51 protein-coding genes, 2 pseudogenes and 1 CRISPR repeat array are annotated in these 56731 nt (G+C 68.7%); of the genes and pseudogenes, 36 read left to right on the top strand and 17 right to left on the bottom strand.

The window, feature by feature from the left end; genetic code table 11:
• Positions 1-978 precede the first annotated feature (978 nt).
• The gene (locus AB0F62_RS26730; protein WP_361804189.1) at positions 979-1680 is read left to right on the top strand and encodes a hypothetical protein; all 702 of its coding nucleotides are present in this window, start codon (positions 979-981) and stop codon (positions 1678-1680) included.
• A 531-nt stretch (positions 1681-2211) separates the two neighbouring features.
• Here the strand turns inward: AB0F62_RS26730 and AB0F62_RS26725 are convergent.
• Positions 2212-2832, bottom strand: a complete 621-nt coding sequence (locus tag AB0F62_RS26725; protein ID WP_361804186.1) for a hypothetical protein — start codon at positions 2830-2832, stop codon at positions 2212-2214.
• A gap of 434 nt (positions 2833-3266) precedes the next feature.
• On the opposite strand from AB0F62_RS26725, the gene AB0F62_RS26720 reads away from it, so the two are divergent.
• The 3 genes from AB0F62_RS26720 to AB0F62_RS26710 all read left to right on the top strand — a co-directional run bounded on the left by AB0F62_RS26720 (position 3267) and on the right by AB0F62_RS26710 (position 5058).
• A complete protein-coding gene (locus AB0F62_RS26720) occupies positions 3267-3518 on the top strand; it encodes a winged helix-turn-helix domain-containing protein (RefSeq protein ID WP_361804183.1) in 252 nt (83 codons plus the stop codon).
• A gap of 336 nt (positions 3519-3854) precedes the next feature.
• A CRISPR array of direct repeats spans positions 3855-4123; the repeat unit is 23 nt; unit sequence CCTTCCCGCGCGAGCGGGGGTGG.
• Between the two features lie 6 nt (positions 4124-4129).
• Positions 4130-4696, top strand: a complete 567-nt coding sequence (locus tag AB0F62_RS26715) for a hypothetical protein (protein WP_361804180.1) — start codon at positions 4130-4132, stop codon at positions 4694-4696.
• Positions 4693-5058: a transposase gene (locus AB0F62_RS26710; RefSeq protein ID WP_361804177.1), complete on the top strand. Its 366-nt coding sequence runs from the start codon at positions 4693-4695 to the stop codon at positions 5056-5058. Before AB0F62_RS26715 ends, AB0F62_RS26710 begins: the two co-directional genes overlap by 4 nt.
• A gap of 269 nt (positions 5059-5327) precedes the next feature.
• Here the strand turns inward: AB0F62_RS26710 and AB0F62_RS26705 are convergent, their stop codons facing one another.
• The 7 genes from AB0F62_RS26705 to AB0F62_RS26675 form a co-directional block, all read right to left on the bottom strand.
• Complete coding sequence (locus AB0F62_RS26705) at positions 5328-5846, bottom strand: hypothetical protein (protein ID WP_361804174.1); 519 nt, start codon at positions 5844-5846, stop codon at positions 5328-5330.
• A complete protein-coding gene (locus AB0F62_RS26700; protein WP_361804171.1) occupies positions 5840-6439 on the bottom strand; it encodes a 3'-5' exonuclease in 600 nt (199 codons plus the stop codon). The genes AB0F62_RS26705 and AB0F62_RS26700 overlap by 7 nt, the downstream gene beginning before the upstream one ends.
• Positions 6436-7626, bottom strand: a complete 1191-nt coding sequence (locus AB0F62_RS26695) for a radical SAM protein (RefSeq protein WP_361804168.1) — start codon at positions 7624-7626, stop codon at positions 6436-6438. Before AB0F62_RS26695 ends, AB0F62_RS26700 begins: the two co-directional genes overlap by 4 nt.
• 13 nt (positions 7627-7639) lie before the next feature.
• The gene (locus AB0F62_RS26690; RefSeq protein WP_361804258.1) at positions 7640-8188 is read right to left on the bottom strand and encodes a nucleoside-diphosphate kinase; all 549 of its coding nucleotides are present in this window, start codon (positions 8186-8188) and stop codon (positions 7640-7642) included.
• Positions 8189-8193: 5 nt separating this feature from the next.
• Positions 8194-9213, bottom strand: a complete 1020-nt coding sequence (locus tag AB0F62_RS26685) for a thymidylate synthase (RefSeq protein WP_361804165.1) — start codon at positions 9211-9213, stop codon at positions 8194-8196.
• A gap of 185 nt (positions 9214-9398) precedes the next feature.
• Entirely contained in the window at positions 9399-9887 is a 489-nt protein-coding gene (locus tag AB0F62_RS26680) for a hypothetical protein (protein WP_361804162.1), read from the bottom strand.
• The gene (locus AB0F62_RS26675) at positions 9881-10384 is read right to left on the bottom strand and encodes a hypothetical protein (protein ID WP_361804159.1); all 504 of its coding nucleotides are present in this window, start codon (positions 10382-10384) and stop codon (positions 9881-9883) included. The genes AB0F62_RS26680 and AB0F62_RS26675 overlap by 7 nt, the downstream gene beginning before the upstream one ends.
• A gap of 265 nt (positions 10385-10649) precedes the next feature.
• On the opposite strand from AB0F62_RS26675, the gene AB0F62_RS26670 reads away from it, so the two are divergent.
• Positions 10650-12008 (top strand): hypothetical protein, encoded by a 1359-nt coding sequence (locus AB0F62_RS26670; protein WP_361804156.1) that lies wholly within the window; start codon positions 10650-10652, stop codon positions 12006-12008.
• Positions 12009-12031: 23 nt separating this feature from the next.
• Positions 12032-12586 (top strand): GNAT family protein, encoded by a 555-nt coding sequence (locus AB0F62_RS26665; RefSeq protein ID WP_361804153.1) that lies wholly within the window; start codon positions 12032-12034, stop codon positions 12584-12586.
• A gap of 1263 nt (positions 12587-13849) precedes the next feature.
• Here AB0F62_RS26665 and AB0F62_RS26660 read toward each other — a convergent pair.
• Entirely contained in the window at positions 13850-14167 is a 318-nt protein-coding gene (locus AB0F62_RS26660; RefSeq protein ID WP_361804150.1) for an ATP-binding protein, read from the bottom strand.
• 252 nt (positions 14168-14419) lie between these two features.
• On the opposite strand from AB0F62_RS26660, the pseudogene AB0F62_RS26655 reads away from it, so the two are divergent.
• Positions 14420-15185: pseudogene (locus AB0F62_RS26655) on the top strand (IS5 family transposase).
• Here AB0F62_RS26655 and AB0F62_RS26650 read toward each other — a convergent pair.
• Together AB0F62_RS26650 and AB0F62_RS26645 are read right to left on the bottom strand one after the other, a co-directional pair.
• On the bottom strand, positions 15166-15468 hold the full coding sequence (locus AB0F62_RS26650; protein ID WP_361804147.1) for a hypothetical protein: 303 nt from the start codon (positions 15466-15468) through the stop codon (positions 15166-15168). The pseudogene AB0F62_RS26655 and the gene AB0F62_RS26650 overlap by 20 nt on opposite strands.
• A gap of 819 nt (positions 15469-16287) precedes the next feature.
• Positions 16288-16716, bottom strand: coding sequence for a GNAT family N-acetyltransferase (locus AB0F62_RS26645; RefSeq protein WP_361804144.1), 429 nt, complete (start codon positions 16714-16716; stop codon positions 16288-16290).
• Positions 16717-16984: 268 nt separating this feature from the next.
• On the opposite strand from AB0F62_RS26645, the gene AB0F62_RS26640 reads away from it, so the two are divergent.
• The gene (locus AB0F62_RS26640; RefSeq protein ID WP_361804141.1) at positions 16985-17362 is read left to right on the top strand and encodes a hypothetical protein; all 378 of its coding nucleotides are present in this window, start codon (positions 16985-16987) and stop codon (positions 17360-17362) included.
• A gap of 422 nt (positions 17363-17784) precedes the next feature.
• Positions 17785-18990: an IS256 family transposase gene (locus AB0F62_RS26635; RefSeq protein ID WP_361804255.1), complete on the top strand. Its 1206-nt coding sequence runs from the start codon at positions 17785-17787 to the stop codon at positions 18988-18990.
• Between the two features lie 184 nt (positions 18991-19174).
• On the opposite strand, the gene AB0F62_RS26630 is transcribed toward AB0F62_RS26635, so the two are convergent.
• Positions 19175-19501, bottom strand: coding sequence for a WhiB family transcriptional regulator (locus AB0F62_RS26630; protein ID WP_361804138.1), 327 nt, complete (start codon positions 19499-19501; stop codon positions 19175-19177).
• Between the two features lie 242 nt (positions 19502-19743).
• Between AB0F62_RS26630 and AB0F62_RS26625 the strand changes: the two genes are divergently transcribed.
• From AB0F62_RS26625 to AB0F62_RS26615, 3 genes are all read left to right on the top strand, one after another.
• Positions 19744-19932: a hypothetical protein gene (locus tag AB0F62_RS26625; RefSeq protein WP_361804135.1), complete on the top strand. Its 189-nt coding sequence runs from the start codon at positions 19744-19746 to the stop codon at positions 19930-19932.
• Positions 19933-21206: 1274 nt separating this feature from the next.
• Entirely contained in the window at positions 21207-23186 is a 1980-nt protein-coding gene (locus tag AB0F62_RS26620) for a DUF5010 domain-containing protein (protein WP_361804132.1), read from the top strand.
• A 107-nt stretch (positions 23187-23293) separates the two neighbouring features.
• Entirely contained in the window at positions 23294-24826 is a 1533-nt protein-coding gene (locus AB0F62_RS26615) for an ISL3 family transposase (protein ID WP_361804129.1), read from the top strand.
• 343 nt (positions 24827-25169) lie between these two features.
• Here the strand turns inward: AB0F62_RS26615 and AB0F62_RS26610 are convergent, their stop codons facing one another.
• The 4 genes from AB0F62_RS26610 to AB0F62_RS26595 form a co-directional block, all read right to left on the bottom strand.
• Positions 25170-25337, bottom strand: a complete 168-nt coding sequence (locus tag AB0F62_RS26610; RefSeq protein WP_361804126.1) for a hypothetical protein — start codon at positions 25335-25337, stop codon at positions 25170-25172.
• Positions 25338-26144: 807 nt separating this feature from the next.
• Positions 26145-26528: a peptidase inhibitor family I36 protein gene (locus AB0F62_RS26605; RefSeq protein ID WP_361804123.1), complete on the bottom strand. Its 384-nt coding sequence runs from the start codon at positions 26526-26528 to the stop codon at positions 26145-26147.
• Between the two features lie 323 nt (positions 26529-26851).
• The gene (locus tag AB0F62_RS26600; protein WP_361804120.1) at positions 26852-27220 is read right to left on the bottom strand and encodes a hypothetical protein; all 369 of its coding nucleotides are present in this window, start codon (positions 27218-27220) and stop codon (positions 26852-26854) included.
• Positions 27221-27335: 115 nt separating this feature from the next.
• On the bottom strand, positions 27336-28472 hold the full coding sequence (locus AB0F62_RS26595; protein ID WP_361804117.1) for a hypothetical protein: 1137 nt from the start codon (positions 28470-28472) through the stop codon (positions 27336-27338).
• Positions 28473-29982: 1510 nt separating this feature from the next.
• Between AB0F62_RS26595 and AB0F62_RS26590 the strand changes: the two genes are divergently transcribed.
• The 24 genes from AB0F62_RS26590 to AB0F62_RS26475 all read left to right on the top strand — a co-directional run bounded on the left by AB0F62_RS26590 (position 29983) and on the right by AB0F62_RS26475 (position 55323).
• A complete protein-coding gene (locus AB0F62_RS26590; RefSeq protein ID WP_361804114.1) occupies positions 29983-30783 on the top strand; it encodes a conjugal transfer protein in 801 nt (266 codons plus the stop codon).
• Positions 30780-31124 carry a hypothetical protein gene (locus AB0F62_RS26585; RefSeq protein WP_361804111.1) on the top strand — a complete coding sequence of 115 codons (345 nt, stop codon included), beginning with the start codon at positions 30780-30782 and terminating at the stop codon, positions 31122-31124. The genes AB0F62_RS26590 and AB0F62_RS26585 overlap by 4 nt, the downstream gene beginning before the upstream one ends.
• On the top strand, positions 31121-31645 hold the full coding sequence (locus AB0F62_RS26580; protein ID WP_361804108.1) for a hypothetical protein: 525 nt from the start codon (positions 31121-31123) through the stop codon (positions 31643-31645). The genes AB0F62_RS26585 and AB0F62_RS26580 overlap by 4 nt, the downstream gene beginning before the upstream one ends.
• On the top strand, positions 31645-34260 hold the full coding sequence (locus AB0F62_RS26575) for an ATP-binding protein (protein WP_361804105.1): 2616 nt from the start codon (positions 31645-31647) through the stop codon (positions 34258-34260). The genes AB0F62_RS26580 and AB0F62_RS26575 overlap by 1 nt, the downstream gene beginning before the upstream one ends.
• Positions 34257-34619 (top strand): hypothetical protein, encoded by a 363-nt coding sequence (locus AB0F62_RS26570; RefSeq protein ID WP_361804102.1) that lies wholly within the window; start codon positions 34257-34259, stop codon positions 34617-34619. The genes AB0F62_RS26575 and AB0F62_RS26570 overlap by 4 nt, the downstream gene beginning before the upstream one ends.
• On the top strand, positions 34616-37069 hold the full coding sequence (locus AB0F62_RS26565; protein WP_361804099.1) for a hypothetical protein: 2454 nt from the start codon (positions 34616-34618) through the stop codon (positions 37067-37069). Before AB0F62_RS26570 ends, AB0F62_RS26565 begins: the two co-directional genes overlap by 4 nt.
• Positions 37066-38196 carry an NlpC/P60 family protein gene (locus tag AB0F62_RS26560; RefSeq protein ID WP_361804096.1) on the top strand — a complete coding sequence of 377 codons (1131 nt, stop codon included), beginning with the start codon at positions 37066-37068 and terminating at the stop codon, positions 38194-38196. Before AB0F62_RS26565 ends, AB0F62_RS26560 begins: the two co-directional genes overlap by 4 nt.
• Positions 38193-38855: a hypothetical protein gene (locus AB0F62_RS26555; RefSeq protein ID WP_361804093.1), complete on the top strand. Its 663-nt coding sequence runs from the start codon at positions 38193-38195 to the stop codon at positions 38853-38855. Before AB0F62_RS26560 ends, AB0F62_RS26555 begins: the two co-directional genes overlap by 4 nt.
• Positions 38837-41503, top strand: coding sequence for an ATP/GTP-binding protein (locus AB0F62_RS26550; RefSeq protein ID WP_361804090.1), 2667 nt, complete (start codon positions 38837-38839; stop codon positions 41501-41503). Before AB0F62_RS26555 ends, AB0F62_RS26550 begins: the two co-directional genes overlap by 19 nt.
• A complete protein-coding gene (locus AB0F62_RS26545; protein ID WP_361804087.1) occupies positions 41500-42447 on the top strand; it encodes a replication-relaxation family protein in 948 nt (315 codons plus the stop codon). Before AB0F62_RS26550 ends, AB0F62_RS26545 begins: the two co-directional genes overlap by 4 nt.
• 6 nt (positions 42448-42453) lie before the next feature.
• Entirely contained in the window at positions 42454-43212 is a 759-nt protein-coding gene (locus AB0F62_RS26540; RefSeq protein WP_361804084.1) for a hypothetical protein, read from the top strand.
• Between the two features lie 92 nt (positions 43213-43304).
• The gene (locus AB0F62_RS26535) at positions 43305-43571 is read left to right on the top strand and encodes a hypothetical protein (protein WP_361804081.1); all 267 of its coding nucleotides are present in this window, start codon (positions 43305-43307) and stop codon (positions 43569-43571) included.
• 244 nt (positions 43572-43815) lie between these two features.
• On the top strand, positions 43816-44433 hold the full coding sequence (locus AB0F62_RS26530) for a hypothetical protein (RefSeq protein WP_361804078.1): 618 nt from the start codon (positions 43816-43818) through the stop codon (positions 44431-44433).
• Positions 44434-44621: 188 nt separating this feature from the next.
• On the top strand, positions 44622-45320 hold the full coding sequence (locus tag AB0F62_RS26525) for an ATP/GTP-binding protein (RefSeq protein ID WP_361804075.1): 699 nt from the start codon (positions 44622-44624) through the stop codon (positions 45318-45320).
• Between the two features lie 32 nt (positions 45321-45352).
• Complete coding sequence (locus AB0F62_RS26520) at positions 45353-46093, top strand: SAF domain-containing protein (protein ID WP_361804072.1); 741 nt, start codon at positions 45353-45355, stop codon at positions 46091-46093.
• The gene (locus AB0F62_RS26515) at positions 46093-46914 is read left to right on the top strand and encodes a hypothetical protein (protein ID WP_361804069.1); all 822 of its coding nucleotides are present in this window, start codon (positions 46093-46095) and stop codon (positions 46912-46914) included. Before AB0F62_RS26520 ends, AB0F62_RS26515 begins: the two co-directional genes overlap by 1 nt.
• A gap of 82 nt (positions 46915-46996) precedes the next feature.
• Complete coding sequence (locus tag AB0F62_RS26510; RefSeq protein WP_361804066.1) at positions 46997-48382, top strand: CpaF/VirB11 family protein; 1386 nt, start codon at positions 46997-46999, stop codon at positions 48380-48382.
• Entirely contained in the window at positions 48379-49356 is a 978-nt protein-coding gene (locus tag AB0F62_RS26505; RefSeq protein WP_361804063.1) for a type II secretion system F family protein, read from the top strand. The genes AB0F62_RS26510 and AB0F62_RS26505 overlap by 4 nt, the downstream gene beginning before the upstream one ends.
• Positions 49353-50234 (top strand): type II secretion system F family protein, encoded by an 882-nt coding sequence (locus AB0F62_RS26500; protein WP_361804060.1) that lies wholly within the window; start codon positions 49353-49355, stop codon positions 50232-50234. The genes AB0F62_RS26505 and AB0F62_RS26500 overlap by 4 nt, the downstream gene beginning before the upstream one ends.
• 25 nt (positions 50235-50259) lie before the next feature.
• Positions 50260-50466: a hypothetical protein gene (locus tag AB0F62_RS26495; RefSeq protein ID WP_361804057.1), complete on the top strand. Its 207-nt coding sequence runs from the start codon at positions 50260-50262 to the stop codon at positions 50464-50466.
• 58 nt (positions 50467-50524) lie between these two features.
• Positions 50525-50920, top strand: coding sequence for a TadE/TadG family type IV pilus assembly protein (locus AB0F62_RS26490; RefSeq protein ID WP_361804054.1), 396 nt, complete (start codon positions 50525-50527; stop codon positions 50918-50920).
• On the top strand, positions 50917-51387 hold the full coding sequence (locus tag AB0F62_RS26485; protein WP_361804051.1) for a TadE/TadG family type IV pilus assembly protein: 471 nt from the start codon (positions 50917-50919) through the stop codon (positions 51385-51387). The genes AB0F62_RS26490 and AB0F62_RS26485 overlap by 4 nt, the downstream gene beginning before the upstream one ends.
• An 8-nt stretch (positions 51388-51395) precedes the next feature.
• The gene (locus AB0F62_RS26480; RefSeq protein ID WP_361804048.1) at positions 51396-51836 is read left to right on the top strand and encodes a hypothetical protein; all 441 of its coding nucleotides are present in this window, start codon (positions 51396-51398) and stop codon (positions 51834-51836) included.
• Positions 51837-51936: 100 nt separating this feature from the next.
• Positions 51937-55323, top strand: a complete 3387-nt coding sequence (locus AB0F62_RS26475; RefSeq protein ID WP_361804045.1) for a LysM peptidoglycan-binding domain-containing protein — start codon at positions 51937-51939, stop codon at positions 55321-55323.
• Positions 55324-55828: 505 nt separating this feature from the next.
• Here the strand turns inward: AB0F62_RS26475 and AB0F62_RS26470 are convergent.
• Positions 55829-56731: pseudogene (locus tag AB0F62_RS26470) on the bottom strand (hypothetical protein); the annotation flags it as partial.

The raw sequence follows: 56731 nt of genomic DNA, 5'->3' as shown, positions 1-56731 counted from the left end.
CACCGGACGACACCAGCTGCGTTCGGGAGGACTCACCGCCCACGTATCCCCACGTCTCCGACCGGGACGCCCGGCATCTCCGCGCAGCCCACTGCGGCAACTTGAGCGTCCTCACCGAGTTCGACGCCGTACGCGGCCTGGTCGACCGCTCCGACCGGACCCCCCCCATACTTCGCGCTGGCACCTGCCGCCCCGCTCGACAACGGGTGGCTGGTCTACCGAGGCGAACGTGTGGCCCTCACCGCTGCCAGACGCCGCGCGCTGGGCGCGTACGACCGCCGTGTCGCCGAGCTCGCCGCCCGGCCGTCGATGGTGACCCGCAACCCGCACCACGGTGAACTCCACGACCCGACCGAAACCCTGCGCCGCCTGCGGTACGCCGGCGCCGAGATCCACCCCGGCGCCACAGTGCCGGACGCAGGAGGCGTAGCCGTCACCCATCTCGGACCCACGACGTCCAGCCGGGACAAGGGCAAGACCTGGGTTCCCGGGTTCAACGCCCTCGCGCTCCATGCCGTCCACGGGCCCCGGCTGCTCCCGCCTTCCGAGCTCAGCGATCCGGCACACCAGATACGGCCGCGTCCTGGTCCCGTGCCCGACGGGCCATCTGGCGCAGTCCGTGCTGCTCACCGAATGGAGCGGCTCCGCCCTGACGGCGCGATGCGCAGATCCGGCCTTCACGGTCGACTGCGACGGCGGCATAGCGTGATGCCGGCTGCGGCGCCATCTGGGCCAGCCATGGCGTTGACACTCCACAATCAACAGTGCATCATTACATGTGTCGGTTGCGAGAGCGGCAGACAGATTGATGGTCGGCGAGAACACCTCGAGAGGTGTCAGCCGCGGGCGGCAACCCCGACCGAACGTCTCACCGACCATCGGTACTCCAACCCACCAATGGAAGGAGTACCTCCAGTGTACGGGCACCAGGCCCGTGCCAGCAGCCCGTCCCGCCAGACTCTGCGGAGGTCCCACGTCATGGCCAAGCATCCCAACCCCGAAGTCCGCACCCTCAACGGCCGTCCCGTGGTCAACCGCGACTGGATGGTCGAGCGGACCGGCGCCAGCCGCGCCACGATCACGCTCTGGTACACCAAGCGCGCCGAGCAGCCGGAGGACGCGCGTCACCCGGAGAAGGCCGTGACAGTCGAGCGCGTCGACTTCTACGACCAGGAGGAGTTCGAGCGCTTCTACGCCGCTCACAAGGAGCGCAAGAAGAAGAAGGTGCTCCCCACCGACCCGGCCCTCTACGAAGGTCACGTCGACGACGTACTCTCCATCAACCAGGCCGCCGAGCTGCTCGGCTTCGCCGACGCTGGCGCCATCCGCAAGTACATGAGTATGGACACCGGGTACTTCCCCGCGTCGGTCGGAACGGTCGCCGGTCCCACCGGCCGGCAGATCCCCGGCTTCCGCCGCGGCGATCTGCAGGACTTCGATCGTCGTCGCACCGGCGACGGCACCGGCCTGGCGGGCCGCCCCACTGGCGCCGCCCAGCAACGCGGACCCAGACCCGAGACCGAACAGCGCATCGAGGCGGCCACCGCCTACCTGCGCGAACACGGTTACCAGCACGGCACAGGCGCGAAGCTCGCCGTCATCCACGGCGAGCCGACGTGGAAGTGGGAGCGCATCGTGAAGCAGGCACGCGAGCGTCTGGAAGGCAACACCGCCAGCTGACGCCAGCGAGCCAAGGCCCCTCGAAAGGGCAGGCAACACATCGGGAGAGGGCCTCGAAGTCCGGAGGGGAAACGGACTTCGAGGCTTCGACACTTCGAAGATCAGCCGGTGGCCGTTCGTCTATGCGGGCACCAACCCGGACGCCGGAGCAAACCCCCGCATCAGGTCCAACCCGTTACACCACTTCCAAGGACGCAACCGTGCGCCCCGGCCAGCGGCCGAATCCAGTGCGGACCGGGCGGGCATCGTTTCGTGGGCGCTGGTACGTACGTCGCGGCACGGGTCGCCGCGAACAGGCGTACGAGTTCGTCCACGCACCCGGCTGGTGCGCGCATGGGGACAGGGCCTCCCGCACATCTCGTGGATGCAAAGTCCACGCGCAAGAAGAGGCCCTATGCCGCAGCCCTCCGCGCCACCCTTGAAAGCGTCCAACTCGGCTGCCCGAAGTGCGACTGTCGCGCTATGTGCGGGAGCGCGGCCCAGGCTCACACAGGCCAGCCAGCGTGGCCGGTCGCTGCGGGGCCTGTGCGTTCAGCCCGCCCGCCGCCATCGGTTTCCCGGAACACACTCAACGCACGCGCACGGAGGCCACATCTGCGAGGCCATCGGTGGCAGGTGATCGTGACGCGTCGCCTCCACCGTGCGGCCCCACGTCTGCCCGCTGTCGTACGAGACCCGCAGCGTCATCAACGGACGGAGACCGTCCATCTCAACCAGCAGCGACGCAACGACTTCGAGCCACGGCGCATGCGTCCACGCATCATCACCCACTGCCGGACTCCGCAGGGCTGTCCCGGGGAGCGACGAGCGGGGAGACGATGTCCACTCGTTCTCCGGAATCTCGTCACGGTCGTACCCCGGCAGCCGCATCCCGCGGGACACAACGATGCGCAGCACGTTCGTCAGCGCATCGCACGCCGCGGTGAGCACAACGCGGGAAGGCTCATTGATCGGGCGCGGCGCATCCTTGGCCATACGCAGCAGTTCGACCACGTTGGACAGCACAGCCGACGCGCGCGTGATCTGCTGGCGCTCGGCGTCGTCGGCCATCCGCGCAATGAGCCCGGCCGGATTGCCGTCCGGCGTGTACGCAGGCTTGCCCGCCGGGCCCGTCCACGGAAGCAGTCGCAGCCCGGCGATCCCGTCACTCATGCCGCTCGCTCCGGCATGTCCTGGCCCATATCCGCCAACGCAAGAGCACGCCGCCGTTCCCGCTGCCGCCGCACCTCCTCCACCCGCTCGTGGTGGACGACGTAGCGGGGCACCAACGGCAGGCTGTGCGCATCGAACACCTCCCCTGAACGCGGGGCACGGTCGCCGGGTAGCACGGTCCGACCGCCCCGGGCTCGCTGCGCCGACGGCGCGGGGGCCGCGCGACGACGACCCCGAGCAGGCAGGAGGCGCCCAAGTACCGCAGCAATAAGGTCCGCCATAGCTGAAGCTCCATTGTTCGGTCAGTCCCTCAGGACGCGGCCCACACCCGGCCGCCCTGGGGACGATTCACACCTGGCACACTCCACAGTAGCCGCAGTTATCCACGGTTATCTACGGATGCACGGAAGACCGCAGATACCCACGCTGGAATCATGGAGCTTGACCGCACTCGCCCGCTGTGGCGACAGATCGCAGCGGAGATCGTCCAGCGGATCCAGGACGGCACCTACCCGCCCGGCAGCCGTGTACCGTCCACCCTGGAAATCGCACAAGAGTTCGACGTGGTAAACGCGACCGCGGCCAAAGCCATGAAACAGGTACGCGAACAAGGATGGACACGCGGAGAAGTCGGACTCGGAACCTTCGTCACCGGCACGCCACCGCCGGCCAACCCGTCCGCGTAACCCCAGACCAACCCCTGACCCTTCTAACCCAGGTCGGTGGGATACCGCTGCTGTTCAAAGCCCGTCACAGCGGTTGTCACGGCCATCCCCACAGACTCGGAGAGCAACTCCTCATGGCGCCTGCGGGCTGGCCTGTGCGCGGGACCATCCCCGGGAGCACGGGGAGCAGTCGGCAACGTCGTCTTGGAGCTTGTTGACGTCGGGAACAGTCAGCCCAGAACACCCGCACTCTCAAAGCCGTCTGACGGTTCTCGCTTCTGCCACACTGCTCGCATCGCACGTGGACAAGCGCACCAAGAACTGGCAAAGGCCCTCCAAAACCACAGGTCATGAAGTGTCCTTCCCGCGCGAGCGGGGGTGGTCCGTGTCCGCGGAGCTCCGCCATCGCGGACTCGGGTCCTTCCCGCGCGAGCGGGGGTGGTCCGCCTGTCGCTCAAAAGCCCAAGGTCGACGTCTCGCCCTTCCCGCGCGAGCGGGGGTGGTCCGCACTGCTCCGCGCCGACCTTCAGCCCGAAGTCGTCCTTCCCGCGCGAGCGGGGGTGGCCCGCGGTAGGGATCGAGGCCGCACGAGGCGCCCTCGTGACGGCGGGCGCGAGCACCCCGAGGTCCGGATGGTCTGCCGTGACCGCGGCGGTGCGTTCGCCGAGGCTGCCGAGCGCGCGCTTCCCGGCGTTCCGCAGGTCGCGGACCGCTGGCATTTGCTCGGCGACCTCGCCACCGCGGTGGAGAAGGCCGTCCGGCGGTACCGCGCCTGCCTGAGCCCGCTGAAACCCGAACGCACCGTTCCCGAAATGTCTCCTGACGCCGGCGGCGAGGAGAGCCTGGCTCAGCAGCGGATACGCGCCCGTTGGACCGAGATCCACGCCCTTTACGAACGAGGCACCACGATCACCGTGATCAGAGAACAGACCGGGCTGGACCGCAAGACCGTCCGCCGCTACGCGCACGCCGACACCGCAGGCCAGCTGATCACCGTGCGACCGCGCTGCGGCAGCGCCCTCGCGCCCCACATGCCCTACCTCGCCGCGCGCTGGGTCGAAGGCTGCAACAACGCCCAGGCGGCTACACCGGAGGCCGCAAGACCGTACGGTGCTTCCTCAACGAACCTGCAATCATGCGGACTTCACCTACGAAGTCGTCCCCGCCGCCGCCCGTCCGCGAGGTGGTCCGGTGGATGATCGGCCGAGCCGAGCGGCAGAGCGAGGCCGCCCGACAGCAGCTCAAGGAACTGTGCGAGCGCTGCGACCACCTCGCCGAGATCAACCGGCTCGCCCGCAGCTTCGCCACCCTTCTCCGGCGGCGCCACGGCCACCGGCTCCCCGAATGGCTCACCCAGGCGAACGCCTCCGACATCAAGGAACTCCGCACGTTCGCCTTGGGCCTGCGAAGAGACCTCGACGCGGTCACCGCCAGCCTGACCCTCCACTGGAGCTCGGGCGCGGTCGAAGAACACGTGAACCGGACGAAGATGCTCAAACGCCAGAACTACGGCCGCGCGAGCTTCGAGCTCCTGCGTCGGCGAATACTCCTCGCGGATTGACCAACTTCACGGAATTCGCCGACCCACACGTGCGACAGGTCGGGCGGCGGAGCCTCCTCTGTGGGGGGCTCCGCCGGCGGCGTGGACTTCTCCTCGATCGCGGGCAGCGGCTCAGGCTCGAGCCATGTGAAGAGGTCTTCCTGCAGGTGGGACCGGCCGAGTGCGGTTGAAGGGGCTGTAGCGGTGGTCACGGTTCCTCCGGGGCGCTGCACGGGGTTGACGTAGCACCAACCCGCTTCACAGCCCCAAACGCCAACTCCCGTGATCTGTTACACCCCGTGCGTGTCTGCTACGGCCTCGAGGCGCTGTATTGCACCGTTCTCGAGGTGGGGCAGCACGCCGATGGCGAGGGCCTGCAGCCCCAGCAGGGCCCACTCACTGGCGCGGGGCGGGAGAGCGGCGATGGCCTGTGCGGTGGGCAGTACGCGCAGTACGGCTCGCCGGTCTTGGTAGGCCAGGCGTGCGATGTCGTGCGGGTCGAGAGGTTCGGTGACGACGAGGTGCGTGGTGATCCTGCGGCGACGCCCTTGTGCGCTGATGACAGCGACCTGGCGCCAGATGGTCGCCTGGCCGCCCAGTACCGTGCGGGCGGCGTCCTCGGGGGTTTGGCCGTCGTCGACCGTGCCGTGCGGCAGGACGTAGTAGCCGTCGCCGGTCACGTCGACGAGGACCAGGCCGTTCGCGCCGACGGGCGCGAGGAGGGAGACCCCAACAATGGGGGGTCGCCAGTTCTCGTAGCGGGAGCGTGCGGGTGGTGGCGCGCCCGTGGGCGCAATCGTGGTCACCACAGCGTCGGGTCCCCTTCCGGCTCGGGAGCACCGGGCAGGCCGGGCGGTACGGCCGCGGCCACGAGATCGTCCCAGGTGCCGTAGTGGCGTGCCATGGCGACGAGGAGTTGCGCGGTGGCCCAGGTGTCATAGGTGGCGCGGTGGCGGTGTGCCGGGGCCTCGCTCATGTCCGGCTGCACGTGCTCGAGCACGGCGTCGAGGCTGTACCTCGGCAGGTCGTACGTCGCCTTGGCAAGGCGTAGCGTGTCGAGGACCCCGGCAGGTTCCCACCGCGGAAGGTGCGCGTGGAGCACCTTGTAGTCCACGTGCGCGTTGTGGGCGGCGATCCAGGCCGTGCCCAGCAGCGTGTGGACGTGGTCGGCGATCTCCTCCCAGCCCGGCGCGCTCGCAAGGGCCTGGTTGGTCAGGCCGTGCACGCGGGTGGCGAAGCCCGTGATCGGGCGTCTGGGCTTGGTCAGCCACGCCCCGGCCCGGGTCTTGTCGGGCCGGCCGTCCGTGATGGGCAGCGCGGCAACCTCGACCAGGTCGGGCGGGGTCTGGCCGTTGCCCTCAACGTCGACGACGAGCAGCCGGGGCCAGGAGGAGAAGTTCATGCCGTTCCGTTCTCCGCGGGCCAGCCGATCGGGGCTCGGCCGTGCTGGCGGTACAGGTGGGGGCTGTGCCGGTCGTGGCACTGATAGCCGAACAACTGCTGCAGGTAGTTCCGGGTGGGCCCGTCGAGGCCTTCCACGATGATGGCGCGCTCTCCAATCTCAACGGGCCCGGTCGCGCCGAGTTCCTGCGCCCGTGCGGTGACGACGGTCAGGTCGGGCTTGACCCATGCGTCCTTGCAGAGCTGGAGCTGTCCCAGGGGGCAGATGTCGCACAGTTCCCGGATGCCGTAGTGCCCGTTGTAGTCAGCCTCCCCGTAGACGTACGCCACACCGCAGGAGGTCTTGCGGAACAGGGGGCCCCAGGGGGCTTCGCTGTTGCTGGGCTCGTGGAAGGCGGCCAAAATCCGGTGTTCGCCGATCTCGGGCATGACCTTGCGGCGGGCGGTGTCGTCGTACGGGATCGGCAGGCCGTGGCCCTCGTAGTAGGCGGCAATCTCGTCCTTGAAGAACAGGCCGGTGAAGACCGTCGCGTGGGCGTGGCGGGACAGCTCGCGGGCGCGCGCCAGGTGTGCGTCGCTGTCGTTGAGGCCGGGCACGATCGGCCGCCAGTACAGCAAGGTGCGGTAGTTCTCGGCGCGCTCGTACAGGGTGCGGAGGCTGGTGGCGGCGATGTTCGAGTCCACCGGTTCGATGCGCGGGTCGTCGATGCCGGAGTGGGTGACCAGGATCGTCAGCCGCAGGTTCGTGAAGCTGTTGAGGACCGCGCAGTCCTCGGCGTCGACGCGCCACCGGGTGATGATCAGGACGTGGTTCGTCAGGCCGCGGTCGTTGAGGAGCTGCAGCACGCGGAAGGTGTGCGGCTTGACCGTGGGCAGCATGGGGTCGGTGGCCCGGTTGAAGACCTGGATGGGCGTGGTGTGCGGCCGGAACAGCGGGTGGTCGACGAGGCGCTGCACGGCCTCCGCGTCGCTCATGAGGGCCCGCGGGACCTTCATGTCGAAGTTCTGGAAGAGGTGCCTCACGCAGTACCCGCAGTCGAGCGGGCACCCGACTATGTGGTTCAGGGAGATGCCGCTCTTGCGGTAGGCGACCGGGTCCAGGAGCTCGGGGTTCATGCTGGCGCTCTGCTCGGCCGAGAGGATCGGCAGCGGGCGGCGGGTGGCGGGGGGAATCGCGGACGTGGTCATGGAGCCTCCAGGGTCAGACGGGCAGGTACTGGGCCGGGGCGGCGGGTTCGGTCAGCAGGGCGCGGCGGGCGGCGCCGAACCAGGTGCCGAAATCCCGGCGGGCCGCGGCCGGATCGTCCGAGGTGTGCACGAGGTTCCGCACGAGGCGCCTCTCGGCGACCGCCGCGGCGAGGCTGTCGTTGCCCAGGTCGCCGCGGATCGTGCCGGGGGCCGCCACGGTGGGGTCGTAGTGCCCGAGCAGGTCGCGCAGCCGGGCGTGGACGCCGGGCGCGCCGTGGATGAGCGCGACGGTGACGGGGCGGCCGGCGTACTCGGCGTCGAGGCAGGCGGGGATGTCGCGGTCGGTGAACCAGTCGGCGTTGACGAGCAGGTCCCAGTAGTGGACGTGCGCCTGCCAGGCCTGCGCGGTGAGGTGACGGCGGGCGACGATGGTGGCGTACGCCCCGCCGATCCGCTCGAGGACCTGGTCGACGAGACCGCGATCCACGGCATCGGGCTTGCACAGCGCGACCACCCACCGGGAGAAGTCGACGCCTTCCACGACGGTGCCGCTCGGCGGCATGCGGGTCACAGCTCGCCCCCGTCCTGGGCGCAGGCCTCCCAGCGGTGGCCGGCCAGCCAGCGCAGGCCCGGCCACAGTGCCGCGAGGACGTCGTGGGTGACCTTGTCGGTGTGGTCGTTCTTGATCTGCCGGTGCAGCTCGAACAGCAACACCGCTTGCTGCCAGTACGGGGCCAGGTCGAGGGCCCCGATGTCATCGGCGGTGTACTGGGCGCGGTTGGTGCGGAGCAGCTCCTCGTGCTCCAGGACGCGGGCGATGGTGCCGGCGTCGGTGTCGTCGGGCATGGCCGGGAACGCGAAGGTGATCGGGGCGAGGCGGGTGCGCGCCTCGTCGATCACCCGCTTCGCGCGGTCGGAGTTGCTGTCGTTGACGTGCGCGGAGCCGATGTAGTGGGTGTAGGAGCCGAGCATCAGGCCGAGTTGGATGGCCGCGTACTCCTGGATCATGGTGAAGGAGAAGACGTCGGACAGCAGGCCGCAGTCCAGATCGTTGGCCCGCATGTGGACCACCATGTGCAGGCGTCCGTCGCGGGGCAGCAGGTGGAGGCCGGCCAGGCACGACACGCTGGGGTTGTCGCGGTCGACGAGCTCGGTGGGCGAGAACACGGGCAGGTAGCCCCGCTTGCTGTCCTTCTCCTCCCGCAGCAGGTTCATGACGCGGTCGAAGGGAGACAGGGTGTCGCCGGCGGCCGGGGTGAACAGGACGTTTCCGTAGGCGCTGCCGTCGAGGTGGACGCCGTCGCGGGAGTCCGAGGCGATCGTCAGCGCGTAGTTGACGAGCATCGCCAGGTCGCGCCGGCCGGCCAGGTGCCAGAGCGCTTCGGCGTAGTGGAAAACGGGGTTGACCTTCCTCTTCCGCAGGTACGGGAGGCGCTGGCGGGCGTCGGGCAGGCGGAAGCCCACGCCGATCACCTCCCGCGCGTTGTTGCCGCGCGCGCCGATGTGGTGCTCGGTCTGTTCGGTCGCCTGCTCCAGCAGGGACACGTACGCGCCCTCGATGGATCGGTTCGTCTGTGGAGTGAGCACAGCTCTCCCTTGGTCGTCAGGGGTGTGATGGAAGCCGTCGCGCACGCCGGGTGATTCGGATGGCCCCGGCGTGCGCAACGGCTGGTGCTCGGCCCGGTCCTTCTTCACTGGCGGGCCGCCGCCCCCGGGGGAAGGGGCGGGGTTTCCTCCCCGGGATGGGAAGGAGACTGGGAGCGCCGCGGCACTCAGGGGGCGTGGAAGCCCAGCGCGGCGGCGAACGATGCGTGCGGAGTCGGCATCGGTCGGAAGCGCTCGAGGAGGTCGCGGAGCGGATTCGGTGGCACAAGCCGGTCGCTCACGCAGGGCCGCAGCCAGTACGGGCCGGGGGGCACGTCGCGGGCGAGCGGAGGCAGGGTCAGGATGTGCGGGGCGCCGACGCAGACACCGTAGGTGTGCGGCTCCCACCTGGCGGTTGTGCCGGGAGGGACGAGCCAGTACAGCCAGCCGCGGTCCGGGTCGGCGATGACCGGCCCGCTGGAACCGAGCTGGATCTCGTCCATGGCGGCCACCATGGCGGCGGCATCGCCGGCCCCGGTGATCACCACGTCGAAGAGGCTGCCGCCTAAGGGCATGCGGGCCTCGCGCTGCTCTGCGATGTCGAGATAGGCGCGGATGCGTGCGGCCAGGTCGTGCATGTCGTCTTGCGGGGGCACCGTGGCCTCGGTCGTCAGCATGCGAGCGTCCCCGGGATGAGGGCCTGCACGGTCTTGGAGCGGCGGTCTTCGGCAACGGCGTACGACAGCCGTGCTCCGAGCTGCTGCACGACCCACAGACCGCGGGGCCGCTCGCCTTCGGCCGGCTCCCACGTCACGGCCTCGATGAAGCCGGGGAAGTCGGGGAGCGGGTCGGTCACCTCGATGAGGAGTTCGCCCGTCGCGATGATGGCCAGGCGCAGCTCTAAGCGGGCCCGCGGGGGCGGCGAGGAGTGCCTCTCCGCGTTGTACATCACGCGCGCGGCGATCTGTGCGGCATGCTCGACGTCCCCGAGCCAGTGGCCCATCGTGAGCTGCGTCCGGGTGTGCACGCGGGCGTTGCCGCCAGCCGACCCGTTCGCCTCGAACGTCCGGCGCCACTGCCACACGGGTTCCTCATGAACGGGCATGGGGATCTCGACCACGTTCGACGACCCTCGGGTGTCGGCAGGAGACGATGCAGCGGGCGTGCTGGTCATGACGGATGCCCTTCCGATGCGGTCAGAGACCCCAGCAGCCCGTTACCGGTTGTGCCGAAGCGGGCACTCGCTGGGTACGACGCCGATCGTGGCAATGCCTCCACCCCAGATCCACCGTCACATCGGCGTCATGTCGGCCCAGAGGGATGACGCGAGATGCAGACTGGAGTCAGAGTTGAGTCACAGTCAGTTCTCTGCGTCATTTGGGGGAATGACCGCCTTACCGTTCGTCATGACGCGCTGATCCACGGCAGAGGGGGCACCCATGGTCATGCTCCTCCGGGTCCTGATCGACCAAGAGGGCTGGAACCACTACACCACCTTCCGCCGCCACTTCCGTCAGGCAGCAAAGGAGCTGGCGACCGAGGTCCAAGAGCCCTCACTCGCCAGCGTGGACTGCTCCGAGAGCACGTACGAACGCTGGTACGACGGCCGATCCAGGCCCCAGACCGACGCCCGGCAGGTGCTCGAGCACCAGTTCCGGCGGCCGATCACGGAGCTCCTTTCCGAGGTGTCCGACTCCGGCAGGCACACCCGCCAACAGCCGGAGTCCGTCAGCGCGCCAGACACACCGCTCCGCGCCGACCCGGCCGCGGACCTGCACATGATGGGAAGGCAAGCTGCTATGGCCGCACGGCGCGCGATGGAATTCGCGATGGGAGCAGAGAACAACCAGATCGGTCCCGAGACCCTGGCGTTCCTGCAGGACGAGGTAAGCCGCCTGGCCGGCCTCTACACCCGCGTCCCTCTCGGCACGATCCTCGACGACCTCACCGACCTCCAGGACCGCACGTTCCGCCTGCTGGAGAGCGGCCGGGCCAAGCCCGCTCAGCACCGGGACCTGTACCTCCTCGCCGCGGTGCTCTCGAGCATGCTCGCGAAGGCCTCCCACGACCTGCGTGACCCGCGCAGCGCCATGATGCAGGCCCGCACCGCCGCCGTCTGCGCCGAGCAGGCCGACCACACCGCGATGAGCGCCTGGGTCCTCGGCCTGCAGTCCCTGATCTCCTACTGGGCGAACCGCCCCGACGACGCCCTGCACTACGCCCGCAAGGGCAGCGTGGTGGGCGCCGACGTCTTCGGCAGCGTCGGCGTGTGGCTCGCCAGCCTCGAGGCCCACGCCGCCGGCGTTCTCGGCGATGCCGCCACCGTCGACACCGCGACCCACCGCGCCACCGCGCTGCGGGAACGCACCACCCACGACGACCTGGACGCCCTCGGAGGGAACTTCACCTTCCCCACGATCCGGCAGGACTACTACACGGTGGAGGCTCGCGTCCTCCTCGGCCAGGGCGACGCCGAGCTGGCCCGCAGCGCCGAGAACGCCGTGCGCGGCTTCGCCAACCACGATGACCCGAACTGGGCGTTCGGCGACGAGGCAGGCGCACAGACCAACCTGGCGCTCGCCCGCCTCTACCTGGGCGACCTGGACGGCGCCGCCGAGGCCGTGCACCCCGTGCTGGACCTGCCGGCCGCGCAGCGCAACGCGCCCATCATCAGCTCCGTCGAGCGCGTCAGGGTCTCCCTCACCCGCGGACCCGTGCGGGACGCGGTCGCCGCGCGCGAGCTCCGCGAGGAGATCACGGCTTTCGCCAGCCGTCCGGCTCTCGCGCTGCCCCGCTGATCGCCGGGGGTAGAGTCCCCGGCATGAATCCGGTCACCCGCCACGATGCCCGCCTGTCCCTCCGTGAGCTCACCGTTGACGACGTGGACGCCGTCCACGCCATCTACGGCAGCCCGGAGGCGACGGAGCACCTGTCTTTCCCTCCTCGCTCCCGCGAGGAAGTAGGCGGCATCGTGGCGCGTGCCATCGCCTCAGCTGAGGCGACCCCCCGCGACGAGTTCGCCGTCGCCGTCGTGGAGCGCGAGAGCGGTCAGCTCATCGGCTTCGCCCGCCTGGCCCTCGACCCGCACCAGCAGCGCGCCGCGACCATCGGGTTCGCGCTCCGCCCCGACGCGTGGGGCGTCGGCTACGGCCGCGAGACCGTGCACCTCCTCCTCGCCTTGGCCTTTGAGGGCCTGGACCTCCACCGCGTCTGGGCCGCCCGCTCCCCGCACAACACCGCCTCCGAGAAGACCCTCCTCGCGGCCGGCATGACCGAGGAAGGCCGCATCCGCGGACACGTCCTCGTACGGGGAGCGTGGCGGGACTCCATCACGTACGGCATCCTCCGCGACGAGTGGCAGCCGACCGGGGCATAGCGTTCACTTCCCCGTAAGGAGAGCAGCGAGCTGCCCGCGGAGCTCGCTGCGGGCCCGCTCGTCGGCGATGTGCTGCGTGAGGTCGGCCGGGACCGGTTCGACGGAGGCGACACCCGCGCAGCAGCGCAATGGCGGCCCGGAGTGGCCCGGCATCGGGGCGCTGGCAAGGATGGACAGCGGTACACGCGGGTCTCATAGACTGAGCGGGGTCACCTCAGGACCGTTGCTACATGGCCTGCTCAACCTGCCAATCGGTACGGGGATACTCCTCCGCGGTGACCGCTACAGGGTGGTGGACTCCTGGTTCAGCTACGACCACCACGGCATCTTCAATGACGGCTTGCACATCTTCCTTGAACCCGTCCCTGAGCAAGATGACCGCCTCCGGCACCTCGCCCCCCGACTACTTCCGGGAGGGCCCTGACGCCTGAGCGGCTCAACGAGACCGCCCGCTAACCGATCCGGGTTGGGGCAGCCTTGTTGCGCCTCTGGAAATCCTGGCCACGGGGCCGGCTGGTCGTGGTCGGTGCCGTGGACCCTGCGGCATGGTCGCTACTCGTCATCGCGGTCGATCCGCTCAGCCTGGCAACTGCCACAGCCAGCCGCGCACGTCGCTTCCCCAAGAGGTCCGCCGCGTCCGACAGTCCGCAGCCTGCTCCATCCCCTGAAAAGGGGAGCCTGCGGGTTGCAGCGGTACGTGCAGCCCCACACCGCCCAACCGGCCAACGAACCTCCCTGCCGACAACGCAAGGAGGAGGCGGGTTGTTGAGGTCACCCCCGCGAGCGCGGGGAGCAGAACGCCGTATTACGGATGTATACCCGCAGCTTGGGATCATCCTCGCGGGCGCGGGGAGCAGATGGCCATGCGCTCGCCCATCCAGCCGTACAGGGGACCATCCCCGCGGGCGCAGGGAACGGAGGCGGGCGTTCATCGCGGCGAGGTACGCGGCGGGACCATCCCCGCGGGCGCGGGGAGCAGCAGGGCAACCTGTGGCTTTCCTGGGCTGGAGCATAGAAATTTAACACTATCGATGAAAGAGACAAATTGGACGGACGGCGCTCAGCCGTTCAGCCTGAGACGACTTCGGCAGACGATGCCAAGCGATGCCCGGCCAGCTCCGGCACGGCCGGCCCGACGCGCCGCCGATCTGCGTCTGCGACGGTTGGTACCCAGCGCCGTACGTCGCGGCCCGCCATAGAGTGCCGGCGGTCACTGAACCTGGCGTTGGAGTCGGTGAATCCTGACCCCGTTTGTTCGGTGATTCACCCGGCTACCGCGCTTGGTGTGCGGCCGATGTCGCGGTCTTCGAGGCGGTAGGAGTGTCCGTCCATGGAGGCCACATCGGCGTGGTGGACGAGACGGTCGATCATGGCGTCGACAGTGTCGTCGCCGAAGACCTCGCCCCAGCGACCGAAGGGCTTGTTGCTGGACGCAACCCAGGCCTTCGTCCGCTCCTCCCCGCGCGGGCGCGGGGAGGAGAGAAGGAGGACGGTAGCGCGCCACTTCCCCGCGGGACCATCCCCGCGAGCGCGAGGAGCAGCGTGAGGCAATCTTTGCGATCCTGCCGCCCTGGGGACCATCCCCGCGAGCGCGAGGAGCAGGCGTCGTCCGCGAAGTCCCCCTACTCCACCATGGGAGCATTCCCGCGACCGCGGGGAGCAGCCTAAGCGACCTGCGGCTTTTCCAGACCGGCTCACGGGAAATTATCACTATAAGAGCTCGTAACACGATCTTGCGGGCTGCTGCAGGTCAGCCGTAACCGGTACGACGATTGAACCGTTCGTCAGAACGTGAGCGTCAAGCCGTGGGTCGTGCACGACGAGTAGTGGGCGATGGTCGAGCCGATACTCCGCCCTGGCCCGAGCGCTCGCCCGGGCCCAAGCCAGTGCCCGACCGGCTGTGCCTGCAGGGCATCCAATTCGTGCTCTACACGGGGATCCCGTGGCAGCAGCTGCCGTTGGAGCTGGGCTTCGGCTCCGGTCAGACCTGCTGGAGGCGCCTGGAGTGCTGGCAGGAGTTCGGGGTCTTTGCCCAGCTCCAACGGATACTGCTGTCGGAGCTGAACGCGGCCGGCGAACTGGACTGGACTCGCGCGTGCGTGGACGCCTCCCACGTGCGCGCGAGAAATGGGGTGCCGCGACAGACCCGTCGCCGGTCGACCGCCGCAAGTCCGGCAGCAAGCACCACCTGATCACCGACGGTGCGGGCATCCCGTTCAAGGTCATCACCACCGCGGCCAATGTCAACGACGTCACCCAGACCCTCGCCCTGGTCGACGGTGTCCCGCCGGTCACCGGCGGAGTCGGCCATCCCCGCAAGCGCCCCGAGGCCCTGCTCGGCGACAAGGGCTGCGACAGCAACCCCAACCGCCACGAGCTACGTCGACGCGGGATCATGCCGGTCATCTCCCGCAAGGGCCAACCCGACATTCAGGGCCTGGGCAGACTCCGCTACGTGGTGGAGCAGACCTTCGCCCTGCTCCAACAGTTCAAGCGCCTCGCCGTCCGCTGGGAGCGTCGCCTCGACCTGCACGATGCCCTGGTTTCGCTCGCCTGCGGCCTCACCTGCTGGCGTCGCCTCAGGCTGCCCGCTCTGTAGGCTCGTGCACCGTAAGAGCCAGACGCTGGCCATCCCCGGCCCTCGAGACATCGACCACGATCTCGCTTCCTTCATCGAAGCGCAGGGTGAAGACCGGATCGAGATTCATCAAGAGGTCGAAGACCTCGCGATGATCGTCCGACAGGCGCTCAGGGCCAAGCTCCGCGTCACAGTCCCAGTTCCCTTCGGCGACGCAGTCAGCTACTTGCACGTCGAACTCGCCAAGGCACATCCACTCATTGGCCCACCACTCCAGCGTCGCCGCCCCCTGATAGCTGTCCATCGTCCAAATATCACGGTCGACCGGGTGTGCGAGAACGGGGTGGGCTCAGGACAGCCGCAAGATCGTGTTACGGACCCTAAGGGAAATAATTGGGTTAATGACACATAATTGTCCACGTTAGACCGACTTTTAGCAGACAACGCCACGCGATGCCAGGTCCTCGCTCTGGCGCAGCCGACCGACGCACCACCGATCTTCGTCTGCAACGATTGGTACCCGGCACCGTGCGCCAGGCCCCCTCGCCATAAGGCGTCCTCATGACGGCAACGAATACGGAGCCAACGCCGCTCGCGAACATCTGTCGGAGGCCAGTGGCGAGGCGAGGGCCGCGAAAAGGTCACGCACACCGGGGCCGGGCAATCGTCGAGCGTCCCAACGCTACCCAGGCCGGGCTGTGCGCGAGGCTAGGTAGCCCCTGCCGCCGGTCACGAACTGCCAGTCGTCAATGGCTCGCTTGCGCCGGGCACGAGGAAGTCGATCAAAGCCGCATGGCCAAGCACATGCCCCTCGGAAGGACCATCCCTGCGGACGCGGGAAGCAGTACAGCCTCGCATTCCGCCGTGATCGCAAGGTGGGACCATCCCCACAGGCACGGGGAGCAGACGGGCGGACCTTGATCCGTCGCTACGTTCCCGGACCATCCCCGCGGGGGCGAGGAGCAAACCGCGTGCGAGCGGGGCGGGCGGCGAGTCCCCAGGACCATCCCCGCAGACGCGGGGAGCAGACTGTGCGGCCTGTAGTTTTCCCATGCCAGAGCATAGGAATTTGACACTACCGCGGGAAGTGACACATTGAACTGATAGCACCCAGCCGTCCACACTAGAACAACTTCGAGCAGACGATGCCACGTGGTACCGGACCATCCGGGAGAACCGGTCCGACATATTTCGTCTGCAGCAGCTGATAGCCGGAGTTCTTCTCCCGGCCCCAGTACATCGCGGCACGCCACAGGGCACGGCCATTGCCGCAGCCGCGGTGTTCGGGCAGCACGCCGAAATACTGGGGCATGAGCTCGCGGGTACCCATGGCGTCCAACCGGATCTCCACCGGATCGATGACGCCCGCGACACGGTCCTCATGGACGACGGCTAGAACAGTGCCCACGGCGCCGGCGAGCGTCTGCCGGTGCAGCAACGCGATCCCGCCGGCAGCCCTCTGCGCGGCAAGGGCCGCGAACCCGGTACGCACCGGCCCAGGGCAGTCGTCGACTGGCACGACGCTACCCGGATCGGGCTCGTGGCTCGGCATTGATGGCGAAGTCCTTGGGTTGCATGCGCGTCCCGTCCCCGCCACAGACCACATGCGTGGGGATAGAGGAACCTCATCACGCTGGCCCTGGCCACGTGATGTCGTGCGCATAACTCGGCGGTCAGCTCCCCGACCACCAGGGAGGAGCCCGGTTCGACGCCGTGGACGTGGACTTTCACCTTCACGGTGACCTCTCCACGCCGCACAAGCGTGGAAACCAGGGCCCGTCCGGCTGGCGCGCGATGCCCTCGACAAGCACGCCTCGTCCTTGACCTCGGACCAGCGCACGTCCTTGCCGAAGCGCAGGAACTGCGCTGCCCGGACCGCCGAAACCACCTACGTGGCGATCAAAACGGCCACAGCCGCCGGTGTCAGCATGCATAGATGCATCGCCGACGCTGCCGCAGACCGCGCCCTGGCCAAGCAACAGGCGTTCGTGGATGCCAGCCAGCAGCACCGCGACGCCGTCGCGGACGCGTTCGCCAAGATCGACCCCACCGATGGAGACCCGCGTTCGACGCGGAACCTCCTGGACCAGGCAGACGCCGCGGTCATGGACGTGCAGCGCGACGAGCCGCACGGGAACGCCGCGTGGCCGATCCCTCCACGCCCGAGCCCCTGCACCTTGAAGTGCGGTGGTTGCTAGACCTTGCCGAACGCCTCAAGGGCGACCCGCAGGCCAACAACCTGACGTCGTCGGAGACCCGGCGGGGGTGTCGTTGGACGGCCCTCCCAGCACTGAACTGCGGTTGACGTGCGAACAACCCCGCCAACAACAGCGTTCCACCGGCGCTGGACACACTCCATCAAGCTGATATCGCTCGGCACGAACAAGGGCAGCGCCAAGCCGCGGACGGCCGTCACCCATCACCGCCGCGCCAGCCATGCGCCGAGCAGAGCGCCAGCGCCTGCTGCGAGAGGCGTTGGCGGACATGGCCGGGACTGTAAAACTAACGGCGGATCTGATGATCAAGAGAGAGACGCCAGATGACCGAGACCGCCGTTGAGTCCGTCAAGCAGACCGCCGAACCGTCGGCGAATGGGGCGAGTGACGAGCAGTTGATCGCGATGCTCGTGGACCGGGCCCGCACCGAGGGGCTGCAGCTGACCGGCGAGGGCGGGTTGTTGCAGCAGCTGACCAAGCGGGTGCTGGAGTCCGCCCTGGAGGGCGAGATCACCGACCATGTCGGCTATGACAAGCACGAGGCGGCCGGGAGGAACAGCGGCAACAGCCGCAACGGCACCCGGGCCAAGACCGTGCTGACCGATGTCGGCCCGGTCGAGGTCCGGGTACCGCGTGACACGGCCGGCACCTTCGAGCCGCAGATCGTCAAGAAGCGGCAGCGGCGGCTGACCGGGGTGGACGAAATGGTGCTCTCGCTGTCGGCCAAGGGTCTCACGCATGGTGAGATCGCGGCGCATCTTGCCGAGGTCTACGGAGTGGAGACATCTAAGCAGACGATCTCGAACATCACCGACAAAGTGATGGAGGGCATGGCCGAGTGGGCCAACCGCCCCCTTGATCCGGTGTATCCGGTCCTGTTCGTGGACGCTATCAACGTCAAGATCCGTGACGGCAAGGTGGCGAACCGGCCGATCTACGTCGTGATGGCGGTGACCGTTGAGGGCACCCGCGACATTCTCGGCATCTGGGCCGGCGACGGCGGCGAGGGCGCCAAGTTCTGGCTGCAGATCTTCACCGAGCTGAAGAACCGCGGCCTGGACGACTGCCTGATGCTGGTCTGCGATGGGCTGAAGGGCCTGCCGGACGCGGTGGAGACAGTCTGGCCTCGCACGATTGTTCAAACCTGTGTGATCCACTTGCTGCGCAACAGCTTCCGCTACGCGGCCCGGCAGGACTGGGACAAGATGGCCAAGGCCCTCAAGCCCGTCTACACCGCACCCAGTGAAGCCGCCGCCACCGAGCGGTTCCTGGAGTTCTCCGAAACCTGGGGCGCCAAGTATCCGGCAGTGATCAAGCTGTGGTCCGACGCCTGGGCCGAGTTCGTGCCTTTCTTGTCCTTCGACGTGGAGATCCGCAAGGTGATCTGCTCGACGAACGCCATCGAGAGCGTCAACGCCCGCATACGCAAGGCCGTCCGCGCCCGCGGACACTTCCCGAACGAGGCCGCAGCGCTCAAGTGCGTGTACATGGCGCTGATGAGCCTGGACCCGACTGGCCAGGGGCGAAGGCGCTGGACCATGCGCTGGAAGGCACCCCTCAACGCCTTCCAGATCGCCTTCGAAGGCCGCCTCACCCCCACCAACCGCTGACCCCTTACAAACCAAGATCAGCCGTTAAGTTGACACTCCCACATGGCCCGCGAGTTCGAGTACGTCGACGCGGTGGTGGACCTGCTGGGCCTACCCGAGCGGAGACAGCAAAGAGACTAGTCTGCTCAGTGCGCTGGCCGCATGGTCCCCACAACCAACAGCAAGGACCCTTGTTGGCTCTTTGTCACCCTGTCGCGTCCCATGCCTGTCCTTCCTCAATTCCAGCGTTACGCCCGTATTCCGATCGGGCGGCTTCAAGCAGGCGCCGCCAGGACGTGACGCGAGGGCGCCGTCGCAGGAGAGCCCTCCGTTCCCGCTCAGTCATGCCGCCCCAGATTCCGTGCTCGATGCGATTGTCCAGGGCGTAGACGAGGCACTCCGTGCGCACTCGGCAACCGGTGCAGACGGCCTTGGCCCTGTTCTGGGTCGTGCCGTCGGCGAACAGATCGTCCGGATCAGCGGTTCGGCAGACCGCTTGCTCACCCCAGGTCTCCTGCTCATCCCCGAACATCCCGATGGCGTCCTCTCCCCTATCCGGCCTGCCGCCCTCCTCTGGGCAGCACAGTCCGAAAACGGTAGGGCATACGCACGAGGCATGGGACATCGCCATGTTGCGGAAATCCCATCTGGTGACGGAAGCCCTGACAAAAACCCCCGCCTCGTGGATTGACTCAACCGCCAGCCATGCGCCCCGGCAAGGGGGGCCAGGAGGTGATGCGGTCAAAAGGCTGCCTCAGGTCAGCACCCGCCTTCATGGCCGTCATCGCGAATGGTGATGCGGATGCGTCGACCGCCGCGGTCGCCTTCCAGACCCAGGTCGCGCATCAGCCGCGCGACCGTTCAACAAGCCATCGCCATTCCAGGCTCGCGACCTTTGTCGCCAACCAACTGCTGCGGGAAAATCTACCTGTACAGCGCGATGTGCCCCTGATTCTCGACTGAAGATGAACATACTGCCGCCCGGGCGCCCGGCAGAGCGGATGCCCGAAGACTCTGGTCAAGGCCGATGCCGGCGGTCGCACTCCTTCTCAGAACGGAACCATCCCCGCGGGCGCGAGGAGCAGTGCAATAGGACAGGTCGTGATGTCACCGGAACGGGACCATCCCCGCGGCCGCGGGGAGCGGCACTGTATTCGTCCCTTGGTTTGATGTAAGTCGGCTCGGTTGTGCGGTGGTCGGCAAGTGTCTTTCACTATCCGCCGGTGAGGGAGGGTTTTCCCGGGGGTTGGCCGGTGTCTGTGGCCACCCCCGCGGGCGCGGGGAACAGACCCGCAGACACCTGCACATGCGCGCGCTGGTCGGACCATCCCCTGCGACTACGGGGGACAACTTTCCCTGCCGCGCGAGGCGTGTTGCCGGTGGGGCCATCCCCTGCACGCGGGGAACAGAATCCGTGCGGCGCCTGCGGCGAAGCAGGGCAGCGGGCCATCCCGACGGGTGAGGGGAACAGTCTGCAGCACCTCATAGGCCCTGATGATGGTCGGGAGCATCCCCGCGGGCGCGGGGAGCAGTTCATCTCGACTTCGTCGAAATTGGCGTCCTGGGGACCATCCCCGGAGACGCGGGGAGCAGACTGAGTACCCTGCAACGTTCCCAAGCCAGAGCACAATAATTCCACACTGTCCAGAGCCTAGGCAAATTTCGCAAATAGCATCCGGACAATCCACCTTCCACTCCCTTCATTTCGCAAATCACTACCCTGATTGAAGTCTAAATCACTGTCTGGATCTGGCTTGAATCGCGGCACGCACCTTCTCGGTCCAGGTCCCAATATTCTCCGCTTCTGTCCGGCCCGACAGCTACCCATATTCCCTCATCGTCGCACGCCCCCCCCAAGCTCACGGACAGTACTTGGGCACACCGCGGGGAACATCCGGCTCACACACGCGCACCCCGCCGAGCTTCGGCGCAGACGCCCCGAGACGAGTGAGCCACCAGTTCCCGGAGCCACAAAACCGGTGCCCAATAGCGGCGGGAAATGCCAAGGCGTGCGATCCACTCCTCGGCGTGGAGTGCCAGTCCAACCCAGCGTGAACGCGCCTCGTTCGGCCACGACTTCTGCTATACGATCTTGAGTTCGGGGCAACTGTCCAACTCTGCCCTCCCCTTGCCCACCAGAGACCGGAATATGGATGTCAGTCTTTCAAGTACGAGCACGTAAAACGTTGGCGAACAAAGAACTTCGAACGAGCGGCAGGAGAGTCGCTCGCTTCCTGATGGCAGCCGCATCCCTCGCCGGCTTCTGGGCCACAGGACACCTCACCACCGCATCTGCATCCCCGACCGATACCGCATCCGTGTCCGCGGGTGCCGTATCCGGCACGACCACCATCGTGGACCCAGGTGGTTCGGTGCTCCCCCACCGCAAGGCGGGATCCACCGGGGCCCTCGGCGTGCTCTTCGGCTTCGACGACAGAACCCTGGCCGGCGGCCCGTACGAGAACCAGGGCAACCACATCTACAACCTGCCCCTTTACCGAGCCGAAAAGGGGACGACCGCCCAGTTCTGGGACAACTACGTCGAAGAACTGATCTCCTCGGGGGTCACCTTCGTGGCGGTCAACACGCGCGGATTTGTGCCGGGCTCCCCAGTGCCCAACGGCGGGGGGGACCCACGAGCGCTCACCGGGCTGGTCGACGCGATCAACCGTGGGCAGCACTCCGACCGACTCAAGATAGCCGCCTTCGACGACAGTCCAGCATCAATGACCGACAAGAAGAACCAGATCAAGCACAAGGCCGGTGGCTACTCACCGGTATTCGATCTGGGTGACGCGACCGGAGCTGGCGAGGGTGGCTACCAGTACCTCTGGGACAACAGCCTCAAGGTCTACTTCCAGAACGTTCCCGACAGCCTGCTCTACAAGATAAACGGACGCCCGCTCGTCTACTTCTGGTCGAACAATTCCTTCGCCTTCACCAACCAAGGCGGAGGCAACTCTGCCAGGTTGCTGCAGTACGTCCGTTCCCAAACACAGTCGACGTTCGGACTGAACCCGCACTTCGTCGTCGACAACAGCTGGCTCAAGAACGACCCGGCCGTCTCAACTGTCGCGGACGGCGCGAACAGCTGGTTCGGGGTCCCCAATCCGACGTACACCAACCAGGTCTTCAAGGGCACTTCAAACGGCGTCACAGTACCCGGCTTCCACTTCGTGTCGGGAGCGTCCAACATGGTGATCGACCCCAACCATGGCAAGACTCTCGCGGACGGCCTCGAGGCCACGGTCAACGGTGGGAACCAAATCACTCTTGTAGAGGGATTCACGGACTGGCGGGAGAACGCAGCACTGTGGCGCACGAGCCCCGGCCCGTACAGCACGACGCAGCGCGACTACCCGAACCAAAACGTCAATCTCCTGCGCCGCTACTCCGAGCGACCCTTTCCCGCCGAGCTCACGGTCCAGGCCGAGAGCGCCGACGTCGTGCACGACACGACGGCGGGCAATCTATGGAACGTCTACCGGAACGACGACCTGGACGTGCAGCCAACATCCGACTCAGCGGGCGGCTGGAACGTCGGCAGCGTCGCCGCAGGTGAATGGCAGCAGTGGACCGATGTACCAATGCAGGGGACGAAAACGCTGAAGCTGCGCGTGGCCACTCCCAACTCCGGAGCTCAGCTCCGCCTCGTGGTCGATGACGTCAGCGGACCGCTCGTCGAGGTCCCGAACACCGAGGGTTGGCAGTCCTGGCAGACCATCAACGCGGGAACCTTCCAATTCGCGCCCGGTACCTACCACACCGTGCGAGTCGAGCAGGTCAAGGGCGGACAGAACATCGACTGGTGGCAGGCGGTAAGCGTCCCCCAACCCACTGGCGCGATCACCGGATACGGCGGAAAGTGCATCGACGCAGCCGGCGGGAGTTCCGCCGACGGCACCGCCATCCAGCTGTACACGTGCAATGGCACCGCTGCCCAACAATGGACGAACGGCGCCGATGGCACCCTCCGGCTCTTGGGCAAGTGCATGGATGTCGCCGCTGCCGGGACCGCCAACGGCACAAGGATCCAGCTGTACACGTGCAATGGCACCGCTGCCCAACAATGGCGGCAGGGCGCCTCCAACAGCCTGGTGAATCCGCTGTCCGGCCGCTGCCTGGACGCCACCGGCCCGAGTTCCGCCGATGGTACCCGCCTGCAAATTTGGGACTGCGCCAGCAGCCCCAACCAGAGCTGGGCCATCCCCGTGTGAATCGAGCGGCATCCTCCGGGCTCGACCGAAACGGGACTGCAAAGAGAACGGCTCTGGTCCGTAGTCGGTGATGACGCCGAGTAGCCGTCCTTGATCATGATCTTGTGATGGATATCAGTTCCCTTATGGAAACGGTGTTTTCGGGGCTGTCGGCGCTGGTCGTCGAGGACGTGGCTGACGGCGGCGACGCGGTGGTGGTCTCGGCCAGCACTCCAGATGTGGCGGTGCCGTGTCCAGTGTGTGGGACGCCGACGGCGAAGGTGCACGTCCCTCACCGCCGAACGGTGAGGGGCGTGCCGGTCGACGGTCGCCAGGTCGTCGTCCACCTGCGCGTACGGCGGCCGGCCTGTCCGGCCCTGGGCTGCCGACGGCAGACCTTCCGCGAGCAGATTCCCGGACCGCTGGAGCGCCATCAACGCCGCACGGTACGGCTTGCCGGCCACATATCCCAGGTGGCGCGGGAGTTATGCCGCCGGGCGGCCGCACGCCTGGCCGACCTGCTGGCCATGCCCGTTTCCCGCAGCACCGCGCTGCGCCATCTGCGGCGCCTGCCGCTGCCGCAGCAGGCGGTCCCGCGAGTGATCGGCGTCGACGATTTCGCCCTGCGCCGCCGCCACCGCTACGCCACGATCACCACGGGTGCCGAGACCGGCCGACGCCTCGCGGTCCTGCCCGACCGCGAGGCGGCCACCCTGGAGTCCTGGCTGCGCGAACATCCTGGTGTCGAGGTCGTGTGCCGGGACGGCTCGGCCACCTACGCCGAAGCCGTCCGCCGAGCCCTGCCAGACGCGGTGCAGGTCAGCGACCGATGGCACCTCTGGCGAAATCTCTGCGACAAAGTCCAGCTCGAGGTCCGCGCCCACGCCGGATGCTGGACCACCATCAACCCGCCCCGCCCCGGCGGAATACGCGAGCAGACCACCCGCGAACGCTGGAACAAAATCCACGAGCTCCGCGGCCAAGGAATCGGCCTGCTCGACTGCTCCCGCCGCCTCAACCTCGCCCTGAACACCGTCAAACGCTACGCCCGCATGCCCGAACCCCAGGCCCTGCGCATCGCCCCCGCCTACCGGCCCACCCTCGTCGACCCCTACCGCGAGCACCTGCGTCGGCGCCGAGCCGAGGATCCCGCCGCCCCGGTCACCCACCTCCTCAAAGAGATCCGGGAGCTGGGCTACACCGGCAGCGCCAACCTGCTGGTCCGCTACCTCAACCAGGGCCGCGCCGGAGGCGACCGCCCCGTCACCACCCCACGTTACGCCAGCCGCCTCCTGCTCACCGACCCTGAAAACCTACGCCCAAAGGAAACCAGCCTGCTGGAGAAGATCGCTGCGGCCTGCCCGGAGATGACCGCACTCGCCGATCTCGTCCGCGGCTTCGCCACCCTGCTGAAACCAGCCGAGGGCAACGACGTCAAACTCACCGAGTGGATCACCACCGCCCGGGCCATCAACCTGCCTCACCTGCGCAGCTTCACCAACGGCCTGGAAATCGACCGGTCCGCCGTGAACGCCGGCCTCACCTTGCCCTACCACAACGGCCGCACCGAAGGCGTCAACACCCGCACCAAGAGGATCATGAGACAGATACACGGACGCGCCGGATTCGACCTCCCCCGCCACCGCATCCTTCTGCCTTAACCGCAACTCGGCGTCACCACCGACTACGAACCAGAGCCGCGAACGGGCCTGTCGCGCATCGATGGTAAAGGATCATCATATTATTGATGGCCGTTTCTGCGGACCCCGCCGCAGCGGGAGGGGATGCGACCGCCTTCAGGGCTACGCTCGAACGCTGTATCCGAGAGGCTCTGGCAGAGTACATCGCGGGCCGACCAGCAGCTACTACTCTGTGCGTCCGACCTCACTCGGCGTTACCACCGGATGTGAGACAGGGCCGTTCGATGGACAGACCCACAGCACGGTGTCGGTGGCCAGGACCCGGATCGCCACCAAGCTCAGCGGTCCGTTAGAGCCGCTTGGTCTAGCCGGACTGCAGTGGCAGGTACGGGAACAGGTGCCGCAAGCGGGCCCGGGCATGCCGTATCCAGTGGGCCTCGGAACCGTACCTGAGCAGGGCCTGCATCACCGCCAGGGTGACCAGCTCTCCGTCCGACAGCCGCGGGGGCGGTGCCCACCGCGGGCAAGTCATCGACAAGCACCTTGAGTGCAGTCAGCGAGGGTGTCCATCTCGGTCGTCACACACGGGGAGTGGACACCCTCGCCTCGTCTACGGGGCCCAGCCCCTGGAATCGATCATCTAATGCACCGCGATGGCTGCCGGCAAAGCACAGGAACCACCCCCGCCGAACCGCGGGGAGCAGCGGGTCTCACCACCTCGGCGGCATGAAAGCTGGGACCATCCCCGCAGGCGCGGGGAACAGACCTGCAGGCACACGCACACTCACGCGCTGGTGGGATCATCCCCGCAGGCGCGAGAACCAGAACCCCTGCGACGCCTTCGACGGAGCGGGCCCTGCGAACCATCCCCCCGTGGCGGTGGAGACCGGCTGCCTGCCAGTGACATCGGCTACTTCTCGGGGAACCATCCCTGCAATCGCGGGGAACAGCAAGCCGCCGCGAACGCGTCAGCCCACCACCCTGCGGATACCTCATGTGACCGGCAACTTTATTGATCAAGCTACGCTGGCCCTCAATGACATCCCGGTCGAAAGTCAGTATCTGCTGCAGCGCGGATCTGCAGGCCACGGCCACCAGCACATGATTCCAGCTATCAAGGCGCTATACAAAGACCGCCTTGAAGTGAAAGGGTACCGTACAGCGCCGACTGGTGGACCATTTTTTATTCACGTAAGAACTTTACCGAACTTCGACCAAACACGGCGGCGGTATCCGAGACAAAGTCCCGGATACCGCGCCACGGACTATTCCGCCCGACGTCTTGTCAGCGAATTTCGCATTCGCCACCAGGGGGATTTGCCGGAACTACGAACCCAGGTCAGTCGACCCGGAGCGAAGAGAGCACGTCGTTGGCCCAACCCGTCTGAGACAGGTCGGAATGCTGCGTGTAAGCGGGGAAGACAAGAGCCCTTCCAGCGAAGTTGCTGTGCTCATAGAAAGTGACCTTGAGATTGCTGTTGTTGCGAATCGAGGAGATGGAGTCCTGAAACCCCGGGCCCAGATCGTACCCCAGGTCACGCCACTTGATTCCGGTGACAATCTGGTGCCACTGGCAAGAGCCGCTGAAGTTCGCGTCTTGGCAAATCGTCATTTCGGGACCCGCCGTCACCGAGGGCGCGTCAACGCTGTCGGCGGCTGCCGCCGAAACCGACAGAGCAAAGGCCGATACCGAGAGGCCCAGAAGCATTGCGATCTTCTTCATGTTACACATTTCCTTTCGCTTAAGGTGGATACGAACGGTCAAATTTTCGGAAGAGAGGATTGAGAGATCCCATTGAGCTTTCCACAGCGCCTGCAGTGATCGACCACAGAAACGAGGAACCCTGCCATGGTTTTCTAGCCCAATAGGAAGCGATGACGGACCGGAACGCTAAAAGATCGATGCCTGCCAGGGGGCGGATAACACGGAATCAAATTTGAGGCGCGCCCACCCGAGGCCACTACTCACCTGATCACCGCTCCGCATAAATCATCCCATTGCGCCGGCACTCCATTGTGAGCGATATCGCGGAGTTCTGTGAAAAACTACTCCGGGCGGTACGACGAAAGTACATCATTAGCCCAACCGGTCTGTGCCAAGTTAGAGTGCTGGGTACTGGCAGGAAAGGTCATCGATCTACCAACCCACCAATTATGCTCATAGAAGACTATCTTCCGGCCCGTCAGGTTCCTCACGGAAGAAATGGCGTCCTGGTACTGAGCGCCCCACTCGATCATGTCGCCCAAGGTCCACGCGCCGCGATCAGTGCTTTCCGTATCATTCTTGCAAGCACCCTGAAAATTGGCATCGGTGCAAAAAGTCAAAACGGGGGCAATGCGGGGATGAGGCGCTGCACTGGCGGTTGTGTCGATACAAGTGGACAGGGCGGCGGCGGCAATCACCGTTCCCAACATCGGGCCTACCTTTTTCACGAAATGCCCTTCAAAATCCGAAGATTGGAAACCGACCTGCGCGACAGAGGAGCCGGTAGGGCGCGCGGGCCGAGTACGCGTGTTTCTGTGACGCTCATCAGGACTGGCTGTCCCATGCATCGTTGAGTGCCAGGTCGGTCAATTCTCCAACGGACAACGCCGGCTCTTTGCGGACCGCGTCAACCCCGTAAGCGGCAGCATTATGTGCTGTTACAATGACGCGCAGTCCGTTGAGTCGCAGCGAATCGGCGGTCCACGAAATTGCGCCGGCACCTTTATGTCCGTATGGCCCCTGTCGGATCAGTAGGCGAATTCCGTTCGGCTTGACAACGCCATCCTTGAACAACTGTGCCATGCGCGGATCTTCAGGCTTCCATCGCTGCAGCTGAATCTCCAAGAGAGATTCGCCCTGCTTGTCGCGCACCTTCAAGTCGGCGTAGCCACGTGGATCACCCTCCTCACCAGATGTTCGTATTCGACGAGGAAGCGAAGCCTTAACGACGGCAAGGATCTCTTCTTTGGTCATGAGACCTGCGGATGGGTCGGGCTGCGGACTCGGAGCCTCTATACCCGAGAATGCAAAATCCCAACGTCGGTCGGTTGCGATGGCTTCCAATTGTTTCAAGGACAGAGAAGGATTCGGCCGGCTTGGCATGTCCTCCTGCTCCGATGCTCTATTCCATTCCGATATCACGGTTTGTCTACCGTCCTTGGATGTGGCGACAGCGCTCCACCGCTGCACTCCCACTTCCTGAACCCCTTCGTACTCCTGATTCAGCACCAATACGGATCCGTCGACATTCACGCTGCGCGTACACCTGCTGGTGGGACTGCGAGAGATCAGCGGACATCTTGTCAATTCTGATGAATTCAAATCGGGTACTCGTTGCAGGCTGACGACAATCCTGACCGCCCCGTGACCGTCGTCGTAGGAGATCCCGAAGTTCTTTGCTCGGCGGCTCTCGGCTTCTGTAGGTAGCGCTACCGCTTTCCCCGTCGGCAGCATGTCCTGAAGAATTATAGAGAGGTCTTCGAGGGATACTCCCGCACCGACCCGACTATTGGCCGGAGAGGGGGAGCTCCCCATTTCGGGCGCACAGCCGTACATTCCAACGGTGAGCGTCACTGCAAATATGCGGCGAAAAATCGGTGAGACCTTGTGTAGCAACTTTTTGGCTCGAGATATGCTGAAGTGGCGCTCCACATCAAGTTGGGTTAGCTGATTCTCAACCACGGTATTGACTCTCAGATGAGGGTAGACGGTAAATGTGTCCCGCTCGATTGGGGAAATATGGGGAATCCCTCTCCTGTCGACAGGTGGATCTGTTGCCCCGTTTACCGTGAGTGCATCTTGGGATCGCGCGCGGCAGCGATAATCTGTTTTCGCGACCCATGACTGAGCTGCAAATAGCCGCGACAGCTTCACTCGACTCTCCAACCAAAGGCAGTCGGGGACCGACCGTGTTTCGGTTCACTTTATGTATCCTCCATAAGGGGTTACAAGCGACTCTCAGGTGATCTTGATTACGTTTAAACTTGCACGACATGGATCACGAGGTCGTTATGTCCGGATAATCGACTTCACCCGGGCTCACATGCGTCCACGTCGGCTCTCCCGGCGGCTTCGAATGATGGCTGACACGGTGACTCAACTCCGTCGCGGCAAGATCCTGTCGGCAAGACCACGCAGGACCGGACATCGGCCGCAAGAGCAGGCCCGGATTTGCTGCCGATGGCGCGACGGCGCGATTCGTCAGACGATCCGGCACCGGCCGGTCGGCGATCCAGTCGAAGGCAACGTGTTCCGGTGCACAGACCAGCAGAAGCCGGTCGCAATCCGCGTCGTGCGCTGATCACGTGGACAGTGGTACGGCTCCCCCCGAGGTGGAACTGGGCGAAGCCGCAACCTCTCCGGCCCGACGAGCGCGGGTCAACATCCCTCCCGCTCTCCTACCGACCTCCAGGGCGCCATCGCAATCGAATGCCTCCCCCATCGCTGCCGTGACCACCAACGTATCGATACACGCCAGCGCATCCGGCCACAGCACGGACCTACGCGACAACTGCGCTGCCTCACGTCCCACCCGACCTCACCAACACCACTGCCGGACTCGCTCACCTCTCACCGTTACTGAGCAGATGGCTCAGCGTCCCGGCCGGCCCTGCCATGCGCATTGCGCAGCTGCTCCATGCCTGCAACCGCAGAACCGCTGCTCGGCAACGACTGGGACGCAACTCGCAGCGTTGCTTCGGCATCACTGCAGTGCCTACGGGCGTCCGCTGCCCGCACGGCGTTCTCACAAGATCGACTGCCGAAACCGCCCGTCCCTCCCCACGGGCGTGTGACCTGGGATGGTGAGTGCCAAAAGCAACTCACCACCGACAACAAGGCTGTTCACCGGGAGAATTGACGCCGAACCGTGATCGCCAACCCCAAAATCGGTGAGCGAATCGGTGAGTGCCGCCGGGCTTCATGGATGACGTCATCTCGCTTCCAGGTCCCCAGGAGCCCTCCCATGGCTGCCCCAGCCCTCCAGCGTCAGCCGCCTGCCAATGCCTCCCCTCCATTGCACACACCACGGCCTTCCCTGCCTGCCCTGCGCACCACCCGCCGCGCGGTGTCGACAGCCCGCATGGCGGTCTGGGCAGCACTCGCAACCGGCCCCCTGACGCTGGCCGCATACTGCGCAACGCCTACGGGCGCGCCGATAGCTGCGCAAGCCCGGCCCAGCGCCGCGGCACCCGTGCGCACTGCCGACCCGGCCGGCGTCGCAGAACTCTTTGCCGATCTGTGGCTGCGCAGCGACGGCACCAACGACCAGAGCAGCATTGCGCAGGCTGTACGTACTCTGGCGCCGAATGTGGCGCTGCCGCGACGCTCGGGCAAGGCCTCTGCTCAAGTCCTGCTGCGCACCGTCGCGGTGCGCAGTTCGGCATTGACCGACGGCTCGTGGTCGGTTGTCGTCGCCGCCCAATACGCCGGCCTCGACGCTGCGGGTGACCAGGCAGCCGGCAGTATGGTCCGGTACTTCGCCGTGCCGGTCCTGTCTGTGCAAGAGGTCGCCGACGCCGGTTCATTCACGGTGACAGCGCCGCCCGCGGAGGTCACCGGGCCCGTACCGGCCCCAGTGGCGAAGCAGAAGCTGCCGCGTTCGCTGCCGACAGACGGCGCGCTGGCGGGTGCGTTGCGCGAGTTCTTCGCTGCCTACTTGACCGGGGTCGGGGAGGTCGACCGGTACCTGTCTCCGGGGTCGAAGCTATCCGCGGTGATCGGGACGGGCTACCGGTCGGTCGGCCTCAACCAGGTCGCCGCCGACCGTGATGTCTCCGAGGAAGCCCTGCCGGGCGATGGCACGAGGCTGCAGGTGAGGGCCGACGTCACCGCGACCGACGACGCCGGTGACCAGTGGCCGCTGAGCTACTTCTTCGCGCTGACCGCGCGGGACGGGCGCTGGGAGATCGCCACCATCCAGGCCGGCGCCCCCACCGGCACGCAGAAGACCTCCCCCGGTCGCAAGGCGTCGGCTGGGGGTGCCTCCCGATGAAATCGCCACAGCTCCAACTGGCCGGCCAGTTCGCCAACGTCGGCAACTCCCTACTCGGCACGGCCAGGGACTGGGCGGAGATGGCTCTGCCCACGGTGCTGCTGCTGATCGTTGTGGTCACCGCCGCCCGGAAGTTCTCCGTGCGTGCGGCAATCGGCGCGCTGATCGGGCTGGCGCTGTGCATGGGCATCTACCACTCCCGTGGCGCGCTGTCCGACGCGTTCACCGATGAGATCAACAACCCGGCCAAGGGCGCTGGGACCACCGTGCGGCAGGTCACCGACCAGACCCCTCCGCCGCTTTACCGGCAGTCCATCGAGACCGCGGGCGGTGTGCTGTGAGCGCCGCGGCGCAGCGGGCGCAGGTCGCCCGCTCCTACACCTCGGCCCGCCGGCATCCGTGGGTGCTGGGCAAGCTCGGCGACTTCACGCTGCCGTTCGGCCCCTACACCCCGGCTCAGCTGGTGGTCATGGCCGGCGGCGCACTGGTGCTGATCAAAACGTTCGCGTGGTGGTCGTGGCTGGGACCGCTGCCGGTCACCCTGTGGGCGGCAGCGATCTGGGCGGTACGTGGTGCGAAGATCGGCGGCCGGTCTCCCTTCGCCGCGGCGATGGGGTGGCTGACGCTGGCGCTGCGGCATCCGGCCGGGCGGATCGGCGGCCGCAATGCTCGTGACCGCCGTCCCAGCCGCCTGACGGGTGTGTTCGTCATCGAAGTCGCCCCGACGACAGGGGCGGGCGTTGCACGTCGGGTGAGGCACTGTCCCCGCCAAGGCCGCACCTGCCGACCGGCCGGTCCGATACCGCCGGTCACCGGCCTGGACCGACTGCTGCGACAGACCGTCACCGTGGGGGGTGTGTGATGAGGCTTCCGTTCCGGCACGTCGCCGGGCACCTGGTGTGGTCGACCTCCGGCACGGTGTGGGCGATCTGGCGGGTGGCGCCGATGGGCGGCTGCTACGTCCCCGCCCGGGTGCGAGATGAGCTGCTTGGGCGGGTGACCGGGCTGGTGCGTTCGCTGGCCGGTGCGCCGCGGCTGTTCGGTCTGGCGGCGCGAGTGGACCCGGGTGAGATCGCCGAGCAGATGGTCACCGGGCTGGACTGGCAGCGTCTCCCGGCGTGGCGGGAGACCGCGGCCGCGTCGTTGGAGATGCTGGCCGGTCAGGAGATGCACCGACGCACCCTGTGGCTCGCCGTACCGCTGACGGCGCCGGGCGGCCGGCATGAGTTGTCGGCAACACTCGGTTCGATGTGGTCGGAGCTCGCAGCCGCCACCGGACTACCTCCGGCGCCGGTGCCAGAGGCAGAGGTCAGCGACTACGCCGAGCGGGCGCAGCGGGTCCAGGCAGCCCTCGGCGGAGGCCTGGCTCTGCGGTCGGCGTCTCCGGCAGAGGTCGTGTGGATGGTCCAGCACGCCCTCCACCGGGGCCTGAACGAGCCGCTGCTCGCGGACGCCGAGGCGTCGGTGCTGTACGGCGGCACGGTGCGCAACGGCCGTTTGCGGTCCCCCTCCTACGCCGATCTCGGGCAGGTTCGGCTTGCCGAAGGCGGCCGCCCCTCCCCCAGCGACGCCACGACGCACGAATCCGAGCCAGCCGCACGTCCGCGGCACGGGCACGAGGACCGCGGCCGCCCCTGGTGGCGGCGCGACGAAACAGCGTCTCCGTTGCTGCGGCGTTGGCTGCAGGTCGAGTGTGAGACCGGTACCGCCTACCAGGCGCATCTGGCGCTGGCCGAGCTCCCGCCGGCACGGGCGGTGGATACCTCGGACGTGCTGGCGCAGTTGGAGGGCTTGGACTTCCCCGTGGACTTCACGGTCGACCTGCAGATCATGCCCGCCGACAAGGCGAAGCAGCAGGTACAGCGCAAGAAGCGGGAGCTGCTGGACCAGGCCGAGCAGTACGGCGCCCAGCCCACCGGCATGCCGCACTCCCTGCCGCGCGCCGCCGGTGACCTCGCGGAGGAAGACGCCCGGCTGTCGCGCAGCAGTGTCGAGGTCGAAGTCCAGTCCGTCACGGTCCTGACTGTGTGGGGCGAGGACCCCGGGTTGTGCGATGCCCGGGCGCGGGCTCTGGCCGCGGTGCTGTCCGGGGCGGACTACCGAGCGATCCGCCCACACGGAATGCAGGAGCACCTGTTCGTCCTCGGGCTGCCCGGTGCGGTGCGGCCGCCGATGGTGCGGGAGTTCACCCAGCACCAGCTCTCCCAGGACTGGGCCGCCATGGGCGCGTTCACCTCTATGTCCGTGGGCGACCCCACGGGTCTGATGGTCGGGGTGGATCTGGACTGCGGCACCATCCGCCCGGTCCTGCTGAACATCGCTGACGCCCCGCATCGCAACGCGTCCGCGTCGGTCGGGATCGTCGGCGACCTGGGCGCTGGCAAGAGCGTGGTGGAGAAGCTGCTGGTTTCCAGCGTGGTGGACCGGGGCGGGCGGGCGATCGTCATCGACCGCACCCCGGTCAAGGAGTGGGCCGGCTTCGGCTGCTCCGCCGCCGGGCAGCGGTGCCAGGTCATCGACGCCGCGAAGGCCGAGTTGTCGATCGACCCGCTGCGGGTGTTCGGCGGCCGGACCGGCGCGCACTACGCCCTGTCCTACCTGACGCTGCAGCTCGGCGTGGGGCCGATGAGCGCGGCCGGCGCCGTGTTGCACCACGCCGTCGAACACGCCGCGGCTCAGTCGTCTCCCTCGATAGCACACGTCCTGGGTGCGTTGAACGCGCTTGCTGCCGACGATCAGGTGCCGGGCATCCGGCGGGATGCGGCCGCGAACATGGCCGACCTGGTCGGCATCGTCGCGGCGAACCCGCTCGCCGCCATGGTGTTCGACCCCGACTTGCCGCCGGTCTCCCTCGAGGGCGACCTGGACGCCGACATGGTGGTGGTGACCACGGCCGGGCTCACGCTGCCGCCGAAGGATGCCTTCGGGAGCATCGACGTGCTGCGGCAGCAACCGCTGGAGGCGCTGATCGGCCGGGCGGTGCTGTATCTGATCGCGGCGCTGGCCCGGCAGGCCGCGTTCACCGACCCGGGCCGGTTCTGCGCGATCGCGCTGGACGAGTGCTACTGGCTCACTTCGAGCGCGGAAGGCTCCGCGCTGGTGTCGGAAATCCTCCACGACGGCCGCAAGCACGCTGCCGGCGTCATTCTTGGCGCCCACGACGTCGACGAACTCGGCTCCGACGCCGGCCTGCTGGCATACAAGCTGCTGGCCCGCACCAGCGACCACGCCCGCGCCGCCAAGGGCCTCGCCTTCCTCGGCCTCGACGGCGAGTCCGAAGACCTCGTGCGACTGGTGAGCACCGGGCTGTCGCCGGTCGGCCAGGCCGGCCGGGAAGGCGAGATGCTGCTGCGCGACCCGCGCATGCAGGTCGGCCGGATCAAGGTTCACGTGCCACCAGTGCCGCGGATCCAGCAGGCCATCTTCACCACCCCCGGCGCGGACCTCGCACCGGCGGCCGCCGGGAGTTCCCGATGACCCGCCTCGGCCGCATCCGGCTGCGGCTGCTGCTGCTGCTGGCAGGTACGACCGTGCTGGTCCTCATCGCGTGCAGCGTCACCACGTGGGTGCTTCCCCGCCCCAGCGCGGCCGCGCCCCCCGGCCCCGTCGCGGTGGGGCAGAACGCCACCGTCACCGCCTCGGCGTGGGAGGCCGGTGATGGCCCGTGCAATCTGATCGTCGGTCCGGCCCGCGCGTACTGCGAGCCGCAGCCCGGTTCTCCGGTCGCCAGCGCCGAGAGCGGGTCGGCCCAAGGGTTGTGGCTGGTGGGGTTCTCCACCGCGGCGATCGCCGCCGCGGTCGCCCTGGCCGTCACGGCAGGCAGGGGGCGGGGATGAAGCGTTTCGACCGCGGTACCTTGCGCTCCGCGGGCTTCGCGGCCCTGCTCGTGGTGGTGTTCCTGACGGTGAACACGTCCGTCGCGGCGGCCGCCGATCACGCGGCCTCCGCCGGCGGGGGCTTGTTGGCGCCGTTGGACGTCACCACATCCGAGGGCGCGCCGCTCAGCGGGTATGAGCTGCGGGCCGACGGTGGCGACATAACCGACGTCACTCGCCAGTTCCAGACCCTGGTTCTGGGCGGGCTGTTCTCTTTGGTGCGGATGCTGGTCGGGCTGGCGTGCTGGCTGATCGGGTTCGCGTTCGAGTTCCCGCTGCTGACCGCGATGCTCCGCCCCGCCCAGGCCGTCTCCAACGCCTACGCCTCGCACGTGGTCGGCGCGATCGGCCTCGAAGGGGTCCTGTTGGCGTGGGCGTTCGTGTTCGGGCTCATCCTGGTCGCCCGCGGCAAGGTCGGCCGGGGTCTGGGCGAGATCCTCCTGACGCTGCTGATCGCGGCGCTGGCGGCGTCGGTGTTCGTCCGGCCGGACTATCTGCTCGCCAAGGACGGGCCGCTGGACCAGACTCACCAGGCCGCCGTCGAACTGGCCGCGATCACCAGCAACTCCTACTTCGGCAACACCCCGACCAGCGGTCCGAACAGTCCGGCCTGTGACCGTGTGGACCGCCCCGCACCGGCCTCCTGCACCGGGGCGACGGCAACCGGCGGGGTTGACGTGGCGAAGTCCGTACAGGACGCGCTGACCAACGCGCTGATCGTCAAGCCGTTCCAGTTGCTGCAGTACGGACGGCTGCTGGACGACGGCAAGCCGGAGAACCGGGCCGCCTACGCCGCGCACCTGAAAATGGTGATGAGCGCCGACGAGGCCAAGAAGGACGACAGCAGTCCGTGCGATGCGATCTACGGACCGGCGAAGGACTACTGCAACGGCACCGCCACCTCACCGCTGGATCAAAACCCCAAGGACCCGAAGTTCAGCGCCCTGCTGCACGAGCTGGACGACGCCGGTGACATCGGCAAGCAGGCCGCCGACTACGCCCGGGCACCGTCGTGGGACCGGATCGGCGGTGTCCTGCTGCTGGGCATCGCCGCCGTGATCGTCACCGCCATGGCCGTATCGCTCTCGCTGATACTGCTGGGCACCCAAGCCGCCGACGTTGCCGCAGCCGCAGTCGGAGGCATCACCTTCATCTGGGGCATGCTGCCCGGCCCGTCCCGCATGGCCGTATGGCGGTGGCTCGGCACCTTCCTGGCCTCAGTGATGGTCATGTTCACCACCGCCATGACCATCCCCATGTTCGGGATCGGTGTCGACGCGCTCCTCACCTCCAGCAACGGCAGCCTCATGGTGGAACGCCTCCTGCTGCTGGACGCCTTCGCCATCGCCGCCCTGGCCTTTCACCGGCGCCTGACGGCCGCCACCGCCCAGTTCGGGCAGCGTCTCGCGCTGCGAATGCGGTACTCCAAGGTCGGTGGCACCCACCTGCCCGGCGACAACAACGAGCTCGGCGCCGCGATCGGCGCCCACCTGTCGGGCTCCGGTGGGGGCGGGCTCGGCCTGGGCCTGGGCGGGTTCTCCGCAGCGCACGGCTCGCTGCTGCTGCGGCAGCGGTTCTTGTCCAACGCTCTGGCGATGACCGACGGGACGGGGATGCCGGCCGACACCGGCCGGCTGGCCACCGATGCCCTGGCAGAAGCCCGACGGGGCCTGGCCCCGCTGGGCATGGCCATCACCTCCGCCACCCTCGGAGTGCGCGGGATGCGCGGGACGCTTCGGGGCGCCTACGCCACGCTGGTCGGCCGGCGCCCCGACGACGAGACGCTGGAGCGGATGCGGCGTCCCGTCGGTCCTGGAGAGCAGGACGGCGAGGGCAACACGGTCACCCCGGGCGAGGCGCCGGTCGTCGACCGCAACGGCGTGCTGCTTCACGACCCGGACACTCAGCGGACGCTGCTGAGCACGCGCTTCCACAACCGGGCCGTGCGGTTCCGTGGCTACCGCATCGCCCGTCACACGGCCCGGTTCGCCTACATCGCCACGCTCGGCCTGCCGCGCCGCGCAGCGGCCGGCCGGCAGCACGTCACCGACTTCACCGAGGACGCCTGGCACCAGCTGCAGGTCTCCCATGGACGGGTTCAGGACGATACCCACGCCTGGGGTCAGGCCGGACGCGGGATTCAGCGCGGCACGGCGCACGTCGGGCAGCGTCTGGCGACCACGATCGACGTCTACGACCCGGCGATGCGCACCCGCGCGTTCGTCCGTGACGCCGCGGTCGGTGGCTGGCTGTTCGGCGCCCGGAGCGACGGCCGCAGCGCGGATCCGACAGTTGGTGCCTCTCTGCCGGAGAGCGGACCGACGGCCGACCGGCGGCGGGTGTTCGACGCGCTGATGGAGGCGCAGCGCACCGACTGGCAGTGGGATCGCGACCACGGCGGTGAGTCGTGAAGGCGATACGCCGGGGGGTCTGGCTGGTCGTGTTGCTGGTGGCGGCCGGTGTCTGTTGTGCGGGGCCGCTCGGCGCGATCCTGGTTGCCGGGATCGGTCAGACCGCGGTGAGCAGTGGGCTGGTGGCCGTGACGGGGATCCCGGCCCGGATGCTGCGCGCAATCGCGCACGGCGCCGAGTCGGTGAAGGAGACCTCGCCCGGGTGCCGGGGGATGCGGTGGCAGGTCCTGGCCGGCATCGCGAGCATCGAGTCGAACAACGCCGCCGGGCACACGATCGGCGCGGGAGGGGACATCACCCCGAGCATCCTCGGACCGCGCCTGGACGGGTCCGGTGCGGGAGGCAACACCACGGCGATCCCGGACACCGACGACGGCCGATGGGACGGCGACCGGCAGATCGACCGGGCGGTGGGGCCGTTCCAGTTCCTGCCGGCCACCTTCGCCGCGATCGGACAGGACGGCAACGGCGACGGTCGCGCCGACCCGCACAACGCCGACGACGCCGCTCTCGCCGCCGCCAACTACCTGTGCGGGGACGGCCGCGACCTCACCGACGAAGACCAGCTGCGCGCCGGGGTGTACTCCTACAACCACTCCACCGCATACGTCACCGACGTCCTCAACGCGATCCACCGCTACGACACCACCGAAACCACCACTGGTGGCAGCAGGGGCGCGGCAACCGGTGACGCCCGAACCGTCATCGCCGCCGCTCTCGCCCAACAGGGCGTGCGGTACTCGTGGGGCGGCGGCAACGCCGACGGGCCCGCACCAGGTATCTGCTGCTCGCCCGGACAGCACCAGGACGGCAGCAAGATCAGGGGCTTCGACTGCTCCGGGCTGACCTTGTACGCGTACGCGCAGGTCGGGGTGCGCCTGCCGCGCCTCGCGGAGCACCAGGCCTCAGTCGGCCGCCGTATCCCCGCCTCCGCCGGCTACGGCGCGCTGCGGCCGGGTGACCTGGTCTTCTACGGCCCCAACCCGAACAGCAACGCGGGGATCCACCACGTCGGGATCTACCTCGGTAACGGCCAGATGATCAACGCTCCGAAGCCTGGCACCCGCGTGCGCATCGACCCGCTGACCGCCCTGCCCGACTACGCCGGAGGAGCACGAATCCTATGAGTACCCGTCAGTCGTCCCGGCTCTCCGGACCCGCACTGACCGCCGTCGCGGCCGTGCTGGCCATCGCCGGCGCCGGACTGCTGGCCGTCTCCGCATCAGCGGACCCGAGCCACCACGCGGCGGCCTCCCGAACAGTGGTCGCACAGCCGCGGGACATCTCTCTCAGGCCCGCGGTGACGACCCCGTCACCATCCGCGGCGCGCCCCGCGAGGCCGCCGCGCTCTGGGCACGCCGCAGCGAGCAGACCGCCCGCCGTCAGGACGCGGGCGCCTGCCACGGGAGGGGCGCTGCCGCCGCCCGGGGCGGGGCCGGAGGCCGACCCGCTCGTACAGGACGCCATGAACCGGGCGGCGGCCGGGAACTTGGCCCCGGCCACGGCCCGGCACCTGGTCGCCCTGGCGAAGGCGGTATGGACCGCGGACGTCACCGGCGCCGGTCGTGATCGATGGCCGGGCTACTTCACCGATCCCGCGCCGTCGACTGTCTATACCCGGTTCCGGATTCAGGCCGCCGCAGCTGGTCGCGACCCCGAGCACCCAAAAGACGTGGTGGTGCGGCTGGTGTGGGCGGGCGCCGACCCGGCCGGGATGTTCCTGGACGGCCGCACAGCCGCCATCCGTCTGATCAAGGAGGGACCGTCATGGACCCCCGTACGGTGATCCTCGCCGGCAGCCCGCTGTGGAACGGCACCGCCGGTGTCCTGCTCTGGGCTTGGCAGGTGCTGCTGTGGGTGCTGGCCAACGTGTTGTGGCTGAGCCTGGTCGCCGCGTTCTGCTGGGTGGCCTGGGGTGTATGGCGGCGCTACTTGGCCACGCGCGCTCTCAAGGAGCGCGCCTACGTGGAGCTGTTGCCCGGTGGGCAGTTCGAGACGTGTGAGGAAGAGATCCTGCGGTTCGGTGCCCAGCTGATCCGGGCCGCTTCCGCCGGCAAGTGGTGGGTACCGCGCGACGCCCGCACGGTGCGCATCCGGCTGCGTGCCGACGGTACGCGCCCGCTGACGTATCGGGTGGAGGCGCCGGCGTCGGCCGCGCATCTGCTGCAGCAGACCCCCTACGCACGGGTCCGCAGCGAGCCCGCACGCCCGATCGCCTACAAAAAGCGCGAGCACACGGTCCGTGCCGTCTTCGCCCTGCACGGCACGGCCGCGTCCCGGCTGCGGGATGTCCCGCTCGAGCCGGACCCGCTGCAGCCGCTGATCGACGCCGTCGCCGACCTACGTGCCGACCTCGGCGACCTCGCCGAGGCCTGCCTGGACCTCTCCCCCGCCTCCAAGTGGCACCTCAAGAGCCGCCGGCAACAGGTCGTCCACGCCTCCCGGCAACGGGCCCGGCAGGAAGCGCGCCGCGAGGCACAGTGGATGGCGCAGGACGCCGCATCGTTGGAGGACTCGCTCGGCTGGCAGCTCACACAGCTGCTGACGCCGCCGGATCAGCGCACCAGTCGGCGTCGGCTGATGATGTCGCCCAGGCCGCCGCGCATCGACCGCGAGAAGGCCCTGGGCAAGCTGATGGAGGACACCGGCCTGGTCCGGGTGCAGCTGCTCGTGCGGTGCGCCTCGGACCAGATCGGAAGGGCGGAGCGTCGACTGCGGCACATCGAAGCCGCGCTGGACGTGTACGCGGCACGCACGCGGTTGTCGTCAGTGGGCTGGTCCTGGGGCCCTTTGCGGTTCGGGCCGGACCGGTGGCCGTGGCGACCCCGGTTCGACGAGCGGTGGGCCAGCGGCCGTATCCACCCGCGCCGGGACTCCTGGGCGCGGATCGAGGAAGTCGCCGGGCTGCTCAAGCCCCCGACGATGCACGCCCGGCTGCCGCTGCTGGCCGGCGACATCCCCAGCTTCGAGCCGAAGAAGGACCTGCTGCCGCAGGGCTGGTACCGCAGCGCCGACGGCACCGAACGGCTGCTCGCCACCCGGGAGGCGGACACGCTCTTCGAGGTGCAGGTCGGCAAGGCCGGCTGGGGCAAAACCACCCGCGCCCTGGTCCAGGCCGTCGCGGTCGCCCACAACCGGGGCGGGCTGGCGTTCATCGACCCGCACCGCGACTCGTGGGCGACCGTGGCCCCGTACCTGGCCCACGGCACGATCATGAACCGGGCGTGGCTGTTCGACCTGACGGTGCGCGGATCGCAGGATCGCCTGGCGTGCTGGAACCCGCTCAGTATGACCTCCGGTGCAGCCCCGCACGAGGTCACGGCGGCGGTGGTCGACGCGTTCGCCACCTCGCTGGGCTGGGGAGACGCCAACGCGCCCCGGGCCATCACGATCTTGACCAAGGCCGTCGAGGCGCTGGTCGCGGTGAATGCGATGGCAGTGGCCGCGCGGAAGGAGGACTGCCAGGCCACCATCTTTCAGATCCGTGCACTGCTGACCGACCCCCTCTTCCGCACGCTGGCTGTTGGCCGCTTGGACGATGAAGCCAAGCGGTGGTGGGCGACCTCGTTCCCGGCGATCCCCGCCGACGCCCTGCCGACCGTCCTGAACCCCATCGACCGGCTTGCCGCATCCCCCGTCATCAAGGCCTTCCTCGGTTCCCCGACCGGCAGCTACGACATGCGTCACGCCATGGACCGGTCGAAAGTCGTGTGGATCTGTCCGGCCGGCACCGGCCCCACCGACCGGCTGCTGACATCCATGATCGTCCGGGACATGCTGCGGGCCGGGCTGTCGCGCCGTGACACCCCGGAACGGGACCGTACGCCGTTCCGGCTTTACCTGGACGAACTGATCTCCCTCGACGGCGCCGCCTCCAGCTCCCTCGCCGAAATCACCGAACAGCTCCGGAAGTTCGGCGTGCGCATGCACGGCATGACGCAGCTGCTGCACCGCATCAGCCCCGAGGTACGGACCGCGCTGCTGCAGAACGCGTCATCGCTTTCCACGACCGCCGGCTCAGTGGAAGCCGTCCGCTACATCACCGATGAGTGGAGCAAACAGGTCAGCCCCGCGGATGCCGCAGAGCTCGGCCGCTACCAGCACTTCGCATCCTTCACCGTCAGCGGCAAACGCGTCGGCCCCCTGAGGATCCGCGGCCCCGAGCTGAACGAGGTCTTCCGCCACCTGGCGCGCCCCGGCAAGACCCGCGCCCTGCTCCAAGCTGCCCACGACAACACCGGAGCACGACCGCTGGCCGAACTCACCGCGATCGCCTCCACCCACGAAGTCGCCGTCCTGAGCTTCCTCACCCAGCCCGGCCAAGGGCCCGGGAGCGGCCCGGGGTCAGTGGGACAAGGCCCCGCTGCACCCAACCCGCAACCCTCGGCATCGCCGGCCGCCCACACCCACACCTCTGAGGAGCTGTTCGCATGACCATGGAACCCGAAGTCCTTGACGCTCTCCCGGCCGACGACTCCGAATCGGAGTTCCAGCCCAGCACAGAGGACTCCTTTGCGCATCAGGTGCTCGCGCTCATCGCGCAGCACCGGCTGGCCACGACCCCCCAGTTGCATCAGCTGATCTCCCCCGAGGGACGCCGTCAGACCACCTCCACCGTGTTGAACGCGCTACGCGAAAACAAGCTGCTCTCCTACACCGTGCTGCCGGCCAGCAACGGCACCCGGGCCTGGTACCTCACCGTCCGAGGAGCTCGCGTCGTCGCCGGCTGGCCGGAGCTGCGCGGCCGCCCCGTCCAGCCACCGTCCGGCGGCACAGAGGCGAACCTGCGCGCCGCACATACGCTCACTGTTCTGCGGGCACACCTGGCGTTTCTGCGTGATGCCCGCGCGCGGGGGGACGAGTACGGGCCGCTGGACTGGGTCCCGGAGGTCGCTCACCGGCTGCCGGACACCGGCGGCGAGGACAAGCTCATCGCCGACGCTGTCCTGCACTACACCGCCACGGCACCGCGTCGGCTGCAGTACCGGGCATTCGTCGAAGTCGACCGGGCCACCATGAGCAGTGAGCGCCTGTCGCGCAAGCTCATCTCCTACGCAAGGTTCCACGACTACACGCCGATGGCACCCGGGCGTCGGGGCACCGTCGCCGACCAGGCCGCGATGCTCGCCTGGCAGCGGTTCTACCCCCGCTTCCCGCGGGTCCTGTTCGTCCTCACCGGCACCGGACCGGACGCGCTGCAGCGCCGTATCAACGACCTGCGGGCCATGGTGGCCGGTCATCCGCTGGTCACCCAGCTGGCCGGGCAGGTGCAGCTCGGCGCAGCAGTGCTGGAGGATCTCGAGCGCCATGGAGCCTCGGGCCCACTGTGGACGCCCCTGTCCGGACCGGACGAGCTGCGCTCGTGGATGGATCTGTAGGCGCTGATGAAGAAGCTGCGTAGCCGGCCGCCGCGGTTCGTGGCGTTGGACAACAGGGCCGTCGACGATGTGCGGCTGAGCGTCTTGGACGTCGGGCTGCTCGCCGTGGCGCTGCGCTATCCGGACGGCGCGGACTTCACCGTCGCCTCGCTGGCGGCAAGGCGCAGGCCTGGACGTGAGGCGTTGACCAAGGCGATGCGGAACCTGGTGGCCTGCGGCTACATCGTCAAGCTGAAGATCCAGACGGCCAGCGGAACGTGGCGCACCGAGTTCCACGTGGCGGATCTGCCCTTCACCCGCGATGACGTCGATGGGCTGCTCGCCGAAGTGCCGGATGCGCGGGCGGTGCGGGTGGAACCCGTGTGGCTCGACCCTCGCAGCGCCACGGCGCAGTCGCCGGGTGATCACGGAGGGGACGAGTCGGCCGTTGGAGGGGAGAACCGAGTGACGGGATCCCGTCACTCGGTGGTGACCAGCCAAAACGACGAAGATCACCAGGTGGGACCGAGTGACGGGTTTCCGGCGGTCGGTGAGCCGACGGTCGGCGGCCCGTCGGTCAAAGAACTAAGACTTCATGTACAAGACGGGAGTGACTTCTCTCTCCTCTCGATCGGGTGGCACCGCAGCGGCGGTGCCGGAGAGAGACCGGGAGCCTGCCAGGAAGGCGCGAACTCTCGGCGGTGCCCATGCCGTCCTCACCGGGCCTCGAAGTGGAGAGCTCGAGCCAGCGGACCGGTAGGTAGGCAGCAGGTCCCGTTCTGGTGAACCCCAGGGCAGCCGGGGATCGCGTGGCCGAGGCGTGGGCGGAAGCTCGGCGTCGCAGGGGGCACCCGGTTCCGGTCCTGGGACACAAGCGGGTGGCCCGCGTCGCTGCGCGGCTTGCTGCGGCCGGCACGGCGGAGGAGCTCCTGGTGCAGGCGGCCGTCGACATGGCCCGGGAGCCGACGTGGCTGGACTTGGAACGGCACCTGGAGCACTGGTCACCGCCCGCGGCGCCCGCCGGACCGGTGACGTACTGCGGGAGCTGTGACTACGGCTGGGTCACCGGTGAGGACGGCCGGGCCAGCAAGTGCCCCTGCCGGACCGGCGGGACGCCGCGACCCGGCCTCGATTTCACTCACTGAAATCAGTGGTGACGTGCCGTGAAAATTCACCGTCCCGCATACAAGGACAAAGGCGCATGGAGCGGGTCAGTATGCTCATGATCCCCATTGGAGGCGGTGAGTTGGCGCCGTACGGTGCGTCGTATGTCGCACCGCGGCACCCTTCGCATGATGCACTGCTGTCCCGGGAGCACCGTCCCGGTGAGTGCGCGTCAGCGTCGGGCGTCGCCCAAGGTTTCGCAGCCGATGTCAGGGGGGCCGTCCCGTGCCGAGCACCACCGACCAGCGTCATCGTCAGACCCGCCGGGCCTTGCGGGGTGCAGCAGTGGTGGCCACCGCGTTCGTGGGGATGCTCGTGCTGGCCGCCTGCGGCGGCGACAAGGATTCCGCCGAGCCGACCGCGGCATCGAGCACCGCCTCCGCCAAGTCGACCGTGTCAAAGGCGGCCGCGGCCTCAGCGGACCCGACGGCAGCGGCCAAGGACCGGGTCGTTGCCGCGTTCCAGGGCCTGGTCAACGCGGAGACCGCCGGGTTCGCGAAGGCCACGTTCGAGGGCACCGGCATCGAACACTACGCCTCCGGTCAGGTCCTCGCTGACGACAAGAAGACGCTGCTGATCAACCGGGCCAACGACGTCGTCACCAAGGGCAAGCCCGCCTTCTCCGTCATCAAGACCACCGTGGACCTATCGGTGACCCCGCACCGCGCCGCGCTGACGGCGTGCTGGGACGACACGAAGTGGACGCCGGTGAAGAAGACGACCGGCAAGAGCGTCGCCGCGCCGAACCAGGCCAAGCGGTACGTGGTGAACTCCAAGCTTCGCACGATCGGGACCCGGTGGGTGGTCACCGACAGCACTGCCGCCCGGGACCAGTCGTGCTGAGGCGGCCGCTGACCGCTCTCGCCATCGCGGGCGGTCTTGCGATCGCGGCAGTGAGCCCTGCTGTCGCGGACACCGGGGTCGTGTGCCCGTCGCGCGGGTCCTGCCAGGTGGGGGTGACCGTGCCCGGCGAGTCCGGCAGCACCACGCCCGGCGGTCAGCGCTCCGGCGGGCATTCATCCCGGCGGTGCGTGGACACGCTGCAGGACGTAAAGGTGCCCTGCTATCTGAAGGACATCGGGTGGTGGAGCGCGAACTGCTACTTCAAGGTCATGGAGCCGCAGCCGCCAGCCAGGGATCCGGCCTGGCAGGGTCACAAGCCCGGTGACGGCGCCGTTTACGACGCGTACTGTCCCGATGAGGGGCCGCCGGTGCAGTGGCGGGCCGCCCCGCCGCCGGGAATGGACGGCGGTGTCGACCCGGCCCAGCTCGCCGCCGAGGCCGTCAAGCGGCTGCCGATCGACGGTCCGGACATCGGGATCGTGCCCGAGCCCGGCAAGACGGGTGTGGTCGGGATGCCGGTGTGGCTGTGGAACCGCACCAGCCCTCGTACCTGGGGCCCGGCGGTGGAGTCGGTGACCGCGGGCGGCGTGACGGTGACGGCGACCGCGCAGGTCTCGCAGATCGTGTGGGACATGGGTGACGGTCACACCGTCACCTGCGGTGCCGGCACGCCGTACAAGAAGTCGGCTGGGGCGCAGGAATCCCCGGACTGCGGCTATCGCTACGCCACGGCGTCCGACGGTGGTAAGGGCGATGTGTTCTGGGTGACCGCGACCGCCACGTGGGACGTGCACTGGGCCGGCGGCGGCCAGCGCGGCGACCTGACCACGACCCGCTCTTCCCAGGTCCAGCTGCGCGTCGGCGAAGTTCAGGTCCTCGGCCAGTGACCCGCTGACCTCCCCACACAGGAGGCACCCTCATGAGCAGCACCACTCGATCCGTCTCCCAGCACTCCGCGGCCGCGGCCGCGCCGACAACCCCAGCGGGGCCGTCGACCGGGCCGGTCGCTGCACCGCGGATGGTTCGGCAACGCCGGCGCCGCCCCGGCCTGATTGCCCTGTCGGTCGCGCTGATCGCCGCCGGGGGCCTCTCCGGGGCGGTGCTGTACTCCAGCTCCGGTCACCGCACCGCGGTCGTCGTGGTCGCGCGCGATGTGCCGGTCGGCTCCCGCATCACCGAGGCCGACCTCGCCACGGCGTCGATCGCCCTGGATCCGGCCGTGCAGTCGGTGAACGCCTCCCGCACCCGTGCCCTGGTCGGTCAGCGCGCCGCCAGCGACTTGAAGGCGGGATCGCTGCTCGCGCCGTCCCAGGTCACGGACCGGTCGCTGATCGGGCCCGGTGAGCAGCTGGTCGGGGTGAGCGTGAAGCCATCCCAGCTTCCGGCGACGCCATTGGTGCCCGGGGAGAAGGTGCTAATCGTGTCCACCCCCGATCCCAACGCCGCACCAGGCCGAAGCGCGACCAACGGCGCCGGGGCGGAAAGCGGCACGTCACCGGTGACGTTGTCGGCGAAGGTCGTCGCGGTCGGGCGGCCCGCAGCCGCCACGGGTGCTGTGGTGGTCGATGTGGCCGTGCCTGCCACCGACGGGCCCGCGCTGGCCGCGCAGACCGCCACGGGGAACGTCGCCCTGGTCGTGGTCGCCCGGGACGGTTCGTGATGGCGGTCATCGCGCTGGCCGGAGGCCTCGGCGCGCCCGGAGCGACCACCATGGCGATGGCGCTGCTGCTGACCTGGCCGCTGGAGGTGGGGCATCGGGTGGTGCTGGCGGAGTGCGACCCGGACGGCGGGGCGATCCTGCCCGGAGCGTTGCAAGGGACCCTCGGTGGTGCGCACGGACTGCGGAACCTCGCGCTCGCGGCACGTCAGGGTCAGCTTGGTGAGGCGTTCTGGCGGCAGTTGGTCGATGTCACCGACGCCGGTACCCGGGACCGGCTGGTCCTGCCGGGCCTGTACGACCCGGCACACGCCTCCTCGATGGGCCCCGTGTGGAAGCCGCTGTCGGCGATGTTCGCCGGGATTGAAGCCCACGCCCATGATGTGCTGGTCGATCTCGGTCGGCGGGGCGCTTTCGGCCCCTCGCAGGTCCTCGCGCAGCGCGCCGACGTGGTGCTGCTCGTCGCCCGGAACACCCTGCGCGGGCTGCAGAGCGCCGAAGTCCGTCTCGCCGCGCTGCGCGAACAGCTCGGCACCACGGCCGAGGTGCGTCTGCTGCTGGTCGACGGCGGTCCTTTCCCCGCCGGCGAAGTCCAGCGACAACTGGGTGTGGAGGCCGTCGCCACCTTGCCGTGGCGGCCGCGGGAAGCCGCGGTGCTGTCCGACGGCGTCGAGCAGCCACGGAAGTTCGAGGTGTTGGAGCTGATGCGGGCGGCCCGCTCGGCGACTACGCGGATCCGGCAGTTGGTCGCCACCCGGCGGGCCCGCCTGTCCGTCCCGGCGCGGGGTTCCCTCGAGGGAGGGGCGGTGACCAGTGCGCGCTGAACCTGTGCATCACCAGCCCGGTCCGTTGTCGGACGGTCCCGCCGCTGGGGTGCGTCCGCTACGTCCGGCACCGCGGGGTCCCATGCCCCGGCCTCCGGGCATAGTCGACTACGCCGCGGTGCGGCTGATCAAGAAGGAGGTCGGTGAGCGGCTCGGTGAGCTCCTGCGTGCCCGTCCCGGGATGGCCGCGGCCGCGCAGGAGCAGCAGGGCCGGGCGCTGGTCAATGAGCAGGTCGCGATCTGGTCGGACGCCGAAGCGGTGAAGAGGGGTCTGGCGACGTCGCCGACGGAGGACGCAGCTATCGCCCAGGCAGTGTTCGATCTGCAGTTCCGCGCCGGCCGCCTCCAAGCCCATCTGGACAACCCGGCGGTGGAGAACATCTTCATCAACGGCTACCGCACCGTGGTGCTGGACTTCACCGACGGCCGCCGCGCCCACGTCGCGCCGGTCGCCGACTCCGACGAAGAGCTCCGCGAGCTCCTGCGCGATCTCGCGCGCCGCACCACCGGCCAGTCGGAGCGCAGCCTGTCGACCGCGGACCCGTTCCTCGCGCTGCGGCTGGCCGACGGATCGCGGCTGCAGGCGGTCATCGACGTCACTCCGGGGACCTATGTGACGATCCGCCGGCACTCCATGCGCCACGCCGACCTGACCGAACTTGTCCAGCGCGGCATGCTCGACACCACGCTGCAGGCCTTCCTGTCCGCATCTGTGCGGGCGGAGAAGAACGTCATGGTCGTGGGCGGCCAGGCCGCCGGGAAGACCACGCTGCTGAGGGCCCTGCTCAAGGAGATCGACCCGCAAGAGCGGTTCGCCACGTTGGAGACGGAGTACGAGCTGTTCGCGCACGAGAACGGCTTCCACCAGCAGGTCGTGCCGATGGAGGCTCGGGAGTCCAACGGTGAGCGGGTCGACGGCCGGAGCGCGGGTGAGATCACGTTGATGGACCTGATGTACCGGGCGCTGCGCATGTCGCTGGCGCGGATCGTGGTCGGTGAGGTTCGCGGGCCGGAGATCGTGGCGATGCTGCAGGCCATGACCAACGGGCAGGGTGGCAACCTCAGCACCTTGCACGCGATCCACCCGGGCGTGGTGTTCGACCGGATCGCCGAGCTGTATCTCCTGGCGCAGGCGAACATGAGCGAGGCTCTGGCGTACCGGCAGGCCGCGAACGGGCTGGACTTCATCGTCTTCGTCGCGTCCATCGATGAGACCCGCATCGGCGGGCACCGGCACCGGTTCGTCTCCCACGTGCTGGAGGTCACCGGCATCGGTGAGGGCGGCCGACCGGACACGAACCTCGTCTTCGGCCCGCGCCAGGAGTGGGACGAGCCCCGGGCCCTGCCACTGAGGCACCCGCGGTGCATCGACGATCTGCGGCGTGCCGGCTTCGACCCGGGGCTCCTGGACGAGTCGGCCGGCACCTGGCCTGCCCAGCTGCAGTTGCTCATACGGGATGCCTCATGAACGGCACAGGGCTGCTGCTGTGGGGCATCACCGGTGCCGCATTGGTCGCCGGGCTGGTCGGCATCGTCGTCGGTGTGACCGGCACCGAGGCCCCCGCGGGCCTGTCACTGTGGTCCCGGCTGCGGGCCGCGAGTTCCGCGGGTGTCGGGCGCCGGGCGCTGGAGCAGCGCCGGACCCGGCTCGTTGTCGGGGCCGCTGCGGGCACCGGGGTGTGGGCAGTGACCGGGGTGTTCGTGGCCGGCGTTCTGGTGCTCCTGGCGGTGCCCGGGGTGCCGTGGCTGCTGGCCCCTACCAAGGGCGCGAGCCTTCGGATCGGCCGGCTGGAGGCGCTCGGGGACTGGACACAGCGGCTGTCGAACGTGCTGCGACTGGGCCGCGGCCTGGACGAAGCCCTCGCTCTGTCCGGGAGGGGCGTGCCGGAGCCGATCGCGGGCGAGGTCGGCGACCTGGTCGACCGGCTCGCTGTCGGCTGGCGGCCGGGCGACGCGCTGCGCGTCTTCGGTGACGCGCTGGACGATGTCACCGCGGACAAGGTCGTCGCCGCCCTGGTCCTGTCCGCCGCCGATCGCGGGCCTGGGCTGGCGCAGGCCTTGGACGACCTGGCGGCGTCGGTGCACGAGGAGGTCGCCAAGCGGCGGCAGATCGAAGCGGACCGGGCCAAGCCTCGCACCGCCGTACGGTGGTTGACCCTGATCACCCTCGGTGTGGTCGTCTTCGGGTTCCTCATCCCCGGCTACACCGCCCCCTACCGTTCCCTGCTCGGCCAGTTGGTGCTGGCACTGCTGGCCGCGGGGTTCGTGGCGGTGCTGGTGTGGATGCGGCAGCTCGCCGACCACCACCCGGTGCCGCGCTTCCTGATCGCCGACCCCCGCAGCCGCGTCACCGCCCCGGCGCTGACGCTCCCTCTCCCTTCGTACCGTGAGGTGGAGCCCAGGCACCGCCTGTCCAGGTCGGCCGGTATGGAGGCGTGGTGATCCCGGTGGGTGCGCTGCTGGCCGGCGCCACGGTCGGCGCCGGGATGGCGCTGCTGGTCAAGGAACTCCTCAAGCCCGCGCCCGCGTTGGGCCCGGCGCTGCAGCGTATGAACCACCCCGCTCCCCCGGCCCCCGAGCTGGAGTCGGCCAACCGGGACGAGCGGTGGGGCGCGTGGCTGGTCGACCACCTCGGCACGGTTCCCGGGGTGCGGATTCCCCGGCGGGATCTTGCGCTCGTGGGGACGTCGCCGGGACGGTTTCTGCTCACCAAGACCGCGCTCGCCGCCGCTGGGCTGCTGGTGCCCCCGCTGGCGGGGGTTCCGCTGCTGCTGCTCGGACTCCCCTTCTACCTGCCGGCCGTGGTCGGCGTGCTGTTCGCCGCGGTGCTGTGGTTCGCGCCCGATCTCGCCTTGCGCGACCGGGCACGGCGGGCGCGGGAGGAGTTCGCGCATGCCATGGCCGCCTACCTGGACCTGGTCGCGTTGCGCCGGGCCGGGAACGTTTCCGCCGAGCAGGCCTTGGAGCAGGCCGCGCAGGTTGGACAGGGGTGGGCGTTCGCCCGGATTCAGCAGGCGTTGATGCAGTCCCGAGTGGACAAGGTCCCGCACTGGGAGAGCCTGACCCGGCTCACCGCCGAACTGGACCTGCCGGCGTTGGCGGATCTCGCGGCGATCATGCGGCAGTCCACCGACGACGGTGCCGCCGTCTACGCCACGCTGCGGGCCCGCGCGCGGAACCTGCGTACGGAGCTTCTCGCCGCGCAGGCCGCGGAGGCGAATACCAACAGCGAGAAGATGACCGCCCCCGGCGCGCTGCTGGCGGTGCTGGTCATGCTCCTCATCGCCTTCCCCGCGGTCATCCGCATCCTCACGACCTGACCACACGCCGAAGGAGCGCCCGACGATGAATCCCCTCACTCGCGCTGCCACCACCGCTGTGCTGTGGGTGCGCGGCCGCCTCGAGCAGGGTCGTGCCCGCGGCAGCGACCGCGGCGACATCTCCATCACCACCGTCATCATCTGGGTCGCCGCCGTCGGCGGCGCCCTGGCCATCGCCGGCACGATCGGCATCATCGTCAGCAAGTACAACGGCTTGCTCACTGGGATCTGACAAGCCGATGGCCAGGACAACGGGAACGAGCAGCAGCACGGTACATACTGCACGACGGATGGCGGCCGCGGCCAAGCGCGGTGGTGACCTGGGCGAGGCGTCGATTCAGATGGCGATCGTGTTCCCGTTCGTCATCCTGCTCACGCTCGCCGTGGTACAGGCCGGCATGTGGTTCCACGCCCGCAACATCGCCTTGGCCGCCGCCCGCGAAGGCGTCACCGCCGCCCGTACCTACCGGGCCACCGACACCGACGGCGCCCCCCGAGCACGCGAGGCCCTCCGCCGGATCGCCGGGGACAGCCTCCGTGACCCGTCCGTCAGCACGGCCGGCAGCGGCACGGAGTCCGTACGGGTCACCGTGACGGGCACCGCCCCGTCGCTGCTGCCCGGCATCGCAGGCCTGCGCGTCACCCAGTCCGCCACCAGCCCACGCGAACGCTGGACTACACCATGACCTGGACTTCCGTGTGGGGCACGCTGCGGGCCGGAGCACGGGTGCAGGGTGACCGGGGCAGTGAGGCGATCCAGGCCGCGATCGTCACGCCGCTGCTGATCGCGTTTCTGTGCCTGGCCATCGCCGCCGGACGCCTCACCGTCTCCGGCGGAAAAGCCGACGCGGCCGCCGAGGACGCCGCCCGCGCCGCGTCGCTGGAACGCACCCAACTCGCCGCGCAGTCCGCGGCCGCCGACGCTGCCACCCGCTCGTTGGAAGACCAAGGCGTCCACTGCGCCAGCACCGACGTGGACGTCGACGCCTCGGGCCTGTCTGTGCCAGTCGGCCAGGTCGGCTACGTCACCGTCACTGTCCGCTGCACCGTGGACCTGTCGGATCTGCTGCTGCCGGGAGCTCCCGGAACCAAGACGCTGACCAGCTCGTTCACCAGCGTCGTGGATGCTTTCCGCGCCAGGCAGGACGCATGACGCGGGCCATGCTCGGATCAGCTGGGCGCCGCCTGCGGCGGGGAGACCAGGGCGGGGTCGCGGTATTCGTCGCGATCTGCACCGTGGCGCTTCTCGCGATCGCCGGGCTGGTCCTGGACGGCGGCGGAAAGCTGCGTGCCACCGAACGCGCCGACGCCCTCGCGCTGGAAGCCGCCCGCGCCGGCGGCCAAGCCCTCGATCCCGCCGACGCTGTCACCGGCACCGCCATCCGCGTCGACCCCGCAGCCGCCGAGGCCGCCGCTTCGGAGTACCTGCGGCAGGCAGGCGTCCACGGCACCGTGACCGTCTCGCCGGACCGCAGCGAGCTGACCGTCGTCGTCGACACCACTTACCCCACCCGGTTCCTGCCCGTGATCGGCATCGGCTCCATGGATGTCAACGGCCACGGCACCGCGACGCTACTACACGGCGTCGACCAGCCCGAATAGCCCACGAGAAGGGCCACCCGCCATGCCGCAGAGCCCCGCTGTCCGTCCATCGCGCAGGCCACCCACTCGCCACGGTGCCGCCGCCGGGACGGTCCTGCGCGTGACCGGGAGTGTTCTGCTGCTCGCCACGCTCCTGCTCGGCCTGCCGATGCTGCTGTGGTGGGGCAGCACCATCGTCGCCACGCCCGGCATCCAAGCTCTGGGCAATCTGCTGTCCACGCAGGACTCCGGACAGGTCTTCCTGCTCGCCCTCGCGGTGGCCGGCTGGGCAGGGTGGGCAGGCTTCGCAGCCGCCGTCGCCATCGAGATCCCAGCTCAACTGCGCGGCCGGACCACACCTAGGCTGCGACTGCTGGTAGGCCAGCGCGCAGCCGCCGCTCTGGTCGGTGCCATCCTGGTCGCGCTTCCCACCAACACGGCCCTGGCCTCCCCCACCCCCGCGCACGCCGTCACCGTCACCCCGGCCGCCACGCAGACCCCGGCACACGGCGTTCATGACCGTTCCAGACTCGACGCCCCCGCCCCGGTGGAGCGCGCCGGCGCTGTCACCCATACGGTGCGGGCGGTCCGACCGGCAGAGAGTCTGTGGTCGATCGCGAACGACCGGCTCGGCGACGGCTACCGGTGGGACGAGATTGCCCACCTCAACGATGGCCGCACCATGACCGACGGCACCGTCTTCCGTGCCGAGGATCCGATCCGACCCGGCTGGGTGCTGCTCCTGCCCGGCGACGCCGCGCCCGCCAGTCCGCATGCGCAGGGCGGCCGCTGGAGCGCCGTCGAGAAAGACGGGCCTGCCCCGTACACGGTGCGGTCGGGCGACACTTTGTCGCAGATCGCCGAAGCCGAGCTCGGTGACGCCGACCGCTACCCGGCCATCTTCCGCATCAACCGGGGCGAAGCCCAGCCCGGCGGCCGCCACTTCACCGACCCCGACCTCATCTACCCCGGCCAGCACCTCGACCTCCCCGCCTCGGACCAGGACGCTGCCGCTGGCCCGCAGCACGACGACCGTAACCAGTCCCGTGACCGCACCCCGCCGCGAAACGACGACCGCGCTCCGAGCAAGCACGACCGCCTGGCGACCCCCTCCACGACACCGCAGGCGGCACCCTCCACCGCTACCGAGACGCCGTCGCCGGTCACGAAGAAGGAGCTGCCGACAAGCCCGCCAGGGGAGGCAGATCCGTTGCAACCGGACCAGACCACAGCCCCCGAAAGAACTGCTGGCCACGCACGGCCGACACGTACCACCAGCGCAGCAGCCACACCGACCGCCGCCCCCACGTATGAGGCGCCGCCGTCCGATGCTCCGTCCGCGGCAACGGCGTCTGCCGCCTCGCCCACGTCCCCGTCCTTGCCGTCGTCCTCGGCGTCAGCAGGGCTGGCCCCGGCAGTGCGAACTGGCACCGCGCAGGAGTCCAATAGTGAGCGGCCGGTCGTGCTGGCGGCCGGGGTCGGGGCGCTGCTCGCTGCGCTGCTGACAGGTGCTCTGGGGGTGCGGCGGATTCTGCAGCAGCGCTGGCGCCGGGCGGGCGAGACCATCGCGATCGACGACGACCCGACCCGGACCGAGCAGGTCCTGCAGGCCACCGGCGAGCCGGCCAGTGTCGCACTGCTGGACACCGTGCTGCGTACCTTGGCTCACCATGCGGCCGAGGGCGGCCACCAGTTGCCTACGGTGCAGGGCGCACGGGTCACGGCGGCTGGCGCGGTACACCTGGTCGTCGACGACCCCGAGGCCGATCCCATTTCGCCGTTCACCCCGAGCTCCACAACTGGGGTGTGGGTGCTCGACGGGCGCCTGCCGCTGCTGCTGGCGGAACAGGCCCGACAGGTTCCGGCACCGTATCCGGGGCTGATCACCATCGGCGCCGCCGCATCAGGCGACCTGGTCCTCATCAACCTCTTCCACGCCGGTGGGCTACTCCTGGACGGGACGCCAGGCGACGTACTGGCCGTAGCCCGGGCGCTGGCCTTGGAGGCGGGCACCAGTGCGTGGAGCGACCACACCGAGGTCCTCACCGTGGGCCTGGGAAGCCGCCTCGCCGGACTGTTGCCGAAGGGACGGCTGCGGGCGATGCCGCATTTGCCGTCGGTGGTCTCCGACCTCGGGGCACTGCTGGTGGAGGTGTATCAGCACGGCCAGGACCAGGCCGTGGAGCCGCTGCCGTGGATCCTGGTCTGCGCACCTGACGTCGAGCCCGAGCAGGTCTGGCAGCTCGCCGACGCGATCGCCGCCGCGCGGCACCTGCCCGTCACCGTGGTCCTGCCCGAGACCCCGGCGACCCGGCAGGCCTTCCCAGGTGCCGGCACCGTTCCTGCCGCCCTGGACACCGCGGTAGCGCTACCGCATCTGTCCGCTGAGTCTGTCGAGGTACAGCGTCTGTCAGAACAGCAGTACCGAGAACTCGTCCACACTCTCAACGTCGCCGACCGGCCCGCGACCCGCGCGACGGGGGCGTGGCAGCTCGCCGAGGACCACGACCACACTGCAGCAACGCCGCGGTCGGCGCCGCACCCGGTTCTGCTGCACCCGATCGCTGACACCAGTACGGACACCGCGGCAGCCAGCCCGTTCCCGGCCCTGCTCGCCACCGCCAACCCCGGCCGGATCCGTCTGGTCAAGGCAACCGGGCCACTCGCCGCAGGCTCCGCTGCGGAGTACGCGAACCTCGACGGCACCCTCGCCACAGGCGGCCTGGCGGGCACAGGTCAAGGGGCCGAGGATGCGCGACCGCCGGCTCCTGAGATCAAGGTCCTCGGCTCGCTTCAGGTGTCCGGCATCACCGGCTCCGGACACGGCCCGCGGCTGGAGGCCCTCGCCGCGCTGATCTACCTCAAGCCCGGCCGGAACGCGGACGCACTGTGCAGGGCCATGGACCCGGCCTCGCCATGGACGACCCACACCTTGCAGTCCCGGCTGTCGGAAATCCGGGCCCGCCTCGGCTCGACACCGCAGGGAGAGCCGTACCTGCCCCGGCCCAAGGGCGGGTACTCCTTCCACCCGTCGGTCCGCTCGGACTGGGCCACCTTCCAGGACCTCGCCACCCAGGGCCTGGTCGCCGGGCCCCAGGCAGGCATGGCAAATCTGGAGGCCGCGCTCGCACTGGTACGAGGCCGCCCGTTCGACGGCCAGGAGTACCCGTGGGCGGTATCGGTGCAGCAGGAGATGCTGTCCCGCATCGTCGACGTCGCACACACGCTCACCGCTTGGCACACCACCGGCGCAGCGCCGGACTGGGACGCGGCCCGGGGCGCGGTACTGCGAGGCCTGGATATCGATGAGACCGCTGAGATCCTCTACCGCGACTGGATGGCAATCGAGCAGGCCGTCGGCAACCACGCAGGGGCCCGGAAAGCAGTGGCCCGGGTCACCGATGTCACCCGGGCCTACGACATCACCATTGACGCCCGCACCGAACACGCCATCGCCGCGGTACTGGCAGAGTCCGGGGGCCTGGCGGCCACACCTGGGAGCGCCTGACCAGAACGCAGAGCGGGTATCGACCGCGACGGGGGAACGCGGCCGACACCCACTGACGATCAGCATAGCTCCGGAGCAGGGAGGAAAGTGACGGTCGCCGCACTGCGGCTTGAAGTCACCGGAGTGCTCCAGCCCATCGAGCTCCCCGAGGACTACACACGACAGCGCCAGGTTCTGCGGGGCTTACTCGATGGCACCGTCGATGGCACCGTCGATGGCGCGGTCTACCACCGGCGTGCTCTCGTCCACGTTCACGGCTCCGGGACCTGCCCGACCGTCTCACGGGGGCTATTGCTCGACCGCGGGTCGGCAGCGTGGGCAGCGTTCGTGGCGGCCGAGGTCGGTGACGATGGTCCCCCATCCGCGGCAGTGTTCGCAGTCGCGGGCCAAGGCGGCGTTGACGCGGGGAGCAGGGCTTGCCCCGTCGCTACACAACACTTACCCCGATGTGTCCGTCATGCCCCCGCGAGCGGCCACACCACACCCGCCAAGGCGTGTTCGACGATCAGGCGTCGCTCAGCATCTGGTCGGCCGCGAGTGCAGCACGGCGGCGTGGGAAGTCCGCCACGAACGACTCGAGTTTGCCGGGCGTGTAGATAGCGCCGTACTGAGCGACGATCCCGCGCGCGGTGAGCAGTTGCGCCAGGAGGTACTCGTCCGGGGCGACGCCTTCGCCCTCCAGGTGGTCGAGCCAAACGGCGTAGATCCGGAACGCGGGCAGGTAGCGGCGCAGGGTAGAAGGGCTGACCGGGGCACCGCCGCGGCCTGTCATCCCGAGAGTGGCGAGGTGAGCTGACAGCACCTTGTCGGTCAGTTGTTTGTCGTCGGTGATGGCCAGGCCGTGTGCGCGCCGATATTCATCCCAGACGCGGTAGTAACGGTCGACCATCGTGAGCTGCGGGAGCGAGCCCTTGGCGGGCGCCGGTTCCTTCGCTGTGGGCAGCGGCGCAGGGCCGGGCGCTTCCGGCTCCGGCTCCGGACTGGCTTCGGGGACAGCGACAGTGATGGTGACTCGGCGGGTCGGTGCCTCGTTGGCGGCTGCGGTCTGCGCCGGCACGATCCGCTCGGGAACTGGCTCCGCTTCAGGCCGCAGCTGCCGTACGACCGATTCCCCGATCGCCTCGGGCGTGGCCGACTCGATGGCTGTGCGCTCCAGCACGGCGGGGAGTTCGATGCCGGCTGCGGCCAGGCCTGCAGGGCCGGTCTCGGTCAGGGGGATGCCGTAACGGGTGAACCGCAGCGGCATCAGGGACTCGACCGGGGCCTTGCGGCGCCAGGCGCGGCCGTAGCGGGCCCGCAGGCGCGCCCGGTACACGAGACGTTCCTGCTCGACCCGGATGACCTCGTCGTAGGAGCGCAGCTCCCACAGCTTCATACGCCGCCACAGGCGGAAGGTCGCGAAGGGGGC

It is taken from the genome of Streptomyces sp. NPDC026673 (genome assembly GCF_040638135.1).
GTDB lineage: Bacteria > Actinomycetota > Actinomycetes > Streptomycetales > Streptomycetaceae > Actinacidiphila.
This window is presented reverse-complemented; position numbering and strand designations above follow the sequence as displayed.

Bases quoted from the DNA above. Each gene is read 5' to 3' on its own strand.
- AB0F62_RS26730 (WP_361804189.1), top strand. From the start codon at position 979: ATGGCCAAGCATCCCAACCCCGAAGTCCGCACCCTCAACGGCCGTCCC.
- AB0F62_RS26725 (WP_361804186.1), bottom strand. From the start codon at position 2,832: ATGAGTGACGGGATCGCCGGGCTGCGACTGCTTCCGTGGACGGGCCCG.
- AB0F62_RS26720 (WP_361804183.1), top strand. From the start codon at position 3,267: ATGGAGCTTGACCGCACTCGCCCGCTGTGGCGACAGATCGCAGCGGAG.
- AB0F62_RS26715 (WP_361804180.1), top strand. From the start codon at position 4,130: ATGGTCTGCCGTGACCGCGGCGGTGCGTTCGCCGAGGCTGCCGAGCGC.
- AB0F62_RS26710 (WP_361804177.1), top strand. From the start codon at position 4,693: ATGATCGGCCGAGCCGAGCGGCAGAGCGAGGCCGCCCGACAGCAGCTC.
- AB0F62_RS26700 (WP_361804171.1), bottom strand. From the start codon at position 6,439: ATGAACTTCTCCTCCTGGCCCCGGCTGCTCGTCGTCGACGTTGAGGGC.
- AB0F62_RS26695 (WP_361804168.1), bottom strand. From the start codon at position 7,626: ATGACCACGTCCGCGATTCCCCCCGCCACCCGCCGCCCGCTGCCGATC.
- AB0F62_RS26690 (WP_361804258.1), bottom strand. From the start codon at position 8,188: ATGCCGCCGAGCGGCACCGTCGTGGAAGGCGTCGACTTCTCCCGGTGG.
- AB0F62_RS26680 (WP_361804162.1), bottom strand. From the start codon at position 9,887: ATGCTGACGACCGAGGCCACGGTGCCCCCGCAAGACGACATGCACGAC.
- AB0F62_RS26675 (WP_361804159.1), bottom strand. From the start codon at position 10,384: ATGACCAGCACGCCCGCTGCATCGTCTCCTGCCGACACCCGAGGGTCG.
- AB0F62_RS26670 (WP_361804156.1), top strand. From the start codon at position 10,650: ATGGTCATGCTCCTCCGGGTCCTGATCGACCAAGAGGGCTGGAACCAC.
- AB0F62_RS26665 (WP_361804153.1), top strand. From the start codon at position 12,032: ATGAATCCGGTCACCCGCCACGATGCCCGCCTGTCCCTCCGTGAGCTC.
- AB0F62_RS26660 (WP_361804150.1), bottom strand. From the start codon at position 14,167: ATGGTCCCCAGGGCGGCAGGATCGCAAAGATTGCCTCACGCTGCTCCT.
- AB0F62_RS26650 (WP_361804147.1), bottom strand. From the start codon at position 15,468: ATGGACAGCTATCAGGGGGCGGCGACGCTGGAGTGGTGGGCCAATGAG.
- AB0F62_RS26645 (WP_361804144.1), bottom strand. From the start codon at position 16,716: ATGCCGAGCCACGAGCCCGATCCGGGTAGCGTCGTGCCAGTCGACGAC.
- AB0F62_RS26635 (WP_361804255.1), top strand. From the start codon at position 17,785: ATGCTCGTGGACCGGGCCCGCACCGAGGGGCTGCAGCTGACCGGCGAG.
- AB0F62_RS26630 (WP_361804138.1), bottom strand. From the start codon at position 19,501: ATGTTCGGGGATGAGCAGGAGACCTGGGGTGAGCAAGCGGTCTGCCGA.
- AB0F62_RS26625 (WP_361804135.1), top strand. From the start codon at position 19,744: ATGGCCGTCATCGCGAATGGTGATGCGGATGCGTCGACCGCCGCGGTC.
- AB0F62_RS26620 (WP_361804132.1), top strand. From the start codon at position 21,207: ATGGCAGCCGCATCCCTCGCCGGCTTCTGGGCCACAGGACACCTCACC.
- AB0F62_RS26615 (WP_361804129.1), top strand. From the start codon at position 23,294: ATGGATATCAGTTCCCTTATGGAAACGGTGTTTTCGGGGCTGTCGGCG.
- AB0F62_RS26610 (WP_361804126.1), bottom strand. From the start codon at position 25,337: ATGACTTGCCCGCGGTGGGCACCGCCCCCGCGGCTGTCGGACGGAGAG.
- AB0F62_RS26605 (WP_361804123.1), bottom strand. From the start codon at position 26,528: ATGAAGAAGATCGCAATGCTTCTGGGCCTCTCGGTATCGGCCTTTGCT.
- AB0F62_RS26600 (WP_361804120.1), bottom strand. From the start codon at position 27,220: ATGTTGGGAACGGTGATTGCCGCCGCCGCCCTGTCCACTTGTATCGAC.
- AB0F62_RS26585 (WP_361804111.1), top strand. From the start codon at position 30,780: ATGAAATCGCCACAGCTCCAACTGGCCGGCCAGTTCGCCAACGTCGGC.
- AB0F62_RS26575 (WP_361804105.1), top strand. From the start codon at position 31,645: ATGAGGCTTCCGTTCCGGCACGTCGCCGGGCACCTGGTGTGGTCGACC.
- AB0F62_RS26570 (WP_361804102.1), top strand. From the start codon at position 34,257: ATGACCCGCCTCGGCCGCATCCGGCTGCGGCTGCTGCTGCTGCTGGCA.
- AB0F62_RS26565 (WP_361804099.1), top strand. From the start codon at position 34,616: ATGAAGCGTTTCGACCGCGGTACCTTGCGCTCCGCGGGCTTCGCGGCC.
- AB0F62_RS26555 (WP_361804093.1), top strand. From the start codon at position 38,193: ATGAGTACCCGTCAGTCGTCCCGGCTCTCCGGACCCGCACTGACCGCC.
- AB0F62_RS26550 (WP_361804090.1), top strand. From the start codon at position 38,837: ATGGACCCCCGTACGGTGATCCTCGCCGGCAGCCCGCTGTGGAACGGC.
- AB0F62_RS26545 (WP_361804087.1), top strand. From the start codon at position 41,500: ATGACCATGGAACCCGAAGTCCTTGACGCTCTCCCGGCCGACGACTCC.
- AB0F62_RS26540 (WP_361804084.1), top strand. From the start codon at position 42,454: ATGAAGAAGCTGCGTAGCCGGCCGCCGCGGTTCGTGGCGTTGGACAAC.
- AB0F62_RS26520 (WP_361804072.1), top strand. From the start codon at position 45,353: ATGAGCAGCACCACTCGATCCGTCTCCCAGCACTCCGCGGCCGCGGCC.
- AB0F62_RS26515 (WP_361804069.1), top strand. From the start codon at position 46,093: ATGGCGGTCATCGCGCTGGCCGGAGGCCTCGGCGCGCCCGGAGCGACC.
- AB0F62_RS26510 (WP_361804066.1), top strand. From the start codon at position 46,997: ATGCCCCGGCCTCCGGGCATAGTCGACTACGCCGCGGTGCGGCTGATC.
- AB0F62_RS26505 (WP_361804063.1), top strand. From the start codon at position 48,379: ATGAACGGCACAGGGCTGCTGCTGTGGGGCATCACCGGTGCCGCATTG.
- AB0F62_RS26495 (WP_361804057.1), top strand. From the start codon at position 50,260: ATGAATCCCCTCACTCGCGCTGCCACCACCGCTGTGCTGTGGGTGCGC.
- AB0F62_RS26490 (WP_361804054.1), top strand. From the start codon at position 50,525: ATGGCGGCCGCGGCCAAGCGCGGTGGTGACCTGGGCGAGGCGTCGATT.
- AB0F62_RS26485 (WP_361804051.1), top strand. From the start codon at position 50,917: ATGACCTGGACTTCCGTGTGGGGCACGCTGCGGGCCGGAGCACGGGTG.
- AB0F62_RS26480 (WP_361804048.1), top strand. From the start codon at position 51,396: ATGCTCGGATCAGCTGGGCGCCGCCTGCGGCGGGGAGACCAGGGCGGG.